This is a genomic window from Streptomyces sp. NPDC002793, from assembly GCF_040295485.1.
Lineage (GTDB): Bacteria > Actinomycetota > Actinomycetes > Streptomycetales > Streptomycetaceae > Streptomyces.
This window is the reverse complement of sequence record NZ_JBEOVL010000012.1, coordinates 170023-219706: the sequence shown is the minus strand read 5'-3', so window position 1 is coordinate 219706 and position 49684 is coordinate 170023. Positions and strand designations below refer to the sequence as shown.

47 protein-coding genes and 3 tRNA genes (1 of these 50 cut by a window edge) are annotated in these 49684 nt (G+C 71.0%); 32 read left to right on the top strand and 18 right to left on the bottom strand.

Annotated elements, in window-relative coordinates:
• Window positions 1-94: 94 nt before the first annotated feature.
• The gene (locus tag ABT001_RS14930; protein ID WP_351276783.1) at window positions 95-1012 is read right to left on the bottom strand and encodes an NmrA/HSCARG family protein; all 918 of its coding nucleotides are present in this window, start codon (window positions 1010-1012) and stop codon (window positions 95-97) included.
• A gap of 101 nt (window positions 1013-1113) precedes the next feature.
• On the opposite strand from ABT001_RS14930, the gene ABT001_RS14925 reads away from it, so the two are divergent.
• From ABT001_RS14925 to ABT001_RS14870, 12 genes are all read left to right on the top strand, one after another.
• Window positions 1114-1707, top strand: a complete 594-nt coding sequence (locus ABT001_RS14925; protein WP_351276780.1) for a TetR/AcrR family transcriptional regulator — start codon at window positions 1114-1116, stop codon at window positions 1705-1707.
• Between the two features lie 429 nt (window positions 1708-2136).
• The gene (locus ABT001_RS14920) at window positions 2137-2436 is read left to right on the top strand and encodes a gas vesicle protein GvpO (RefSeq protein ID WP_351276778.1); all 300 of its coding nucleotides are present in this window, start codon (window positions 2137-2139) and stop codon (window positions 2434-2436) included.
• Window positions 2437-2493: 57 nt separating this feature from the next.
• Window positions 2494-2946: a gas vesicle structural protein GvpA gene (locus tag ABT001_RS14915; RefSeq protein WP_351276775.1), complete on the top strand. Its 453-nt coding sequence runs from the start codon at window positions 2494-2496 to the stop codon at window positions 2944-2946.
• A gap of 3 nt (window positions 2947-2949) precedes the next feature.
• The gene (locus ABT001_RS14910; RefSeq protein ID WP_351276772.1) at window positions 2950-3663 is read left to right on the top strand and encodes a GvpL/GvpF family gas vesicle protein; all 714 of its coding nucleotides are present in this window, start codon (window positions 2950-2952) and stop codon (window positions 3661-3663) included.
• A gap of 5 nt (window positions 3664-3668) precedes the next feature.
• Complete coding sequence (locus ABT001_RS14905; RefSeq protein ID WP_351276769.1) at window positions 3669-3926, top strand: gas vesicle protein GvpG; 258 nt, start codon at window positions 3669-3671, stop codon at window positions 3924-3926.
• 26 nt (window positions 3927-3952) lie between these two features.
• Complete coding sequence (locus ABT001_RS14900) at window positions 3953-4489, top strand: hypothetical protein (protein WP_351276766.1); 537 nt, start codon at window positions 3953-3955, stop codon at window positions 4487-4489.
• A complete protein-coding gene (locus ABT001_RS14895; RefSeq protein ID WP_351276763.1) occupies window positions 4489-5604 on the top strand; it encodes an SRPBCC family protein in 1116 nt (371 codons plus the stop codon). Before ABT001_RS14900 ends, ABT001_RS14895 begins: the two co-directional genes overlap by 1 nt.
• 36 nt (window positions 5605-5640) lie before the next feature.
• Window positions 5641-6063 (top strand): gas vesicle protein, encoded by a 423-nt coding sequence (locus ABT001_RS14890; RefSeq protein ID WP_351276760.1) that lies wholly within the window; start codon window positions 5641-5643, stop codon window positions 6061-6063.
• Window positions 6060-6884 (top strand): GvpL/GvpF family gas vesicle protein, encoded by an 825-nt coding sequence (locus tag ABT001_RS14885; protein WP_351276758.1) that lies wholly within the window; start codon window positions 6060-6062, stop codon window positions 6882-6884. Before ABT001_RS14890 ends, ABT001_RS14885 begins: the two co-directional genes overlap by 4 nt.
• The gene (locus tag ABT001_RS14880) at window positions 6881-7075 is read left to right on the top strand and encodes a gas vesicle protein (protein ID WP_351276755.1); all 195 of its coding nucleotides are present in this window, start codon (window positions 6881-6883) and stop codon (window positions 7073-7075) included. The genes ABT001_RS14885 and ABT001_RS14880 overlap by 4 nt, the downstream gene beginning before the upstream one ends.
• Window positions 7076-7095: 20 nt before the next feature.
• A complete protein-coding gene (locus tag ABT001_RS14875; RefSeq protein WP_351276752.1) occupies window positions 7096-7509 on the top strand; it encodes a gas vesicle protein K in 414 nt (137 codons plus the stop codon).
• A gap of 47 nt (window positions 7510-7556) precedes the next feature.
• Window positions 7557-8012, top strand: a complete 456-nt coding sequence (locus tag ABT001_RS14870; RefSeq protein ID WP_351276749.1) for a hypothetical protein — start codon at window positions 7557-7559, stop codon at window positions 8010-8012.
• Between the two features lie 80 nt (window positions 8013-8092).
• On the opposite strand, the gene ABT001_RS14865 is transcribed toward ABT001_RS14870, so the two are convergent.
• From ABT001_RS14865 to ABT001_RS14830, 8 genes are all read right to left on the bottom strand, one after another.
• Window positions 8093-9862 carry a TerD family protein gene (locus ABT001_RS14865; RefSeq protein ID WP_351276746.1) on the bottom strand — a complete coding sequence of 590 codons (1770 nt, stop codon included), beginning with the start codon at window positions 9860-9862 and terminating at the stop codon, window positions 8093-8095.
• A gap of 241 nt (window positions 9863-10103) precedes the next feature.
• Entirely contained in the window at window positions 10104-11150 is a 1047-nt protein-coding gene (locus ABT001_RS14860) for a LacI family DNA-binding transcriptional regulator (RefSeq protein WP_351276743.1), read from the bottom strand.
• Window positions 11151-11391: 241 nt separating this feature from the next.
• Entirely contained in the window at window positions 11392-12849 is a 1458-nt protein-coding gene (locus tag ABT001_RS14855; RefSeq protein ID WP_351276740.1) for a GH1 family beta-glucosidase, read from the bottom strand.
• Between the two features lie 149 nt (window positions 12850-12998).
• Entirely contained in the window at window positions 12999-13922 is a 924-nt protein-coding gene (locus ABT001_RS14850; RefSeq protein WP_351276738.1) for a carbohydrate ABC transporter permease, read from the bottom strand.
• Window positions 13923-13937: 15 nt separating this feature from the next.
• Window positions 13938-14936: a carbohydrate ABC transporter permease gene (locus tag ABT001_RS14845; protein ID WP_351276735.1), complete on the bottom strand. Its 999-nt coding sequence runs from the start codon at window positions 14934-14936 to the stop codon at window positions 13938-13940.
• A 161-nt stretch (window positions 14937-15097) separates the two neighbouring features.
• Window positions 15098-16420 (bottom strand): ABC transporter substrate-binding protein, encoded by a 1323-nt coding sequence (locus ABT001_RS14840; RefSeq protein WP_351276732.1) that lies wholly within the window; start codon window positions 16418-16420, stop codon window positions 15098-15100.
• 784 nt (window positions 16421-17204) lie between these two features.
• The gene (locus tag ABT001_RS14835; protein WP_351276729.1) at window positions 17205-18668 is read right to left on the bottom strand and encodes a sensor histidine kinase; all 1464 of its coding nucleotides are present in this window, start codon (window positions 18666-18668) and stop codon (window positions 17205-17207) included.
• Entirely contained in the window at window positions 18665-19369 is a 705-nt protein-coding gene (locus tag ABT001_RS14830; RefSeq protein WP_351276727.1) for a response regulator transcription factor, read from the bottom strand. The genes ABT001_RS14835 and ABT001_RS14830 overlap by 4 nt, the downstream gene beginning before the upstream one ends.
• Before the next feature lie 76 nt (window positions 19370-19445).
• Here ABT001_RS14830 and ABT001_RS14825 point away from each other — a divergent pair, with 76 nt between their 5' ends.
• The gene (locus ABT001_RS14825) at window positions 19446-20009 is read left to right on the top strand and encodes a hypothetical protein (protein WP_351276799.1); all 564 of its coding nucleotides are present in this window, start codon (window positions 19446-19448) and stop codon (window positions 20007-20009) included.
• A gap of 3 nt (window positions 20010-20012) precedes the next feature.
• Here ABT001_RS14825 and ABT001_RS14820 read toward each other — a convergent pair whose 3' ends face one another.
• Together ABT001_RS14820 and ABT001_RS14815 are read right to left on the bottom strand one after the other, a co-directional pair.
• Window positions 20013-20900, bottom strand: a complete 888-nt coding sequence (locus ABT001_RS14820; RefSeq protein ID WP_351276724.1) for a spermidine synthase — start codon at window positions 20898-20900, stop codon at window positions 20013-20015.
• 85 nt (window positions 20901-20985) lie between these two features.
• Window positions 20986-21348 carry a hypothetical protein gene (locus tag ABT001_RS14815; protein ID WP_351276721.1) on the bottom strand — a complete coding sequence of 121 codons (363 nt, stop codon included), beginning with the start codon at window positions 21346-21348 and terminating at the stop codon, window positions 20986-20988.
• 257 nt (window positions 21349-21605) lie between these two features.
• Between ABT001_RS14815 and ABT001_RS14810 the strand changes: the two genes are divergently transcribed.
• Window positions 21606-22964 (top strand): NsdA family TPR-like regulatory protein, encoded by a 1359-nt coding sequence (locus tag ABT001_RS14810; RefSeq protein WP_351276718.1) that lies wholly within the window; start codon window positions 21606-21608, stop codon window positions 22962-22964.
• A gap of 43 nt (window positions 22965-23007) precedes the next feature.
• On the opposite strand, the gene ABT001_RS14805 is transcribed toward ABT001_RS14810, so the two are convergent.
• Complete coding sequence (locus ABT001_RS14805; RefSeq protein ID WP_351276715.1) at window positions 23008-23604, bottom strand: histidine phosphatase family protein; 597 nt, start codon at window positions 23602-23604, stop codon at window positions 23008-23010.
• Window positions 23605-23927: 323 nt separating this feature from the next.
• Between ABT001_RS14805 and ABT001_RS14800 the strand changes: the two genes are divergently transcribed.
• From ABT001_RS14800 to ABT001_RS14770, 7 genes are all read left to right on the top strand, one after another.
• Complete coding sequence (locus ABT001_RS14800) at window positions 23928-24869, top strand: phosphatase PAP2 family protein (protein WP_351276712.1); 942 nt, start codon at window positions 23928-23930, stop codon at window positions 24867-24869.
• Window positions 24772-25950 (top strand): hypothetical protein, encoded by a 1179-nt coding sequence (locus ABT001_RS14795; protein ID WP_351276709.1) that lies wholly within the window; start codon window positions 24772-24774, stop codon window positions 25948-25950. Before ABT001_RS14800 ends, ABT001_RS14795 begins: the two co-directional genes overlap by 98 nt.
• Window positions 25941-27563, top strand: coding sequence for a hypothetical protein (locus ABT001_RS14790; protein WP_351276706.1), 1623 nt, complete (start codon window positions 25941-25943; stop codon window positions 27561-27563). The genes ABT001_RS14795 and ABT001_RS14790 overlap by 10 nt, the downstream gene beginning before the upstream one ends.
• Window positions 27560-28894, top strand: a complete 1335-nt coding sequence (locus tag ABT001_RS14785) for an AAA domain-containing protein (protein ID WP_351276703.1) — start codon at window positions 27560-27562, stop codon at window positions 28892-28894. Before ABT001_RS14790 ends, ABT001_RS14785 begins: the two co-directional genes overlap by 4 nt.
• A gap of 98 nt (window positions 28895-28992) precedes the next feature.
• A complete protein-coding gene (locus ABT001_RS14780; RefSeq protein WP_351276700.1) occupies window positions 28993-29334 on the top strand; it encodes a DUF8844 domain-containing protein in 342 nt (113 codons plus the stop codon).
• Window positions 29335-29528: 194 nt separating this feature from the next.
• Entirely contained in the window at window positions 29529-30227 is a 699-nt protein-coding gene (locus ABT001_RS14775) for a bifunctional DNA primase/polymerase (protein ID WP_351276697.1), read from the top strand.
• Window positions 30218-30291, top strand: a tRNA-Lys gene (locus ABT001_RS14770). Before ABT001_RS14775 ends, ABT001_RS14770 begins: the two co-directional genes overlap by 10 nt.
• Window positions 30292-30347: 56 nt before the next feature.
• On the opposite strand, the gene ABT001_RS14765 is transcribed toward ABT001_RS14770, so the two are convergent.
• On the bottom strand, window positions 30348-31589 hold the full coding sequence (locus ABT001_RS14765; RefSeq protein WP_351276695.1) for a M6 family metalloprotease domain-containing protein: 1242 nt from the start codon (window positions 31587-31589) through the stop codon (window positions 30348-30350).
• Window positions 31590-32024: 435 nt separating this feature from the next.
• Between ABT001_RS14765 and ABT001_RS14760 the strand changes: the two genes are divergently transcribed.
• A complete protein-coding gene (locus ABT001_RS14760; RefSeq protein WP_351276693.1) occupies window positions 32025-33863 on the top strand; it encodes a putative bifunctional diguanylate cyclase/phosphodiesterase in 1839 nt (612 codons plus the stop codon).
• Window positions 33864-33881: 18 nt separating this feature from the next.
• Here ABT001_RS14760 and ABT001_RS14755 read toward each other — a convergent pair whose 3' ends face one another.
• Entirely contained in the window at window positions 33882-34979 is a 1098-nt protein-coding gene (locus tag ABT001_RS14755; protein ID WP_351276691.1) for an LLM class flavin-dependent oxidoreductase, read from the bottom strand.
• 94 nt (window positions 34980-35073) lie between these two features.
• Complete coding sequence (locus tag ABT001_RS14750) at window positions 35074-35838, bottom strand: maleate cis-trans isomerase family protein (protein WP_351276689.1); 765 nt, start codon at window positions 35836-35838, stop codon at window positions 35074-35076.
• A gap of 184 nt (window positions 35839-36022) precedes the next feature.
• On the opposite strand from ABT001_RS14750, the gene ABT001_RS14745 reads away from it, so the two are divergent.
• From ABT001_RS14745 to ABT001_RS14715, 7 genes are all read left to right on the top strand, one after another.
• Window positions 36023-36982, top strand: a complete 960-nt coding sequence (locus ABT001_RS14745; protein WP_351276687.1) for a D-2-hydroxyacid dehydrogenase — start codon at window positions 36023-36025, stop codon at window positions 36980-36982.
• A 206-nt stretch (window positions 36983-37188) separates the two neighbouring features.
• Window positions 37189-38094 carry an ectoine/hydroxyectoine ABC transporter substrate-binding protein EhuB gene (gene ehuB, locus ABT001_RS14740; RefSeq protein WP_351276685.1) on the top strand — a complete coding sequence of 302 codons (906 nt, stop codon included), beginning with the start codon at window positions 37189-37191 and terminating at the stop codon, window positions 38092-38094.
• An 18-nt stretch (window positions 38095-38112) separates the two neighbouring features.
• Window positions 38113-38847 (top strand): ectoine/hydroxyectoine ABC transporter permease subunit EhuC, encoded by a 735-nt coding sequence (ehuC, locus tag ABT001_RS14735; protein ID WP_351276683.1) that lies wholly within the window; start codon window positions 38113-38115, stop codon window positions 38845-38847.
• Window positions 38844-39485 carry an ectoine/hydroxyectoine ABC transporter permease subunit EhuD gene (gene ehuD / locus ABT001_RS14730; protein ID WP_351276681.1) on the top strand — a complete coding sequence of 214 codons (642 nt, stop codon included), beginning with the start codon at window positions 38844-38846 and terminating at the stop codon, window positions 39483-39485. The genes ehuC and ehuD overlap by 4 nt, the downstream gene beginning before the upstream one ends.
• A complete protein-coding gene (gene ehuA / locus ABT001_RS14725; protein WP_502967472.1) occupies window positions 39475-40308 on the top strand; it encodes an ectoine/hydroxyectoine ABC transporter ATP-binding protein EhuA in 834 nt (277 codons plus the stop codon). The genes ehuD and ehuA overlap by 11 nt, the downstream gene beginning before the upstream one ends.
• 175 nt (window positions 40309-40483) lie before the next feature.
• Window positions 40484-41242, top strand: a complete 759-nt coding sequence (locus ABT001_RS14720; protein ID WP_351276679.1) for an IclR family transcriptional regulator — start codon at window positions 40484-40486, stop codon at window positions 41240-41242.
• A 113-nt stretch (window positions 41243-41355) separates the two neighbouring features.
• Window positions 41356-41429, top strand: a tRNA-Lys gene (locus tag ABT001_RS14715).
• A 64-nt stretch (window positions 41430-41493) separates the two neighbouring features.
• Here ABT001_RS14715 and ABT001_RS14710 read toward each other — a convergent pair.
• From ABT001_RS14710 to ABT001_RS14700, 3 genes are all read right to left on the bottom strand, one after another.
• Window positions 41494-42084: a lytic polysaccharide monooxygenase auxiliary activity family 9 protein gene (locus ABT001_RS14710; RefSeq protein ID WP_351276677.1), complete on the bottom strand. Its 591-nt coding sequence runs from the start codon at window positions 42082-42084 to the stop codon at window positions 41494-41496.
• Between the two features lie 174 nt (window positions 42085-42258).
• Window positions 42259-43983, bottom strand: a complete 1725-nt coding sequence (locus ABT001_RS14705) for an SPFH domain-containing protein (protein ID WP_351276675.1) — start codon at window positions 43981-43983, stop codon at window positions 42259-42261.
• Window positions 43984-44020: 37 nt separating this feature from the next.
• The gene (locus ABT001_RS14700; RefSeq protein ID WP_351276673.1) at window positions 44021-45295 is read right to left on the bottom strand and encodes a peptidoglycan-binding protein; all 1275 of its coding nucleotides are present in this window, start codon (window positions 45293-45295) and stop codon (window positions 44021-44023) included.
• Between the two features lie 184 nt (window positions 45296-45479).
• Between ABT001_RS14700 and ABT001_RS14695 the strand changes: the two genes are divergently transcribed.
• The 3 genes from ABT001_RS14695 to glxA form a co-directional block, all read left to right on the top strand.
• A tRNA-Lys gene (locus ABT001_RS14695) sits at window positions 45480-45553 on the top strand.
• A gap of 326 nt (window positions 45554-45879) precedes the next feature.
• On the top strand, window positions 45880-47793 hold the full coding sequence (locus ABT001_RS14690) for a glycosyltransferase family 2 protein (protein WP_351276672.1): 1914 nt from the start codon (window positions 45880-45882) through the stop codon (window positions 47791-47793).
• Window positions 47790-49684: the 5' portion of a radical copper oxidase GlxA gene (glxA, locus tag ABT001_RS14685; RefSeq protein ID WP_351276670.1), read on the top strand. It continues 40 nt past the right edge of the window; the window shows 1895 of its 1935 coding nt (coding positions 1-1895); its start codon is at window positions 47790-47792; the stop codon falls past the right edge of the window. Before ABT001_RS14690 ends, glxA begins: the two co-directional genes overlap by 4 nt.

The window sequence follows — 49684 nt, the reverse complement described above, 5'->3', positions numbered from 1 at the left end:
TCAAGGCGAGTTGGTCACGAGTTCTGTCCGCGATGCGCATACCACAACAACGACAACCGGAACGGGAAGCAACACCTTGATTCCCTGCAAGCCCTTAGAAGCCGGACACGGGTGTCAACTGCTCATCCGCCCACTCGGCGAACGTGGTGAGCGGGATGCCCAGCTCCTGTGCGAACGCGGGCCGGGCGGGCTGGAGGACCACGTTGTTCCACTCGTGTCCGGCTCCCCACTTCGGCATGCCGGCGCCGAGGGCCTCTTCCATGTTCATGGAGGGCGCGGTCACGGGCACGCCCCAGGCGGCGGACAAGGTCTGCGCGATCTGCTCCATCGTGCGCAGGTCGCCGGCCAGTTCCAGTTCCACCTGGTGGAACCGGTCGGGGTCCCGGAGGGCGTGTGCTGCGGCCATGCCGATGTCCTGCACAGCCACCAGGGCGAGTTCGGTGTCCGGCTTCAGTACCGTCAGCAGGCCGCCGCGGGGCCCCTTGGGCGCCAGCAGGGGCAGGTTCTCCATGAAGAAGGCAGGCTTGATCACCGTCCAGCGGGCGAACCCCGCACCACGCACCGCCTCCATGATCGCCTGCTTGGTGTGGAAGTAGTCCGCCATCGCCGCCCAGCGGCCCTCGGCCCAGCCAGCGGCCCGGCTGTGTTCACCGACTCCACTGGTCGAGGACTGTACGAACTGCCGTACCCCTGCGGTCATCGCCGCGTCCACCAGGTTGGTCGCCTGGGCGAGTTCGCTCGCGAAGTCCACGCTGGTCTCGGTCATCGGCGGCATCTGCACCGAGAACACCGCGCGGACCCCCTCGACCGCCGGGCCCAGGGAGGCCCGGTCGGAAAGGTCCGCCCGCACCAGTTCGGCGCCCAGCGCCTCGATCGCCTGGGCGGGTTCCGACGACGGATCGCGTACGAGCGCGCGTACGGGCACCTCGGCGGCCAGAAGTGCGCGAGCCGTGGCCCCACCTTGCTGGCCGGTGGCGCCGGTGACCAGGACGATATCGCTGCTGCTGGGCATGGTTGCCGCTCCTCACGGATCGGAGAGGCAAAACGGCGGGGCCCGCCGTTTTGCATGCCGCTAAGATATGGCGGGGCCCGCCGTTTAGCAATGAGGAGATCATGACCGGTCAGCGCTCGGACGCCCGACGCAACTATCAGCGCATCCTCGCCGTCGCCGAAGCCGAGGTCGCCGCGCACGGCGCCGAGGCATCCCAGGAGCAGATCGCCCGTACCGCAGGCGTCGGTTCGGCGACCGTGCGCCGGCACTTCCCCACCCGCCGCGCTCTCCTCGAAGCCGTCTTCCAGGAACGCATCGAGGGGCTGTGCGAGCGCGCCCACCGGCTGAGTGCGACCGAGGACGGCCGCACCGCACTCCTGGAGTGGCTCCACGCCTTCGTCCTCTACGCCGTCTCAGCCCGCGGATTCGCCCATATCCTCAGCTACGAGCCCCCCACCGAAGAGCCCTCCCCGAACAGCTGTGGCAGCCGAATCGAAGCGGCCGGAACTCCCCTGCTCCAGCGGGCCATTCGCGAAAAGGCGGTTGCACCGCACGTCACCTTCCACGACCTGCTGACCCTCTCCGTCGGCATCGCCCTGGCCACCGAGCACCACAAGGACCCCGATATCCAGGCCGGCCGCCTCTTCCGCCTCGCTGTGGAAGGGCTCAGCCCTGAGCAGAGCACAGCCGGGGCGCCCGGGAACTCCGACGTGTGACACGCGGGATGCCTCATCGGTGACAACCGAGCTGCCTCGGCCGGCCGTCGCCGCCGCCGACTTCGGCGTCCCCCGATCACGCTGTCGAAGTGGCTGCGCCCGCCCCGGCGAGTGGCGGTGCGGTGCGGTGCGTACGACGGTGGAGTCCACCGAGGCGTCCCGGTCAATCCGGCCCGCCGCGTCGGCTGCGACCCCGGGCCTCCTGCAGGAGGCGCTCCCAGGTGCCGTCCGCCCCTCCCGGCTGAATGATCAAGGCCCGGCCTGCGCTGACAGGTCGGGCCTTCTCCGTACCCGAGCGTCTCTCGGGAGGCGCGGCAAAAGCCCATGCATACGTCCGCATCTCATGGGCACGCGAACTGCATCCCCACACGAACAACTGGACCGAACGAACTGACAGGAAGCCACCATGACGCGCGGCAGGTGAAACAGATGGCGACGAGCGAGAACACCAGGAAAGATTCCGGAAGCGGCGGCCGGGTCGATGTCTCCACGGCAATGCGGAACGCATCCGAGCAGTTGGCCCGGCTCCTTCAGCGCTCACCCGATTCGGTGTCTTCGCTGAATGCGACGGAAGACGGCTGGACGGCACACGTGGAAGTCGTCGAGATCGAGAAGATCCCCGACACCATGAGTGTCATGGCCTCCTATCGCGTGAACCTCGACGGCCAGGGTCAACTCGTGGGGTACGAACGAATTCGACGCTACTCGCGCGGACAGGTCGACCGCTGATCGGACCGGCGAGCAGGCGTGACCGCAGAGAACAACTCATTGGAAGGAAGACCGACCATGAGTCTCGTGCAACAGAGCAATGCCACCAGCAACACCGGGGGCGGATCCGGAAATCTCTACGACGTCCTTGAGCTCATTCTCGACAGGGGGCTCGTCATCGATGCCTTCGTCCGTGTCTCGCTCGTCGGGATCGAGATCCTCAAGATCGATGTCCGTGTCGTCGTGGCCAGTGTGGACACGTATCTGCGCTTCGCCGAAGCGTGCAACCGGCTGGACCTGGAATCGGGCCGTAAGGCACCCACCCAGCTGACCGACATAGTCGGCGACACGATGGAGAGCGGCGCCAAGGGAAAGTCGAAGGGCGCGCTGACCGGCGCGGTCGAAGCCTTCACCGACTCCCTCCAGGGCGGCCGTGACGACTCCGACGACCAGGAGAAGGAGAAGCGGCCGGCGCGCAAGACCTCCGCTTCGAGCAGCAGCCGCCGGACGGCCCAGCGGCGGGAGGAGTAAGGCATGCCGACCTACATCTACGCCATCACCGCAGCCGACCACCCCCTGCGGCTCGACGGCCTGTCCGGTGTCGGGGAACCGGCCTCGGACCTGCGTACCGTCATGACGGACACCCTCGGCGCGGTCGTCAGTGACGCGCCGGACGGGCTGCGGGCGAAGCGACGTGACCTCGTCGCGCACCAGAGCGTGCTGGAGCGGCTGATGGCCGACGGCGCGGCGCTGCCGATGCGGTTCGGTCTCGTGGGGCCCGACGACGAACAGGTCCGCGCGGCGCTCGATCAGGGAAAGGACGGTTACACGGCCCGCCTTTCCGAATTGGACGGACGCCTCGAATACAACGTGAAGGTTGCGCGCGACGAGGAGAGCCTGCTGCGGGAAATTCTCATGGGGTCACCGGAGGCCAGGCAGCTCAGCGAGTACACACGGCAGAATCCGGGTGCACAGGACCGGAAGATGGCTCTCGGCGAACTCGTCTCGCATGAGGTCCAGGCACGACAGGAAGCCGTGGGAAGGGAAGTGGCGAGCGCACTCGCGTCCGCCGCGGAGCGGACTTCCGAAGGAGAGCCCACGAATACCCATTTCCTGAACGTTTCCTACCTCGTGCCACGGGACAAGGCCTCCGCATTCTCGCAGGCCGTCCATGAGGAAGCCGAGCGCCGGGGTGACGACTACGCGTTCTCCCTCAACGGACCGCTCCCGCCCTACAGCTTCGTCTGACGCACATGGGCCTGATCTCACAGCTGCTCACCCTTCCGCTGGCTCCGGTGCGCGGGACGGTATGGGTTCTCGATCAAGTGGTGCTGGCGGCCGAACGTGAGCATTACGACCCGGGACCCGTCCGTGACCGACTGGCGGAGCTGGAACGTGAACTTCTGAGCGGCAGCATCGACGAGGAAGAATTCGACCGACGTGAGGACGAACTACTGGACAGGCTCACCGAATGTGAGAACTACCGGAGACGTCTGAACGACAACTCCTGATCTCGGGAGATTGAGGTGTTCGACAGATGACGGGCAATGCAAAGATAGGCGTGGCCCTGGTGGGTGGCTACCTACTGGGACGTACGAAGAAGGCCAAGCTGGCGATCGGCTTCGGTATGTTCCTGGCCGGCAAGAAGCTGAGTCTGGACCCGAAGCAGCTCGGCAGGATGCTGACCGATTCGCCGCTCCTCGGCACGCTCAACGACCAGGTCCGCAACGAGTTGGTGGGCGCCACGAAGACGGCCGCCACCAACGCCCTCACGGACCGCGCGACCGGCCTCGCCGACTCCCTGCGCAAGCGCACCCTCGAACTCGACGATCCGTCCGGCGGACGGGCGGAGGAACCGCAGGACGAGGACACCGACGACGACACGGCGGACGGGGGCACTGCGGACGAGGACACCGACGAGAAGCCGGCCCCGCGCCGCACCACCGCCGCCAAGAAGGCGTCCAGGCCCGCAGGCGGCGCCAGGAAGAAGGCCGCTCCGGCCGCCCGCAAGGCCACCTCCGGAGCACGCAGGACGGCCTCGTCGGGTGCGCGTGGGGGACGGGGTGACAGCTGATGACCGACACCGCTTTCAGCAAGCTCAAGGACGACGTGGTGAAGAACCCCGCCACCGACCGTCTCAAGGAGGAGCTGCAGAACTATCTCCGGGCCCGGGCCCAGCACGCGGTCACCGACCTCGGCCACAAGCTCGGCGAAGGCGTCGGCAGACTCGCGGACGGCAAGGCCTCCCCCGGCGGCGCGGTGAGGAGCCTCGCCAAGGGTGGCGAGGCGCTCAGCGAGGGCAAGTCACCGGCACAGGCGGCGGTCGGCGCCGGTGCCGCGCATGTGAAGGACGCGCTCAAGGACAAGGTCAAGGGATTGTTCGGCAAGGGGCGCAAGGGCGGCGGAGGCAAGTCGAAGAGCGTCACCATCTCCGAGGACATCGACGTCGGTGTGCCCGTACGCGAGGCCTACGACCAGTGGACGCAGTTCCAGGAGTTCAGCACCTTCGCCAAGGGCGTCGTGAGTGTCGAGAAGGCCGACGACACCAGCAGCAACTGGAAGGTGAAGGTCGCCAAGTCCACGCGGAGTTGGAAGGCCAACGTCACCGAACAGGTGCCGGACGAACGGATCACCTGGACGACCGAAGGCGCCAAGGGGACGGTCAGGGGGGTGGTGACGTTCCACGCCCTCACCGACGACCTGACCCGGGTTCTGCTCGTCCTCGAGTACTTCCCCAAGGGGCTGTTCGAGAAGACCGGCAACATCTGGCGCGCCCAGGGCCGCAGGGCCCGCCTCGATCTGAAGCTGTACCGCAAGTTCCTCATGATGCGCGGCGAAGCGACCGACGGCTGGCGCGGTGAGATCCGCGACGGAGAGGTCGTGCTGGGGCACGACGAGGCCGTCGAGGAGGAGCACCGCTCCGAGGCGGAGGAGCCCGAGCGCGGTGACGCAGAGGCGGAGGCCGAGCACGCCGAGGACGAGGACGCGGAGTACGCCGACGAGGACGAGGAACTCCCGCCGGAAGAAGAGGGCGAGGAGGACGAGGGTGAGGAAGAAGCGGGCGAGGACGAGGACGAAGTACCCGAGGACGGCTACGAGGACGAGGAAGCGGAGGAGGAGCCGCTTGACGACGAGACCGAGGAGCCGGCCCCGCGCACCCGGCGCCGTACCGCCTCCGCACGCCGCTGACATGCTCCGCCCACAGCACGAGGGGACTGATCCGACGTGACCGACTCACTGGCCGGCCGGATGGGGGCCTCCTCCTCGGCAGCGTCCCCGTACGGCCAGCAGCAGTCCTCGGCGAATCTGGCCGACATCCTCGAACGCGTCCTGGACAAGGGTGTTGTCATCGCGGGTGACATCCAGATCAATCTGCTCGACATCGAACTCCTGACGATCAAGCTGCGGTTGCTGGTCGCCTCGGTCGACAAGGCCAAGGAGATGGGCATCGACTGGTGGGAGCACGATCCCTCGCTGTCGTCCCGGGCCCGTCCCGCCGAGCAGAAGCCGGAGGTGCGTGCCGCTTCGGCGGCGGACCAGGTCGAAACGGAGAACGCGCGGTTGCGCGCCGAGATAGCCGAGCTGCGCGCCGCTGCGGGGCTTCCGGCCGGGCAGACCGCGCACGCGGAAGGTGAGGAGCCGAAGTGACTGCGGAAGCGACCACAGCGACGGACCCGGCCATGGCGTACGTCTACGCCGTCTGCCGCGCCGGAACCCCCCTCGACACCGCGCTCACCGGGCAGCAGGGCCTGGAGGGGAACCCTCTGCGGGCGGTCCGGGCCGGGGACCTCGTGGCCCTGGTCTCGTCCGTCCCCTCCGCCCTGTACGGAGCCGAGGGGGTGCAGGCCCAGATGGAGGACCTCGACCGGCTGGAGGTGCTGGCCCGTACCCACCACACGGTCGTCGCGGCGGCGTACGGGCACGCGACCGTGCTGCCCCTGCGCCTGGCGACGGTCTACCTCGACGACGGTCGCGTACGCGCGATGCTCGGCGCACGCGAGCCGGAGTTCACCGCTCTGCTCGCCCGCCTCGAAGGCCACGTCGAGCTCGGCGTGAAGGTCTACGCCGACCCGCGCGAGGCCGTCACGGTGGGCAGCGGCGGGCCGGAGACGGACACGGTGGCGAGCCCGGGGCGGGCCTATCTGCAGCGGCGCCGTGCCCAGCAGCGGAATCACCGTCAGACCTACCGGGCGGCGGGCACGGTGGCCGCCGAGGTGACCGCCCGGGTGGCCGGCATCGCCAGGGCGCACGTCACGCACCGCCCGCAGCAGGGAGAACTGGCCCAGGCCGCCGGCGAGAACATCGTCAACGACGCCTATCTGGTCGACGGCGCACAGGCCGACGCCTTCCGCGCGGCGCTCACCGGGCTCGCCGACGACGTACCGGGCGTACGCGTGGAGATCACGGGCCCCTGGGCGCCCTACTCCTTCGCCACTCCGCCCGCGGCGGACGCCGGTGAGCCGCGATGACCGACGACGACTCCATAGAGTCCCTGGCCGGGCGCCAGGTGGCGCTCATCGACCTGCTGGACCGGCTGCTGAACGGCGGCGCGGTGCTCACGGGAGACCTGGTGCTCTCCGTCGCCGACGTCGACCTCGTGCACATCAACCTGCGAGCCGTGATCCGGTCGGTCACGTCGGAGGAACCGGCGCCGTGGTGACGACGAGCGAGGAGTTCCCCATGCCCGAGCAACCCCAGGAAACGGTGGCCCCGCCCACACGGGCGACGAGCCTCCAGGAGGTCGCGCAGGCCGCGGCCCACGCCTTCGACCTCGTGCCCGCCGGTCCCGACGGGCCCGGCTCACGCAGCGGTCCGGCGCAGCGTCTGGAGACCGACCCGGAGACCGTGGAACGCGATCTGATCAAGCTGGTGCTGACGATCGTCGAGCTGCTGCGCCAGCTCATGGAGCGCACCGCTCTGCACCGGGTCGACGTGGGCGATCTGCGTGAGGACCAGGAGGAGCGCATCGGGATGACGCTGATGATCCTCCAGGACCGGATGACGGAGCTCTGCGAGCGCTACGACCTCACCATGGAGGACCTCAACCTGGACCTCGGCCCGCTGGGTTCGCTGCTTCCCCGGGATTCCGGCTGACCTCCGTCAGCCCGTTTCGAGCCGCGTCGAGAGGTAACACGAACACCATGACTGCAGAGAGCGAAGAATCCAAGAAGAACATGAACGGTTCTGCGGCGAAGGCCGGTACGGGTGCCCGGACGGCCGCCGCCAAGGGGCGACAGACCACTGCGGCGGCCGGGCACCAGGCCAGGTCCGGCTCGGCGGTCGCAGCCTCGAAGGCCAAGTCATCGGCGCAGGACGCCGCCGAGTCGGCGGAATCCGGCGTACGGTCGGCGGGCCTGGCGACGAAACGGGCCGCTGCCGCAGGCTGGGACACGAGCCGGCAGACCGTCCTGGACACGGCGGGCAAGGTGACGTCGAAGGCGACCACCGCGTGGACCGTCGTCAAGCACCGCAAGGCCATAGCCGTGGGCGCCGCAGCGGGCCTCGGCGGTCTCGTGGGCGGCGCGTTCGCCCTCGGCCGCCAGACGGCCAGGGCCCACACCGGCCCGATCACCCGCCTCACCGGTGGCCGGATCTGACCGGACCACGGCACGCACCGACCCCCGGGAGGGCCGACAGAGCACGGTCGGCCCTCCCGCGCGTGCGAGGACGACCGGTGTCAGCCCCGACGGCAGCGGTCGCGAAGCTCGCCGATGACGGCCTTCTCGGGCGCGTTGACGTCACCGTCCACGGTGGCCACCCGCTCCGCCGCGTCGACGATGTCGCGCAGATCCCCCGGCTCGGCATCCAGACGTCGCCACACCTCGGCGGGGTCGATGTCGACCAGCTGTGCGAGCTGTTCGTCGACCACGTGATGCTGGTCCCGGACCAGCCTCACCAGGTGCCGGATCAAGAGCGCCTCGTCGTCCGCGATCTTCTTGTCGGCCATGATGACGAGCCATGCGACCCACAGCAGCAACTGCGGGTGCTGACTGCGCCCGCTCAGCCCCTCGGCGACTTCGATCACCCGCGCCTCGTTCCGGAAGACGGCTTGCGCGTGCCGCCCCGCGAGCAGCGTCGTGTAGCGGTTCAACACCACCGCGAGGGGAACGCCGACCATGGGGATGCCGATCTTGATGACGTTTCGCTGCAGGAGGTACTTCCCGACGACGGGCAGCCCCTTCGCGGCGCTCAGTACCCCTCCGGAGTAGAAACGCTTGATCACCGGCCGGATGATCGCCGGGACCGCCTTGGTCACGCCTTCCTTGACCATCTCCCCGCTCTTGATCGTGAAGGCCACGCGAATGAGCTTCCACATGTCGTCGGGGTCGGACAGATCGAGGGGGACCCGGTAGAGGACCGCCACGTCGTAGGCCAGGCGGAGTTGGAGCCGGGTGACGAACGCGACGTCGACCATCATGGTCGCGACGGCGGCCGGGACGGTGGCGGCCGAGGCGCCACCGAGGCTCCCGAGGGTGGCGATGACGGCCGCCGAGTAGGCCCCGGCGGAGAGCCCGCCTTCGAGCGCGGCGTACCGGGCCGCCATCTTGATGCGCTGAGCGACGACGGCATCCGCGGGTACGCCCGCGTACCGCTCCTGGAAGTACTGCCAGTCGACCTTGTCGGTGTAGGAGCTCAGGGCCTGGGCGCTCAGCTTGGTGAACCAGCCGCCCGACTTGATGTCGTCCGGGCTCAGCCCCTTGATGAACTCCCGCAGTTCGGCCCGCTCACGCTCGACGGCCTTCCGGTCGGCTTCGTCGTCGCCCTCGGCGTCAGCGGTGCCGAGTGGAGCTTCGGTCACGGGTTGCTCCGCCGGATCCTCCTGGCTCCTCGCTTCCCCCTCGCTCGCCGGGGACGTGGAATCGGGCTCAGGCGCCCGGGGTGAGGGCACCGCCGCCCAGGCGTCGTCATCGATGTCGACGCCGAAGTCGGTCGCCAGCCCGGCAAGCCCGGACGCGTACCCCTGCCCGACGGCACGGAACTTCCACCCGCCGGTGCGCCGGTAGAGCTCTCCGAAGATGAAGGCGCGCACGGCGCCCGCGTCGTCGACGGAGAACTGGACCAGACGGTCCCCGGAGCTGTCCGTAAGCGTCAGGTAGAGGTCGTTGAGATCCCCGAAATGGGATCCTCCGTAACGGCTCGCGGCCACCACGATCCGCTCGACCTCGGGCGGTACCGCGTCGAGATCGAAGCCGAGGCGATCCTCGTAGCCGTCGGCCGTGGGAGCCTTCCCGAGCAGTTGGACACTGCCGTTGCCGACGACCGGGTTGTTGTGGAAACAGAAGTCGGCGTCGCCGCGCACCTTGCCGTCGCCGTCGAGCAACCACAGGGAAACGTCCGCGTCCCCCTCGCCCGACGGACTGTTCCACCCCAGACTCATCGTCACGGAGCCGACCTCGTCGCTGAGCGCGGCCAGCCCGACGTTCGCGCCTCTGACCATCTTCTGCATGCGTGCCCCCCATGTGCGCTGCCGGACCGGAGCGCACGCGCGGCAGGTCGGTGCGTGACGTCGTGTGGTGCGTCACACATTCGCCGGACGCCGCGAATCCTATCGGCCGAGTGGATGCTTCATGGAGAAGTTGTGAAACACGCTCGGCCGGTACGGCTGCCCGCAATCACGGCCTTCGCCCTGCGGGACGGACACGGCTACAGCCCACCCGTGATACTCGCCCCATCCACGCCATCGCCGGTCAGGACGACTCCCGCACCACCAGCTCCGTGGGAAGCACGATCCTCGGGCGGCCCTCCGCGGTGTCCGCCGACGAGCGGCTCGCGATCTCCTGGAGCAGGACGCGGGTCATCGTGCGGCCCATCTCCTCGATCGGCTGGCGCACACTCGTCAGGGGCGGGTCCATGTGGCGGGCCACCGCGGAGTCGTCGAAGCCGATCAGGGCCACGTCGTCCGGGATGCGGCGGCCCGACTCGCGCAGGACCTGGCGGGCTCCCGCCGCCATCACGTCGGAGGCCGCGAAGACCGCGTCCACGTCGGGGCGGCGCTCCAGCAGCTCACGCATCGCCCGGGCTCCGCCCTCCTCGCTGAAGTCGGCCGGGGCGATGAGCCGTTCGTCCGGGTCGAGGCCGGCGTCGGCGAGGGCCTTGCGGTAGCCGTCCAGGCGGCGTTGTGCGCCGTAGACGTCCAGGCGGCCGGTGATCGTGGCGATGGAGCGGCGGCCCCGCGCGATGAAGTGGTCGACGGCCGCGCGGGCGCCCTCGAAGTTGTCGGAGTCGACGGAGGGCAGCGTCTCCGCCGCGTGCCTGCGACCGCTGATCACGGAGGGCATGCCGAGCTGTTCGAGGAGGTCCGGCAGTGGGTCGTCGGCGTGGACGGAGACCAGGAGCACCCCGTCGACCCGGTGCGCGGTGAGGTACTGGGCCAGCCGACGGCGCTCGCGGTCGTTGCCCGCGAGGGTCAGGAGCAGCTGCATCTCGGTGTCGGCGAGGGCGGCCCCGACGCCGCGCACGATGTCGGAGAAGTACGGCTCGGCGAAGAACCGGGTCTCGGACTCGGGGACGACGAGGGCGATGGCGTCCGTGCGGTTGCCCGCGAGGGCGCGGGCCGCGCGGTTGGGGACGTAACCGAGCTCGGCGACGGCCGCTTCGACGGCCTCCCGGGTCTGTACGCTGACCCGCGGCGAGCCGTTGATGACGCGTGAGGCCGTGCCCCGCCCCACTCCGGCCCGGGCCGCTACCTCTTCGAGCGTGGGCCGCCCGCCACTCCGTACTCGCGCTGCCGCCATGGCTGCCTCCCGTTCGCGGTCAATTTCTCACAGCGGGTTGGCCAAACCAAGTCCCACCGTCCGATCCCCTGACGCCCGGCCGGACCCCTCGGTCCTTCGAAGCGCTTTACCCTTGGGAGCGCTCCCAAGGGTACGGGGTCCGGATGACGAACACGTAAGGCGGGCCTGAGGCGGGCATGAGAAAGCGGGACCCGGCGGTGTGCCGGGCCCCGCTGTTCCCGCTGGTCGTGCGCGGTCTCGGTCAGACGGTGCCGACCGGGGGCAGCGCGTGGCGGCGGATCACGTCGGAGTACCAGTGGGCACTCGCCTTGGGGATGCGGCGCTGCGAGGCGTAGTCGACGTACACCGCGCCGAAGCGCTTCGAGTAGCCGTACGCCCACTCGAAGTTGTCCATCAGCGACCAGAGGAAGTAGCCGCGGACATCGGCGCCGTCGGCGACGGCCCGCTGGACGGCGTCGAGATGACCGTGCAGGTACGCGACCCGCTCGGGGTCCTGGACCTTGCCCTCGGGAGAGACGTAGTCGTCGAACGCGGCGCCGTTCTCGGTGACCATCAGCGGGAGACCGGGGTGGTCCCTGGTGACGTCCATGAGCAGGTTGTAGAGCCCGTCGGGGTCGATGGACCAGTCCATCGCGGTGCGCTCCTTCCCCTCGGCGAGGTGGAACGCGACGTGCTCGGAACCGGGCCAGGGCGAGTGCTGACTGGCGCCGTGGGCGTCGCTGCGCGCGTAACTGGCGCCTTCCACCGGCGTGGAGACCAGGGTCGGCGTGTAGTAGTTGATGCCGAGGGCGTCCACGGGACGGGAGATGGTGGCGAGGTCGCCGTCCTTGACCAGCTTCGACCAGTCCACCAGGTGCGAGGTGTCGGTGATGAGGTCCTCGGGGTACTCGCCGCGCAGCATCGGGCCGGTGAAGATCCGGTTGCCGACCGCGTCGATGCGGCGGGCGGCGTCCGCGTCGGCCTCGCTGCCGGTGAGCGGGCGGACCTGGTGGAGGTTGAGGGTGACCGAGGTCTGCGCAGCAGCGGGGAGTTGGGCGCGCAGAACCTCGATCGCCCGGCCATGGGCGAGGTTGAGGTGGTGGGCCGCCTGCAGGGCGGCTGCGGGCTCGGTGCGGCCGGGGGCGTGCACGCCCGAGCCGTAACCGAGGTAGGCCGAGCACCACGGCTCGTTGAGGGTGGTCCACATGCCGACGCGGTCACCGAGGGCGCCGGAGACGATCGCGGCGTAGTCGGCGAACCGGTCGGCGGTCACGCGCTCGGGCCAGCCGCCGGCGTCCTCGAGCTCCTGCGGCAGGTCCCAGTGGTAGAGGGTGGCGACGGGCATGATGCCCGCGTCCAGCAGCTCGTCGACGAGCTTGCGGTAGAAGTCCAGGCCGCGTTCGACGGCCGGACCACGGCCGGTGGGCTGGACCCGGGACCAGGAGACGGAGAAGCGGTAGGCCTTGAGCCCGAGCTGCTTCATGAGCGCGACGTCGTCACGGTAGCGGTGGTAGTGGTCGGCGGCGATGTCGCCGGTGTCGCCGTTGCGGACCTTGCCGGGCGTACGGCTGAAGGTGTCCCAGATGGACGGCGTGCGGCCGTCCTCGGCTGCGGCGCCCTCGACCTGGTAGGAGGCGGTCGCCGCACCCCAGATGAAGCCCGTGGGGAACTGTGCCTCGGGTGCCTGCTTCGGGGTGGTGTCGGGTCGTACGGCAGTCATGCGGGAGCGCTCCCATGAGTGGAGGGACAGGGACGGGAAGTGCGAGGGCCCGGCCCCGTACGGCCTGGTCAGGTACAGGTCGTACGGTACGGCCGGGCCGGACCGGGTACGTAACAGCGGACCGGGTTCGGACCGGGCCGGAGGCCGGGTCAGCCCTTGACGGCGCCGGACATGATTCCCCCGACGATCTGCTTGCCGAAGATCACGAAGACGACGAGCAGCGGCAGGGTACTGATCAGCGCGCCCGCCATCACGATGCTCTGGTCGGGCACGTAGGACGCGCTCAGCAGGCCGAGTGCCACCTGGAGCGTGGGGGTTTCCTGGTTCAGTGCGAGGTACGGCCAGAAGAAGTCGTTCCAGGCCTGGACGAAGGTGAGCATGCCGAGCACCATCATCGCCGGACGGGCGACCGGAAGCACGATGCTCCACACGATGCGCAGGTTGTTCGCCCCGTCCATCCTGCCCGCCTCGATGAGCTCGTACGGCAGTGCCTCGATGAGGTACTGACGCATGAAGAACACACCGAAGGCACTCACCAGGGTCGGGAAGATCACCGACTCCAGCTGACCGCCCCAGCCGATGTCCGACATCATCATGAACAGCGGCACGACGCTGAGCTGCGGGGGGATCGTCAGCGTGGCGATGACCATCGTCATCAGGACGCCGCGGCCCTTGAAGCGCATCTTGGCGAAGGCGTATCCGGCCAGCGTGCAGAAGAACAGGGTCGCCAGGGTGATGCTGGAGGACACGATCACCGTGTTGACGATGGCCTTGCCGAGGTTGGCCTGTTCCCAGGCCGCCTCGAGGTTGTGGAGCAGGTTGCCGCCCGGGAGGAGCGGCGGCGTGGTGTCCAGGATCTCGTCCTGGGTCCGGGACGCGGCCACGAGCGTCCAGTACAGGGGGAACAGCGAGCCGAAGCCGACGACGGCGAGGGCGAAGTAGGCGAAGGGGCCCGCGTGGTGCTGGCGGCCGGCGCCGGGCTTGAAGCGGCGGCGGCGCGGGCTCTCGCCGCCGGCGGGGGCCTTGGAGACGCGGCGGTGGTCCGGCGCGGTCATGGGGCTGGTGGTGGTCATGTGTATCGCTCCCCGTCAGGCCGCGGTCTTGCGCACGTAGCGCCCGATGAGCCAGTTGATCGCGGCAATGAGCAGCAGCAGGACGAGCATGGCCCAGGCGACCGCGGCGGCCTTACCGAGGTGTCCGAGGTTCCAGCCGTAGTTGTAGAGGTAGATGCTGAGCGTCTCGTACTGGTTCTCGGTGCCGCCCGTCGCGCCGTTGGTGCCGCCCTCCAGCAGGAGGGGCTCTCCGAACAGCTGCATCGAGCCGATGGTCGAGATGACGATCGTGAAGAGGATCGTCGGTCGCAGCGCCGGGATCGTCACGTTGCGGAACTGCTGCCAGCGCGAGGCGCCGTCGAGCGAGGCGGCTTCGTACAGATCGGACGGGACGGCCTGCATGGCGGCGAGGTAGATCAGCGTGTTGTAGCCCGTCCAGCGCCAGATCACGATGACGGCGATGGCGATGTTGGACGTCCAGTGACCGTTGACCCAGTTCGTCTCGCCGGCGCCGAAGAAGCCGAGGACCCAGTTCAGGAGACCGCCGTCCGCCCGGAACACCAGGGCGAAGACGATGGCCGCGGAGGCCACCGAGGTGGCGTACGGGGTGAGGATCACCGTGCGCCAGAAGGTGCTGGCGCGCAGTTTGTAGTTCAGCAGGTGGGCCAGGCCCAGCGCCATCATCAGCTGCGGCACCGTCGAGATGACGCCGATGACGAAGGTGTTGGTGACGGAGGTCCAGAACTCGGAGTCCTGGAGGATGGTGCTGAAGTTCTCCCAGCCGACCCATTCCATCTGGTCGAGGCTGGTCATCTCCACCTTGTGCAGGGCGATCCAGCCGGTGTAGATCAGCGGATACAGCCCGAAGGCGGCGAAGACGAGGAAGAACGGGGCGATGTAGGCGTACGGCGACGCCTTGTCGTCGAAGCGCCAGAGCCGGCTGCGCCACGCCTGGCGGCCGGGGGTCATGGGCTTCGGAGCGCGTCCGCCGCCCTGGGGGCCGCGCGCGCTCCGGGTGGGGGTCGTGGTTGCCACGGGTGGGAGTCCTTCCCTGGGTGTGCCGACACCGCAGGGGCAGGCCGGACCTGTGTCAGGTCGGATGCGGGTGTCGGAAGGTGCGCGGTGCCGGCGGGTGGACCGGCACCGGCGCGGGCGGCAGGACGCGTGGACGTCCCGCCGCCCGCACCGGCGGAGGATCAGCCGACCACCTTGTCGATGGCGTCGATGGCGGCGTCCCAGGCGGCGTCCGGCTTGGTGCCCCGCTGCTCCATGTTGTTGATCTGCTTGGAGAAGGTGTCCTTGATGTTGCCGTCCTTCGGGCCGAGAACGGCGGCAGGGATGATGTTGGCCGATGCGGCGTAGATCTCACCGATCGGGGCGTTGTTGAAGTACTCCAGCTCGGCGGTCTTCACGTCGGGGAGGTCGTAGGCACCCTTGTTCGACGGGAAGAGGCCCGCGGCCTTGAACACGGCGGCCTGCTGCTCCGGCGCGGTCAGCCACTTGACGAGCTCACCCGCCTCCTTGACGTGCTTGCCCTTGGCGGGCACGGAGAGGAAGGAGCCACCCCAGTTGGCCGCGGTGTCGCCCGGGGCACGGCTGATGTCCCACTTGCCCTTGAACTCGTCACCGGAGTACTCGGCGATCTGCGCGGCCATCCATGCGGGACAGGCGATGGTCGCCATGGTGCCCTGGCGGAGAGCGGCCTTCCACGGGTCCTGGAACTGGGCCAGGCCCTGGGTCAGCTTCTTGTCGACCGCCTCGGAGGCGAGCTTCCAGCCCTCCTTGACGCCGGCGCTCTCCTTGTAGATCGGGTCGCCGTTCTTGGCGTAGTACTGCTCCGAGTTGGAGCTGACCACTCCGTTGTACATCGCGCTGGCGGAGTCCATGAAGAAGGTGCCCTTGGGTGCCTTCTTCTTGTACTCCTCACCGAGCTTGAGGTAGTCCCCCCAGCCGCCCGCGAACTTCGCGGCGACTTCCTCGCGGTCGGTGGGCAGTCCGGCCTGCTCGAACAGGTCGCGGCGGTAGCAGATGGACATCGGGCCGATGTCGGTCCCCGCGCCGATGACCTTGCCGTCGTCGGTGGTCGCCTGCAGCGCCTTCCAGTTCACCCACTGGTCGGTGTCGACCACCTTGGAGAGGTCGGCGAAGGCGTCCGCCTTGGTGTCGACGAGCTCCTTGGCCCGGCCGACCTCGATGCCGTGCACGTCGGCCAGACCGCTGCCCGTGTTGAGCTGCTGGAGGAACTTGGTGTAGTAGACCGGCTCTTCGGCCGCGGTGTTCGCCTTGACCGTGATGTTCGGGTGCAGCTCGTGATACTTCTCGAAGAGCCCGGCTTCCTTGTAGCCGAACTGCCCGAAGTCGGCCACGGTCAGGGTGATGTTCCCGTTCGCGTCGGCCCCTTCGGAATCCGAGTCGGAATCGCCGCAGCCGGTCAGCAGCAGGGCGGCGGCCGTGAGGCCCGTGGTAGCCATGACGGCGGTTCTGCGGCTTCGACCTGCGACGGTGCGGGTGATGCGCATTCCACTACTCCTTGTTCCAGGGTGGGACTGGCGTTCATCTGCTCGGCATACGCGCTGGTGGGTGCGGGTGCCAGGGGTACGGAGAGGGCATGGGCCGTGCCGTCCCCGCACGAGCGAAAAACCTCGTTCGATATGGGAGCGCTCCCATGCGCTGATGCCGGAAGATTGCTGCCTCAGGGGGGTGGGTGTCAAGAGTTGAAGACGCTTCCGTTGCCCGAGTGTGTCCTGCAAGTCACGGGAACGTGTCCGACCGAGGGCTTGCGTTTACCTTCACACCCTGCATGCGCCGAGCGCGCGATCCTCAATTGCCGCAGGTCAAAGGGGTGTTGGGCCACGATCCGGGTCTCCTGTCGCCGAGCGGACCGGCGCGGGGCGCGGTTTTCCGAGCCACGCCCGAAAGGCCGCCGACAGCGCCCGCCGGCCGGAGGCGCCCGCCGGAAGATGAACGGGGCAGGGGCGTCACGGGGCACACAGAGGGGTCATGGGGTGTTTCCGTGTTCTTTCCCCGAACTCCACAGTGGGACAGGAGGGTTCCGCTTCCTTCCGTACGGGTGGGACGAGGGCGGACACAACGGAACCCTCGACGGGAACGGAGGGGTGAGGCGGTGCGGCGCGCCCCGGCCGGGTGTGGGGGGAGTGGGGGGCCGGCCGGGGCGCGCGGGTCGAGGACGGTCCGAGGGGGTGACTGCATCCTGCACGCTAGCCGTCGCGAACCGGGCACATGCCGCCGATCGGACTCCCGGTGCCGTTCTTAGGGTTCGCTTAAGGAGGAGATGGGCGCCGGTTAAAGGTCGGCGCCGGACCCCGGGCCATGACGGAACTCAGCGTTCCGTCCCTTCACTCCGCGTGGCCCCCGCCGCCCTCCGCGCCGCCCCACCCGGTGCCCCCGGCGCGCACGCTCGGCAGGGCCGCCGTCGAGCCCGATCCAGATGCGTACCTCCGCACCCCCGAGCACCGAGCGGCCGATCCGCAGGTCGCCGCCGGTGGATTCCGCGACCCTGCGGACGATGTCGAGGCCGAGGCCGGTCGATCCGACGGCGCCCCGCGCCCCGCTCCTCCCGCTGGCGCCCCGGGCCAGGGCGGATTCCGGATCGGGTATGCCGGGTCCGGCGTCCGAGACCAGCACGAGCACCGCGTCACCACTGTGGTGCACGTCGACGGCGAAGGCGGTGCCTTCCGGGGTGTGCCGGAAGACGTTGCCGAGCAACGCGTCGAGCGCCGCCGCCAGTTCGGGCCGGGCCACCGGAATCCGTACGGTGCGGTCCACGCCCGCGAGGCGCACCGTGCGCCCCTCGTCCTCGGCCAGCGCCGACCAGAACCCCATGCGTTCCCTGATGACCTCGGAGGCGTCGCATCCGGCTCCCGCGCCCTGCTGCCCGCCCTGGGTCTGCGGGCGCTGCTCCCGCGCCGTACGGATGATCGTGTCGACCTCGTGCTCCAGTTGCTCGACGGCGGCCCTGGTCTGCTCGGCGGCGGGTCCCTCCCCCAGCGAGGCGGCGTTGAGGCGGAGGACGGTCAGCGGGGTGCGGAGCCGGTGCGAGAGGTCGGCGGCCAGTTCGCGCTCGTTGGCCAGGAGCTGGACCACCTGGTCCGCCATCGAGTTGAACGCGACCGCGGCGGAGCGGAGTTCGGTCGGGCCCTCCTCGGGCACCCGGGTCCCCAGCCGGCCCTCTCCCAGGTCCTGGGCGGCGCCCGCGAGCCGCTGGGCAGGTTCCACCATCCGTACGCCGAGCCGGTCGGCCACGGCCACCGAGCCGACGATCAGCGCGACACCGACACCGGCGAGCACCAGCCAGGCCGTGCCGACGCCGTGGGAGACCTCGTCCTCGGGCACGAACACCTCGACGACCGCGATGCCACCGGAGCCGAGCGCGGTGGGCTGGAGCAGCGCGGAGCCGCCGGGCACCTCGGCGATGGCGGCACGGCCGGACGTGCCGACGGTCTCCAGGTCCTCGCGGGTGGCGCGCCGGGTGCCGATCTCCAGGGGGTCGCCGCCCTGTTCGGCTGCGGGGACGTGGACCGCGAGGTGTCCCCGGCCGCCGGGCTCGGTGGACAGGACGGCCCGGGTCAGCTCTTCGCGGTCGGTGGTGATGGTGAGGGTGGGGCCGATGGTGGCGGCCTGCCGCTCGGCGTCGGAGAAGGCGCGGTCACGGGCCATCTCCTTGATGACGAGTCCGAGCGGCACGGCGAACGCGATCACGACCATGGCGGTGACGGCCAGGCAGACCTTGACCAGCGCCCATCTCATGCGGACGGCCCCGTGGCCGGGGGTTCGAGCTTGACGCCGACGCCGCGCAGGGTGTGCAGATAGCGCGGGCGTGCAGCCGTCTCCCCCAGCTTGCGGCGGAGCCAGGAGAGATGGACGTCGATGGTCTGGTCGTCTCCGTAGGACTGCTTCCAGACCTCGGCCAGCAGCTCGCGGCGCGGCACGACGACGCCGGGGCGCCCGGCGAGGAAGGCCAGCAGATCGAATTCACGGCGGGTCAGGTCCAGTGCGGTGCCGTCCAGTTCGGCCTGGCGGCGCAGCGGGTCGACGGAGAGTCCGCCGACCTGGATGACGCGTGGCGGCGGGGCCTCGGCGCCGGGCCCCCGGGTGCGGCGCAGGACGGCCGCCATGCGGGCGGAGAGGTGCTCCACCGAGAAGGGCTTGGTCAGATAGTCGTCGGCGCCGTCGTTGAGCAGCCTGACTATCTCGGCCTCGTCGTCCCGCGCGGTCGCGATGATCACGGGCACGTCGGTGATGGAACGCAGCATCTTCAGGGCCTCGGCACCGTCGAGGTCGGGCAGCCCCAGGTCGAGGATGACGACGTCGAAGCGGAAGTGCGCGACCTCGCGCAGCGCTTCGAGCGCGGTGCCGACGCTCCGTACGGTGTGCGAGGCCTCTGTCAGGTGCCGGATGAGGGCGGAACGTACGAACTGGTCGTCCTCGACCACGAGCACACTAGGCATGCGCCGCACCGTAACCCATACGGGGGAACAGGGTGCCGTCCAGGACGGCTTCCTCGCGGGTGGCAGGATGTGCCCGATGCAACGAGGACTCGTACACGCGATCGCGTGGTCGCTCGCCACCGGTGCGGCGGTCACGCTGTCCTGGTGGGGGGTCCACACGGTCATGTCGGGTACGGCGTACGACCCTCCGCGTGCCGTGCCGATCTCGGTGGAGGCGCGGGGCGGACAGGAGACGGGCCGGCCGGTGTCGTCCTCCACGCACCGCGCGCTGCCCTCGCCCTCGCCGAGCGCCACGACCTCCCGTGCCACGCCCCCGCCCGCACCGTCCTCCCGTCCCTCGCGGAAGCCGTCCTCCCGTCCGCCGGCCGCGCGCCCCGACCCGGGTCCGGCGACGTCCTCGGCCGCGCCGGCCGCGGGCACGGTGCGGAGTTACCCGACGCGCGGGGGCAGGGTCGTCCTGGAGCTGGCGGACGATTCGGCGAAGCTGGTCTCGGCGACACCGGAGACGGGCTGGTCGATGCAGGTGTGGACGAATCCGGCGTGGATCCGGGTGGACTTCAGCGACGGGGCGGGCGCGACGGTCTCCGTCTTCTGCACCTGGAACGGCCATCCGCCGATCGTGGAGACGGTGGAGCAGTAGCGCTCACGAGAACGCGTCGGGCGGCGGGGCCGGGGACGGCTTGGCTCCCGCGTCGGTGACGACGGCGGCGCCACCCGTGAAGTCGGTCAGCGCGCGGCCGTGTTCGACCCGGCCGGGGTGCGGGTCGCTCGCGACCCGCCGGGACAGTTCGGCGACGGCGATCGGCAGGTCGCAGGCGACCAGGACGGCGTTGCCGAAGAGGCGGCCTCGCCAGACGGCCGGATCGGCGGCCAGGGCCAGCTCGGGGAAGAGTGACGCGGCCGTGGCGATCTGGCCGCGCAGGTGTGCGAGGGGCGGGCCGTCGGCGAGGTTGGCGGCGTACTGGCCGCCGGGTCTCAGCACGCGGCGTACGTCGGTGAGGAATTCGGCGGAGGTGAGGTGCGCGGGGGTGCGGGCCCCGCCGAAGACATCGGCGATGACGAGGTCCGCCCAGCCGTCCTGGATCTTCTCCAGCCCGGCGCGGGCGTCCACCGAACGGACGCGTATGCGGGCCTGCGGGTCCAACGGCAGCTCCCGCCGCACCAGTTGCACCAGGGGTGCGTCGATCTCCACGATCTGCTGGGTGGAGCGGGGGCGGCTCGCGGCGATGTACCGGGCGAGGGTGAAGGCCCCGCCACCCAGGTGGACGGCCTGGAGGGGCCGTCCCGGCGGCGCGCACAGATCGATGACGTGGCCGAGCCTGCGCTGGTACGCGAAGGAGAGGTGCGCGGGGTCGTCCAGGTCCACGTGGGACTGCGGGGCGCCGTCCAGCAGCAGGGTCCGGGCGCGTGGGCGTTCACGGTCGGGCACGAGCTCGGCGAGGCCCCCGTCGACCGTCGCGGAGACGGACTCCTGCCGACGCTCGGACCGCTTGCGGTCGCCGGCGCCTCGGGCCGCTCCTCGACGTGCCACGCGCGCCCGTCCTCACTCACCGGTCAGGCCGGACACCTGGGCGACCGGCGACGGCGGATGATCCGCCCACCTGGCCATTATGGCCTCAGCGGCAGTTGTCGGCCGCCTCGATGAGCCGGGCCGCCTGGTCGAGGGCCGCCCGCAGCACGGCCGGATCGGTGACCGGAGCCTCCGCGGCGGGCGGCAGGAGCCAGCCGCCTCCGGTGACGGGCGGCTCGGCGGGGAGGCGCAGGCCCCGGCCGTCCGTCCGCGTACAGGCGCTGCCGGGCACGTCCCACGCGTCCGCCGTGCCGGGCGGCACGAGAAAGCCGAGGACGGCGCAGGCCCCGTCGTGCAGGACCGGGCCGACGGGCTCGTCCGCCGCTCGCCTGCGCAGGATGTCGACGGCCTCCAGACCCTGACGCGCCGGGACGGTGACCAGATCGCACGGTGTGGTTTCCGGGCCCATGTGGTGAGGCAAGGGAACCCCTCCTCTTCGTCTCGACGAGGCGGGGCCACGCCCCGTCTCCGCATGGACCAACGCGCCGACGGCGTCAACGGCTACGGCGGCACGCCGCCGCAAAGGGTGGCAGTTCATGGCGGATCGCGGCCGAGATGTCCTGTTTATAGGTAAACGCTGTGTGTACGCCCCGTCACAGACGGTACGTTCTTGCTCCGCCGGGACACCGGAAGCAGGCGCCCGGCTGCACCAGAGAGGGCCCCGCCATGGTGTCGACACGGGCAGTTCCCAACCTCGCCTTCCGGCGGCTGCGCGGACAGCGCTCCGCCGGGGAGTTCGCCGCAGCGGTCCGCAGGGCCGCCCGCGAGATCGGTGAACAGGTCGCGTGCGACGCCCGGTACATCGGGCGCGTGGAGTCCGGCGAGATCCGCTGTCCCAACTACGCGTACGAACGGGTGTTCCTTCACATGTTCCCCGGGGCCGCCCTCGCGGACCTGGGCTTCTCGGCCCGCGAGAGCGTGCGCGGCCGGGGGGCCCGCACGACGCCCGTACCCCCGCCCACCAACACACCCCCCACGCTCCACAGCGACATCCACGAGGAGAGCGACGTGCTGCGTCGCGTGTTCATGACCAGCGGTACCACCACGGTGGCGGCCGCGTCCCTGACCCTCGGCGGGCATCACGCCGCCGCGGGCCCCCTCGCCGTTCCCGCACAGCGCCGGGTCGGCGAAGCCGAGGTGAGCGCCGTGGAGGAGGCGGTGCGCCAGATCCGGCTGCTGGACGACCGGCACGGCGCGGACGGCCTCTACCGGCGGGCCTCCCAGCCGCTGCGGGCCGCGTACGCCCTGCTCGACTCCGGCACCACGACGCGGGGCAGCACCTCGGACCGGCTGCACTCGGGCGCCGGCGAGCTGGCGATCTCCGTGGGCTGGCTGGCCCACGACTCCGGGCGCTTCGACGACGCGCGCTCCCATTACGCCGAGGCGCTGGCGACGGCACGGCTGGCCGGGGACGCGGCGCTGGAGGCGCACGCGTTCTGCAACGCGTCCTTCCTGGCCCGCGACATGGGGCGGGCCCGTGAGGCGGTCCGAGCCGCGGAGGCCGGGCAGCGGGCGGCCCGGCCGCTCGGCTCACCACGGCTGCTGGCGCTGCTGGCGCTGCGGGAGGCGGGCGCCAGGGCGTGGCTCGGGGACCGCACGGGGTGCGAGCAGGCGATCGGGCGGGCGCAGACGGCGTTCGACCGGGGGCCGGGCGACGCGGACCCCGAGTGGATGACCTTCTTCCGGGAGGCCGAGCTGGAGCTGCTGGAGGCGCAGTGCTGGTCGGTGCTGGGTGACTGGCCGCGGGCGGCGCGGCACGCCCTGCGGGCGACGCGGCTGCAGGACCCGCACTTCACCCGGAACCTCGCGCTGTACCGCGCGCAGCTCGCGGGTGACCTGGCGCGGGCGGGCACGGCCGACGAGGCCGCCGCCGCCGGCCACCAGGTGCTGGACCTCCTGGACCGGGTCCGGTCCTCCCGGATCCGCGGGATGCTGGCGAACGCCGTACGGGTGCTCCGGCCACGGGGCGGCCCGGAGGTGTCGGCCCTCCTGGCCCGCTACGAGGAGCTGCCCCCGGAAGCCTGAGGGGCGGGCACTCCTCGGCCCGGGCCGAGGAGTGGGGCCCTGGTCAGCGGTCCAGGTGGCCCGTGTCGTTCCAGCGTTCCAGCGCCGGGAGGCCGTACGCCCAGCCCAGCACCGACAGCGACGTCGGCTCCAGCCGGATCCGCGCGGCGAACGACACGTCCTCGCCCAGCCACCGCGCCCCCAGCGCCCGCAGGATGTGACCGTGGGCGAAGACCAGCACGTCGCGGTCGGCGGAGCGCGCCCACGCGACGACCTCGTCCGCCCGGGCCGTGAGCTCGGCGAGGGTCTCGCCCCGGGGGACCCCGTCCCGCCAGATGAGCCAGTCCGGCCGGTCCGCCTTGATCTGCGCCGGGGTCAGGCCCTCGTAGTCGCCGTAGTCCCACTCCATCAGCGCGTCCCACGGCTCGGCACGGTCGCCGAACCCGGCGATCGCGCACGTCTCGGCGGCACGGACGAGCGGGCTGGTCCGCACCTCGACGCCGGGCAGACCGCCCCAGGGCTCCCGGTGCAGCCGCTCACCGAGGAGCTTGGCGCCTTCGCGGCCGGTGTCGAGGAGGGGGATGTCGGTCCTGCCGGTGTGATTGCCCTGGACCGACCACTGTGTCTGGCCGTGCCGGGCGAGCAGGATTCGCGGTGCCATGACGGCTCTCCCTGAAAATACGGAGATCCGAAGATCCGGGGACCCTAGGATCTGGTGGGTCCGAGACGGCGGTGTCCGGGACGGCTGAGGGGCGGCGGGCACGGACGGCCGGCTGGGAGACCGGTGCACGCGAAGGCCCCGCCCCATCATCTCGCACCTTCCTCGCGGGCAACCTGCGGGGCGGCGTCCGCGTCCCTCCCAGCGCGTGGCCCACGCATGACCAGGGACGTCCGCACGGGTGGCCCCCAGGGGAAATCAGGGCATACGACCGCCGTACGGTTGAACGCCCGCCGTCGACCGCATGAACAGGGGAGAGCCACCGGATGCCGCACGCCACCGCCGCGCCACCGTCCTCCGGTATACGGCCCCGCTGGTGGACGGAGCTCCCGCTGATCGCGGTGGTGTACGGGCTGTACTCGATGGGCCGGCTGCTGGTCCACGAGAACGTCCCGGCGGCCGTGGAGAACGGTCTCGCGATCCTCCGCCTGGAGAAGGCGCTGCACCTCAACGCCGAGCACCCGCTCAACCGGCTCCTGACCGCCCACCCCACGCTCGGCGTACCCGCCGACTTCGCCTACGCCTCCCTGCACTACCTGGTCACCCCGGCGGTCCTGATCTGGATCTTCCGGCGCCGCAGCGCCTCCTACAGGGCGGCCCGCACCTGGCTGATGACCTCCACCCTCCTCGGCCTGGTCGGCTTCACGCTGATGCCGACCTGCCCGCCGCGGCTGCTCGACGCCCACCACGGTTTCGTCGACACGATGGCGCAGTACAGCGCGTACGGCTGGTGGGGCACCGGCGCGAGCGCCCCGCGCGGGCTCAGCGGGATGACCAACCAGTACGCCGCGATGCCGAGCCTGCACGTCGGCTGGGCGGTGTGGTGCGGCGTCCTGCTGTGGCGCCACGGCCGCCACCCGCTCGTCCGGGCGGCGGGCGTCGCGTACCCGCTGATCACCGTGTTCGTCGTGATGGGCACCGCGAACCACTATTTCCTCGACGCCGTGGCCGGGGCCGCCGTGATGGCGGTCGGCGCACTGCTGACCAGGCCGTTCATGCGGCTCTCGGACCGCGTCAAGGACCGGTCCAGGGCCGTGTTCGCACAGCTGCCCACCTCCCGCGCCGCCGCGGAATCCACGATTGTCAGTGACGGATGCAAGACTTCCGCGGGTGAGCGAATACCCGGCCGGCGGACCGCCTCCGCAGATTCCTTCGACGCGAGCGCCCGCGCCTCGGCCGACACCGACGCTCCGGCAGCGACTCGCTGAGCTGCGCGGCCCCTCCGTCGCGCCGCATCCGCTCGACGCGCGCGCACTGGCCGCGCTCGCAGCGAACCCGGGGTGCAAGCGGCGCGCCCTGCTCGACGGCGCGGGGGTCGACAAAGCCGTGCTGGCCACGGCCCTCGGCTCCCCCGCCGCGTTCGGCCAGTCCCAGTTCGCGTTCGTCCGGGGCAACGCCTTCGAGGCGAAGGTCAAGGCCGACGGAGGCACGGAGCTGCTGCGCCTCCTCGTCGAGCGGCTCGGCGGCGGCGCCGAGGCACCGGCCGAGGTTACGGTGCCGGATCTGACGGCGGCCGGCCCCGAGGGCCGGGCCGCACGGACGGCGCTGGCGCTGCGTGAGGCCACGGCGGCGGGCGGCTGGGCGCTGCTCGACCACCCGATGCTGGCGCTGGAGGTCGCGGGCTCCCCCGCCTATCTGGAGCCGGACGCCGTGGTGGTGCACCCCGACGGCACCTGGACGGTCGTCGAGATCAAGTCCTTCCCCATGATCGACGGTTCCGCGGACGCCGCGAAGGTCGGTGCCGCGGCCCGCCAGTCCGCCGTCTACGTCCTGGCACTGGAGCGGATCGCGGCGAAGACGGAGGGCGCCGAGGTCGGCCACCGGGTCCTGCTGGTCTGCCCGAAGGACTTCTCCAACCTGCCGACCGCCTCCGTCGTCGACGTACGGAAACAGCGCGCGGTCACCGCCCGCCAGCTGACCAGGCTGACCCGCGTCGAGGACATCGCGGCGGCCCTGCCCGAGGGCACCACCTTCGACCCGGGCCGCTCCCCCGACGAGCTCGGCACCGCCGTCGAGGCGGTCCCCGCCGCGTACGCCCCCGAGTGCCTGGCCGCGTGCGAGCTGGCCTTCCACTGCCGGACGAAGGCCCGCGCGGAGGGTGCCGTGGAATCGCTGGGCCGGAGTGTCCGGGGCGAGCTCGGCGGCCTGACGACGGTCACCGGAGTGCTCGCCGCTGCCGCCGGCAAGGAGGGCGACCCGGCCGACCCGACGGTGGCGGCCCTGCGCAGGGCCGCCGCCCTGCGGGCGGAAGCCCTCGCCGGTGCGGAGGGCGGCGTCCCATGTCACTGATCGGCACCCTCGCCCGGCTGGAGGCGGTCGACAGCGGCCGGGCCCAGCCGCTGGCCACCGTGCGACACCGCCATCTGACCGGCCGGCCGCTCGTGCTGGTGCCGCTGACGACCGCCGGTGAGGCCGGCGCCCCGCTCGGCGCCCTCGTCGGCACGGACCGTGCGGCACCCCGGCTGCTGACGGTGGCCCAGCCGCGCGACCGTGATCTCCGGTTCGCGTTCCTCGCCGAGCTGGCCGAGGCGGTGCTGCCGCACATCGAGTCGTACGCCGATGCCGTCGAGCCCGCCGAGCGCAACGAGACCGATCCCGCGACCGGCAAGAAGGTCAAGGTCGAGGTCGAGCTGTGCACGGACGCGGCGCAGCTGATCGTGCCCAGCCGGGCCGGCATCGACTTCGTACGGCTGCTCGGGCGGTCCATGCGGTTCCGGCGTACCGCCGAGGACGACCCGGACACCCCGTATCCGGCGCCCGCCCGTGTGCCGTTGCTCGGCCGCTGGCTGACGCACTACGGGGAGCGGGCCAGGGTGCCGGGCTCCTCGCTGCTGCTCGCCGCGACGGACCTGCTGAACCGCCACTGGGCGACGGGGCAGAGCAGCCTGGAGGACCAGCATCTCGGCGCGCTGCTCGCCTGGGTCGACCCGCCGTACGGCGAGTCAGGTGCCGAGGCGGCCCTTCGCGCGGAGGGCGAGCGGGACCGTGCCGGTCAGCTGGTCTGTCCGCCGGCCGGCCCGGCGACGGACCCGGCGTTCGACAACAGGCTGCTGGCGCCCGCGATCGAGCGGTACGACAGGGCGCGCACGGCGCTGGCCGCCGCGGAGGACGGCCTCGACGCCGATGCCCGGCTCGGCGAGCTGAGCGGCGCCGAGCGGGAGATCCGGTCGCTGCTGGCCGGTGTGCTGCTGCCCACCTGGGACGCGGTGTGGCGGGGGCTCGACCTGCTGGCGGAGCTTCCCGAAGGGGCGCGGGCCGAGGACCGGTGGACCAAGGACCGCTGGTCGTTCACCGCGCACCGGGACCGGGTGCGGGCGGGTGAGCCCCCGCAGCCACGCCGGGACGACGCGGTGACGGCGGCGCGGAAGCTGGCCTCGCGGGAGACGGCCCAGGCGCAGCTGGACGCCCAGGAGGCGCTCGACGATCCGCTGGTGCTGGCGGGGCGCAGGCTGGCGGGCGAGGCGTTCATCGGAGAGGTGACGGACGTCGAGATGGCGTACAGCGAGTCGAAGCGGCCGTCGCCGCGTCCGCTGGTCACGGTGCGGACGGACGAGCGCCCGCATCTCGGTGAGCGGACCAAGGTGTACCGCTCGCTGGACGGGAAGCCGCAGACGGCGGAGTTCGTGGCGTACGCCTCGGGGCCCCCGGACACGGACACCGGCGCGGTCGGACTCGTCCTGCGGATCACGGACCGGATGGGTCGCGGCAAGGAACCGGCGCCGGGTTCGGTGCCCGAGCCCGGCGACCGCATCGCCTGGACCCTGTTCGAGCACGACCAGCGGGGCGGCCCGAAGCTCCCCGACCCGGAGGACACCCCGTGGACCCACGGCGGTCCGCCGGGCGCCGCCGGTGGCGTACCTGCCGAGCAGCCCGATCCCGTGACCGCGGAGGACCTCCTGTGACAGCCGTTCTCGACCCGGGTGCCGCGGCGGCGCGGGCGACCGACGCGATCCTCGACGACACCCTGCGCGGTACGGCGCGCGGCATCGTGGTGGACTCCCCGCCGGGAGCGGGCAAGTCGACCCTGGTGGTGCGCGCCGCGCTGGAACTCGCCGCCGCGGGCCGCCCGCTGATGGTGGTCGCGCAGACCAACGCCCAGGTGGACGACCTGGTGGTGCGGCTGGCCGAGAAGGCCCCCGAGCTCCCGGTGGGCCGGCTGCACAGCAACGACTCCGATCCGTACGACAAGGTCCTGGACGGCCTGGACAACGTACGCACGTCGGCGAAGGCGGCGGATCTGGCGGGTCTGGACATCGTCATCTCCACGGCCGCGAAGTGGGCGCACGTGAAGAGCGTCGAGCCGTGGGGCCACGCGATCGTCGACGAGGCCTACCAGATGCGCTCGGACGCCCTGCTGGCCGTGGCCGGGCTGTTCGAGCGGGCGCTGTTCGTCGGGGATCCGGGGCAGCTGGACCCGTTCTCGATCGTGGGCGCCGACCAGTGGGCGGGCCTCTCGTACGACCCGTCGGCGAGCGCCGTGTCGACCCTGCTCGCGCACAATCCGGAGCTGCCGCAGCACCGGCTGCCGGTGTCCTGGCGGCTGCCCGCTTCGGCGGCGCCGCTGGTCTCGGCGGCGTTCTACCCGTACACGCCGTTCCGCAGCGGTACGGACCACGGCGACCGGCGGCTGTCGTTCGGGGTGCCCTCGGACGGGTCGGGCCCCGACCGGGTGCTGGACGAGGCGGCGGAGTCCGGCTGGGGGCTGCTGGAGCTCCCGGCCCGGCACACCCCGCGCACGGACCCCGAGGCGGTCCGGGCGGTGGCCCTGGTGGTCCGCAGGCTGCTGGACCGGGGCGGCGCCGCGACGAGCGAGCGCGGCCCCGAGCCCGTCCCGGTGACGGCGGAGCGGGTCGCGGTCGGCACGGCCCACCGCGACCAGGCGGCGGCGGTGCGGGCGGCGCTCGCGGAGCTGGGGGTGACGGGCGTGGCGGTGGACACGGCCAACCGGCTCCAGGGCCGTGAGTTCGACGTGACCGTGGTCCTGCACCCGCTGTCGGGCCGCCCGGACGCCACGGCGTTCCACCTGGAGACGGGCCGGCTGTGCGTGCTGGCCTCGCGGCACCGGCACGCGTGCGTCGTGGTGTGCCGTGCCGGGGTGGCGGACCTGCTGGACGAGCACCCGTCGACGGAGCCGGTGCAGCTGGGCGTGACGGTGAAGTTCCCCGACGGCTGGGAGGCGAACCACGCGGTGCTGGCCCATCTCGCCGAGCACCGTGTGCATTGGACGCCCTGATCCTGGGCAGCGCTCCTGGTGCGCGGGGCGGGTAGCGCTCTTGCGCCGGGCTGGACAATGGAAGGTGGCCGTCCGGCCGTACGAGGAAGGAACACCACATGGCACAACCCGAGCGGAACGAGCGGCAGAGGCTGCGTCCGGCGCCGCTGCTCTTCGAGCCGTCGGAGGCGGCGGCCGATCCGGAGCACTTCTTCGACCTGGAGTCGATGGAGGACCCGAGCGAGCTGCTGGCCCGCGCGACGGAGCTGACGCTCGCCTTCCGGGCGGCGACCGACCGGGCCGTGGAGTTCCAGGCCGTGGCCGCCGCCCAGCTCGCCGATCCGCGCCGGTTCGACCGGCTCACGCCCGCGGACATAGCCGAGCGCGCGGAGTGGACCGAGGACTACGCCAAGAAGATGATCGAGTTCGGCCGGTCCCTGCTGGACACCCCCGCACCCTGACCGCCGGGCCGGAAGGCCCACGAGCCCGGAACGGCCCGAACGCCCCGGGGAAGCCTGAAAGCCGCACGACCGTACGTCACCACGAGTACACCCCTGGCATATGCCGTCGGGCAAGATACCGTGCCTCGCCGCACTCTGTCCGGCTTTCGGCAACTCTGAGAGACAGGAGTGTCACGGCCGGTAGACATGACGCCATGAGCGCTTGGCTGAACGACGAAACGACTCTGCGGACCGCTGCCACCCCCCACCTCGGTGTCGACATCTTCGCCTTGCTGCGGGACCGTGTCGGCCACAGGGCCGACGATGGGGCCGCGGTGGTCACGGCGTCCGGTGCCGCGTGGCTGGCAGGCGCTTCGTCCCACCCCCGCGGCACGCTCTCGCAGTGGGAGGCCCACCCGTCCGCTCCGGGTGTCCTGCCGTGCGGCTCCACGTTCGACATCGTGAACGTGCCGGCGTTGTTCGGCCGCCGCATGCTGGAGCGGCTCTGGGCGGAGGGGCCGGGCTCGGGCCCGGTCGCCACACACCGGGGCCGGATGCTGCTGTTCGCCTCCCCGGGCACGGCCCAGCGGCTGCCGTCGCTGCTGGCGTGGGAGGAGTGGGGCACGGCAGGTGCCGACGGAGCCCGGAGGCATCAGGGCGACCTGCCGCCCGTGCTCTGTCACGGCACGGGTGACGCGGTCACCGTCCCGCCCCTGACCGGCGGCGCGGGCGCGGGCGGGCCGCGCTGGGTGGTCGCCCCGGACACCCGCAACCCCTGGCTGCCGGGCCCGGACGTACTGCTGTGGGCCTGTGTGCGCGTGGGCAGGTCGGCGGCACCCTCGACCACCGGGAATTCGATTTTTCCTCCTGCCGATCCGGGTGCTAATGTCTACGACGTCACCAGGCGCCGTTAGCTCAGTTGGTTAGAGCAGCTGACTCTTAATCAGCGGGTCCGGGGTTCGAGTCCCTGACGGCGCACAGACGGAAGAAGCCCCTCGCGGAAGCGGGGGGCTTCTTCGTGCGCGCGGTGCGGGTCAGACGCCGGTGGTGACCCGTACGGTCCAGGCTCCGGACCGGGTCCGGTCGGCGACGTCGATACGGATGCGTTCCCCCGGCACGGTGAAGCGCTCGCCCTCCCGGAGGGGGGCGTCCGCGAGCGGCGGGTAGACCGACCGGTCCCAGCAGGCCTCGGAGTCGGGGTGGGTGTCCAGCACCTCCACGGGGCCGCCGCCGGACGGCGTCGCGTTGCGGATGCGGTAGATGAGCACCCCTTCGGTGCACGTCGTCCGGTCGTTGCCCGTGGCGCCGCGTGCCTCGATGGCCAGCGCGCTGTCCGTGCCGGTCCTGACGACGGCGAGTCTGGTGCCGAGGGAGGCGCCTCGCACCGGCACCTCCGCCATGGGCTCCAGGGTGAGGTCGGCGGCGCCCTGCACACACACGATCTCCTCGCCCTCCAGCCAGCCGAGCTTCCACTTGTGCCAGCCGAAGAGGTCCGGGGACAGTCCGAACTGGCTGCCCATGACGTCCCAGTCGCCGACGTGGGTGTCCCAGTCGCCCTTCCCGTCCTCCGGCCGGTGGTAGAGGTCCGCCAGGTCGAAGACGTGTCCGGTCTCGTGCGCGAGGACGTTGCGGTCCGGCGGGTGCTCCTCGAAGAGGGTGACCACGCGCCGGATGTCCGTGCCGTCGGCGCGCACCGGCCGGTCGAAGTTGACGACCTTCGTGGCGTCGGAGTCCACACCGGGGGCGTCCGGGTCGGCGACGAGGTAGACGATGTCGTACGCGGAGAAGTCGGTCCGTTCGTCGGCGGCCTCGATCGCGTCCCGCAGGTAGGCGCCGCGCCGCTCAGGGGCCCAGTCGCGCTGTATGCCGTATGCGGTGGAGGGGCGCGGCATGGGGGTCCACTGCCGCTGGGGGTGGGCGCGCAGGGTGAACTTCCCGTACGAGGCACGCCGGAAGAAGCGGGTGGTGGAGGGGAAGTAGTCGGCGGCGAGCACCTGGGGAGCCACGGCGGGTTCGGAGTCGGGGAACGAGAGGAAGACCATGACCGCGTCCAGGTGGCGCTCGGGTCGCGGGTAGGCCTCGTTCCACGTGTCGAGGCCGAGTGAGTGGTGCGCCGCCGTCCGGGGCAGGGCGCACGGCCCGGCGTCCCGCGTGACCGCCACGGCGGGCCCGGCGACGAGTCCGGTGGCGGCGAGCGCCAGGAGGGAAGTGAGAGCGGCCGCCGCACTGCGCAGACTCGGCTTCTCCAGTCCCCCGGGTCCGTGCTGACGCGGCACATCTACCTCCGGGTGGCGAATGCGGGACTTCCCCCTCACCCTGTGCCGATCCGGGGTCGTACGCCCTGTTGTGCTGCCCCACACGGGTCAGCGGAGGCCGGGGTGATCATTCGGAGTCGAATCACTCCACTCACGGACAGTCACAATCACTCACCCTGCAACTTGAATCAACCACATCGCCGCAAAAGTGATCATCTACGACCACATTGCATGAGCGCGCCCCTTACGGGAGACACGTGGAGCACGCACAGGGCGGAGGTCCGCCATGCGCGTGCCGGATGTCCGAAACCGCGGACGCGCTGGAACGGCCCGCGCGCCACCCTCTATGCTTCACCTCGCTTTCCCGCGTGGTTCCCGCCTCTGGCACGGCACTCCACTCCACGCCCCTGCCCGGCCACACCTGTTCATGACGATCTGCGACAGCGGGAGCGAGCAGTGAGCGGAACCTCCGAAGGGCCGATCTCGCCGACGGACACGGCTCCCGGCGCCGACCCCTCTGGCGTCACGCGGTGTGATCATCAGAAGCCGGTCCTCTCCGAGCTGCGTGACTACCGCGCCGCGTTCGCGGCGGCCGCCCTCCCGATGGCCGTCGTCGACCACCTCGGCCGGATCGTCAGACCGAACGACGCACTGGGCGGGCTGCTGGGCGCCGACCCCGGCTCCCTCACCGGTCAGCCCGCCGCCGGCCTCGTGGGGCTCACGTCGGACGGCCCCGCCCTGCGGGCGTACGGCGAGGTACTGCGCGGCACCCGCCCACGCTTCCGGTGCACCCGGCGGATCGAGCACGCCGACGGCCGGCCCCTGTGGGTCGAGGTCACCGTCGTGCGGATGGACGAGGTGGCCGAGGGCGGGGGCCGGGTGCTGCTGTCCGTCGTCGACGTCAGCGACGGGCGCGAGCTGCGGGAGCGGCTGCGTCATCTGCGGATGCACGACCCGGTGACCCGGCTGCCCAACCGCGCACTGTTCTTCGAGCGGCTCGCGTCCGCCCTGGGGACACGGGTCCCGAGCGCGTCGTCATCGTCGGGGCACGGCCGGATCGGCCTCTGCTACCTGGACATCGACGGCTTCAAGGCGGTCAACGACACCCTGGGACACCGCACCGGCGACCAGCTCCTCGCCGCCTTCGCCGAGCGGCTGACCCGCTGCGCCGAGGGCGACGGGCAGCGGACCGGCAGCCCGCTGGTGGCGCGCCTCGGCGGTGACGAGTTCGCCATCCTGGTGGAGGACTCCTCGGGCACGCGGCAACTCACCGACCTCGCCCGTTCGGTCCTCGCGGCCCTCCAGCGGCCGTTCGAGGTGTCCGGGCACCGACTGGCGGTCACCGCGTCGATCGGGGTCGTGGAGCGGGCCGCGGCGGGCACGTCGGCCACGGCTCTGATGCAGGCCGCGGACACCACGCTGTACTGGGCGAAGGCCGACGGCCGGGCCCGCTGGACCCTCTTCGACGCCGAGCGCAACGCCCATCGGATGACCCGGCAGTCGCTCTCCTCCACGCTCGGACCGGCCGTCGAACGCGGCGAGTTCACGCTGGAGTACCAGCCGCTGGTCGGCATGGCGGACGAGGTCGTACGGGGTGTGGAAGCCCTGGTCCGGTGGAACCACCCGCGGTTCGGGCTGCTGGCGCCGAGCCGGTTCGTCCCGATCGCCGAGGAGGACGGCACGATCGTCCAGCTCGGCCGGTGGGTGCTGCGCACGGCCTGTCGCCAGGCCCGCCGGTGGCAGCGGGAACACCCGGACGAGCCCGCGCTGTTCATCAGCGTCAACGTGGCCGTACGGCAGGTCCGGGACTCCGATCTGGTCGCCGACGTGGCGGAGATCCTCGCCGAGACCGGCCTGGAACCCGGCCTGTTGCAACTGGAGTTGACCGAATCGGCGGTCATGGGATCGTCGGGCCGACCGCTGCGGGTGCTCCAGGCGCTCAACGCCATGGGCGTCCGCATCGCGATCGACGACTTCGGTACGGGCTACTCCAACCTCGCCTATCTGAGCCGGCTGCCCGTGTCCGTGCTGAAGCTGGACGGCTCCTTCGTGCGCGGGTTCCGTTACGAGGACGGCGCGCACCCCAGCCCGGCCGACGAGACGATCGTCGAGGCCATGGTGCAACTGGCGCACCGCCTGGGCCTGACGGTCACCGCGGAGTGCGTGGAGACCTCGGGCCAGGCGGAGCGGCTGCGCCGGATCGGCTGTGACACCGGGCAGGGGTGGCTGTACTCACGTGCGGTGGCCCCGGAGCTGATCACCGAACTGATCGGCGGCAGGCCCCCGGAGGGCTGAGGACCACGGCACCGGGCGTCAGACCCGGGGCAGCCCGTAGGCGTCGGCGATGAGCTCGTACGAACGCAGCCGGGCCTCGCCGCCGTGTGCGTTGGCCGTGATCATCAGCTCGTCCGCACCGGTGCGCTTGGCCAGGTCGTCCAGGCCGCCCCGGACCTCGTCCGCCGTGCCGTGGACGATGTCCTTCAGCCAGCCGTCGACGAACTCGCGCTCCATGGGGCTGAAGTCGTACGCCTCCGCCTCCTCGGGGCTCGGCGTCAGGCCCGGGCGGCCGGTGCGCAGCCGGACCATGGAGAGGGCACCGGTGAGCACCTGGCGCCGGGCCTCGCGCTCGTCGTCGGCGGCCAGCGCCGCGACCCCGATGAGGGCGTAGGGGGCGTCGAGCACCGCGGAGGGCTTGAAGGACTCCCGGTACAGGTCCAGGGCCGGCACGGTGTTGCGGGCCGAGAAGTGGTGGGCGAAGGCGAAGGGCAGGCCGAGGACGCCGGCGAGCCGGGCGCTGAAGCCGGAGGAGCCCAGCAGCCAGATCGGCGGGCGGGCGGCGGACTGGACGCCGCCGGGTGACGTGGCCTGCACGGGGCCGGGGACGGCGTGGATGCGGGCGTAGGGGTGCCCGTCGGGGAAGTCGTCGTCCAGGAAGCGGGTCAGTTCGGCCAGCTGCTGCGGGAAGTCGTCCGCGCCTTCGTTCAGACGGTCGGTGCGGCGCAGGGCGGCCGCGGTGGCGCCGTCCGTGCCGGGTGCGCGGCCGAGGCCGAGGTCGATGCGGCCGGGGGCCATCGCCTCCAGGGTGCCGAACTGCTCGGCGATCACCAGGGGGGCGTGGTTGGGCAGCATCACACCGCCGGAGCCGAGCCGGATGCGCTCGGTGTGCGCGGCCAGGTTCGCGAGGATCACGGCGGGGGACGAGGAGGCCACGCCGGGCATCGAGTGGTGTTCGGCGACCCAGAAGCGGTGGAAGCCACGGCTCTCGGCCAGCTTGGCGATGTCCACGCTGGTGCGCAGGGCCTGGGTCGCCGTGCGGCCCTGGCCCACGGTCACCAGGTCGAGCACGGAGAGGGGCACGGAGGCCGTCCCTCCCGCTGTGCCGCGAATTTGGTCGCCTCGGTTCTCGTCCACGTGTTTCGGCCTCTCCGATGGTGCGTCTGGGTACCGGAGGGTGCAAACAGGAGGATGACTCCGCTTATTCCCGTGCCGCTGCCACGGACGGCCCTTACTCCCGCACCTCGATGCCCCGGGGCTCGGTGGCGCCCAGCGGGGGCTCGCGGGTGGCGAACAGGGTGCCGAGGGTGGGGGCCCAGATCCGGCGGTCGGCGAGCCGGAGACCTTCCCAGACCGCCACCTGGTTGGCGGTGAGGACCGGCTTCCCGAGGAGTTCCTCCAGCTCGGGGACGTACGCGACGGTGTGCAGGGCGTTGTCGGGGAGCAGCACCACCTCGGCGTCGGGGTGGTCGCCGGCCACGGCCAGTTCCTTCACGAGTTCCGCGTCCGCCGCTGCCGCCTCCGTCGCGGTGATGATGCCGCTGCCCCGGGTCGCGGCCACCTCGACGCCGCCGGACGTCAGGAAGCCCGCGAAGAGCGCGGCGATGTCCTCGGAGTAGGTCGCGGCGACCGCGACCCGGGAGGCACCCAGCTCGCGCAGCGCGTGGACGAAGGCGATGGAGGTGCTGGACGCGGGGAGCCCGGCGGCCCTGGCAAGCTCCGCGGCCTGGGTGTGCGCCCCGTCCCAGCCGTAGGCGAAGCTGCCGCCTGAGCAGGCCCAGACCAGGGATTCGGCGCCGGCCATGCGCAGTTCCTCGACACCGGCGTGCAGACGGTCCGGCGCGCCCGCGGCTCGCAGGTTCTCGGCCCTGCGGACGTCCTCGTCGATGTCGGTGTGGAAGAGCGGCACTCTGATGTCGCTGTCGAGCATGACCTCCATCCGCGGGAAGTCGTCCTCCGCGGCGTGGCCCGGATAAAGAAGTCCTACGGTCGTCATGTCCGTCCTTCCCGTGCGTCGGGATGTCCTGCCGGCCGGCCTGATCCTCCGCTGCCCCTGCCTGGGACAAGTATTCCCCTCATTGCCCCGTGCCGTCGCCCGCAGCATGGGTGACCAGCGGTTCCTTCCGGACGACGGAGGCCCTGTTGACGGACGTACCCACCGGTGCGAGCGTGGTCGTCCGATGGCCGCTCCCGTGATCCTCGTCCTGGACACCGACCCGTCACCGCGCCTGGGCCGGCTGACCGGCCGGGCCGTCGTCCGGTACGCCGACGAGCGGACGCTGGCCGGGCAGCTGCCCGAAGCGGACGTGCTGCTCGTCTGGGACTTCGCCTCCGACGCCGTCCGGGAGGCCTGGCCGGCTGACGGGCCACGCCCCCGCTGGGTGCACACGGCGAGCGCCGGGGTGGACCGGCTGCTCTGCCCGGCGCTGGCCGCCTCCCCCACGGTCGTCACCAATGCCCGGGGCGTCTTCGAACTGCCGATCGCCGAGTACGTCGCGGGGCTGGTGCTCGCCTTCGCGAAGGACCTCCCCCGCACGCTGGAACTCCAGCGGCAGCGCAGGTGGCGCCACCGGGAGACCCGGGGGCTCGCCGGCAGCCGCGCGGTGGTCGTCGGGGCGGGCCCCGTCGGCCGGGAGATCATGCGGCTGCTGCACGGCCTCGGCGTGCAGGTGGCGCTCGTCGGCCGTACGGCGCGGCGCACGATCCATGGCGTCGAGGACCTGGGGCGGCTGGCGGCGGGCGCGGACTGGGTGATCGCCGCTGCCCCGCTGACGGACGGGACGCGCGGGATGTTCGACGCCCGCTTCTTCGGACTGCTCCAGCCCTCCGCCCGCTTCGTCAACGTGGGGCGCGGGCCGCTGGCCGTCGAGGAGGATCTGGCCGAAGCGCTGCGCAGGCGCTGGATCGCCGGCGCGGCGCTCGACGTGTTCCAGGAGGAGCCGCTGAGTCCCTCCAGCCCGCTGTGGGACGTACCCGGCCTGCTGGTCTCCCCGCACATGAGCGGGGACACGGCCGGCTGGCGGGACCGGCTGGGTGAGCAGTTCGTCTCGATGTACGAGCGGTGGGCCGCCGGAGAGCCGTTGCCCAACGTGGTGGACGTGCACCGCGGTTACGTACCGTCTCCGGACACCACCGCATAACGGGCAGTCATGAACGTAAGCACACCGGGGAACACGCCCCGCGCACCCGCCGTCGCCCTGCGCCGAGAACGGGACACGGGAAGGTCACCCTCCGGCCACCGTTCGGTTACATGGGCGGCGCGTGCTGCATAGGCCTCCTGGATCGGGCAGGTGCTCACCCTGTCCGGACTGTTCGACACCCCGATTTTTCCAGGAGATCGCGAACCATGGCTGACTTCCCTCACCTGTCCCGTCGGGGCTTCCTCAATCGAACGGCGGCCGTGGGAGGTCTGCTCGTCGTCCCCGGTCTGCTCTCCGCGTGCAGCAAGACCGACGCCGGCGCGGCCGACGGTGAGGGCGCCCTGGACAAGCTCCGCAAGCAGGGCTTCGTCCGGGTCGCGTACGCCAACGAGGCCCCGTACGGCTACATGGAGGGCAAGGAGCTCAAGGGCGAGGCGCCCACCCTGCACCGGGAGATATTCAAGGCGCTCGGCGTCGACGAGCTGAAGCCGACCCTCTCGGAGTGGGACGGCCTGATCCCCGGCCTGCAGGCGGGCAAGTACGACGTGGTCAGCGCGGGCATGGCCATCACTCCGGAGCGCTGCGCCAACGCACTTTTCTCGGAACCGGAGTTCATCTCCCCCACCGCCCTGATGGTGAGGAAGGGCAACCCGAAGAAGCTCACGGACCTCGCGTCCGCGAAGGCGGCCGGAGTCACCATCGGTGTGATGTCCGGTGCGGTCGAGGGCTCGTACGCCGAGGGCGCGGGCATCGCCGAGTCGAAGATCAAGACCCTGCAGAAGCCGCAGGACGGCGCGGACGCCGTCAAGGGCGGCCGGATCGACGCGTTCCTGCTCACCGGCATCTCGCTGCGCTGGCTGGCCAGGACCAACCCCGACACCGAGGTCACCGAGGCGTTCGTCCCGGAGCTGGACGGCGTGAAGCAGTACTCCCCGGGCGGCGCGGTGTTCCGCCAGGGCAACGAGGACCTGCGGGACTCCTTCAACCGCGAGCTCAAGAAGATCGTCTCGGACAGGTCGCGCTATGTGAGCCTGCTCCAGGAGTTCGGCTTCGGCGCCACGGAGCTGCCGCCGGCCACGCTGAAGACCGCCGAACTGTGCAAGGGCCGATGAGGGCGGGGAGCACACCGTATGAGTGACTTCTTCTCCACACTCCTCGATGAGTTCCCGCAGGTCAGAGCAGGTCTGTGGGTGACGGTCCAGGCCACCGTCCTGGGCGCCCTGCTCGCCCTGCTCCTGTCGTTCGCCCTCGGTCTGGCGGCGGGCAGCCGACTGCTCCTGGTGCGCGGGGTGTCCCGTACCGTCGTGGAGTTCTTCCGCGGCACCTCGCTCTACATCCAGCTGTTCTGGCTGTACTACGCGATGCCGCAGCTGACGGGCTACGAGCTGACGCCGATCCTCTGCGGCGTCGTCGCCTTCGGCCTGAACTACGGGGCGTACGGCTCCGAGGTCGTGCGTGGCGCGATCAACTCCGTGCCGCGCGCCCAGTACGAGGCGGCGGTGGCGCTGAACATGACGCCCTTCCACCGGATGCGGAAGGTGATCCTCCCGCAGGCCTGGGTCCAGATGATCCCGTCCTTCACCAACCTGCTGATCCAGCTCCTGAAGTGCACGCCGCTGTTGTGGCTGCTGTCCGCGGCCGATCTGATGACCGTGATCCAGACGATCCGCGACCGCACGGGTGAGAGCCTCACCGCCTATCTGACGCTGCTGGCCGTCTACTTCGTCCTCGCCTACGCCCTGACCCTGCTGATGAACCTGCTGGAGCGAACCGCCAAGCGGCGGCTCGGCCTGCACACCGGCGGGGGAAGCCTGCTGAAGACACGCAGCGCGGCGCCCGCCCCGACGGCCGGAGGTGCCCGGTGAACACGTTCGACTGGGATGCCGTCGGGGAAGCCCTTCCCCTGCTGCTCGAAGGATTCCGGGTCACGCTGCTGGCGACCGTGCTGGGCACGCTCGTGGCCGCTGTGCTCGGCCTGGCGATCGCCGTGGCCGGGCGGGCACCGTCCCGCTTCGTCACGGTGCCCGTGAAGGCCGTCATGGAGTTCATCCGCTCGACCCCTCTGCTGGTCCAGCTGGTCGGCGCGGCGGCGGTCTTCACCTCGGTGGAGCCGCTGACCATCGGCATCGTGGTGCTCGGCATCCACTACGCCACCTACACCTCCGAGGTGTACCGCGCCGGGATCGACGGCGTACCGAAGGGCCAGTGGGAGGCCTGCCGGGCCCTCTCGATGTCTCCCCGGCGGACCTGGCAGGCGGTGATCCTGCCGCAGGCGGTCCGCAACGTGCTGCCGGCCCTCGGCAACTACGCCATCTCGATGTTCAAGGAGACCCCGTTCCTCGCCGTGATCACCGTGCAGGAAATGGTCTTCGAGGCCCGGAAGTACGGAGCGGACCACTTCGCGTACACCGAGGCATTCACGCTCGCCGGCCTGGTCTTCCTGGTCGCGAGCTACCCCACCTCGCTGCTGATGAGAAAGCTGGAGAAGCGCCTTGGCCACTGACTCTGCCCCCTTGAAGGAGCCCGCGGACCCCGTACCCATGACCAGGACCGCCGGAGTGGAGCCGCTGGTCCGCTTCGACAAGGTCGTCAAGCGGTACGGCGATCATGTGGTCCTGGACGAGCTGGACTTCACCGTCCGGCGCGGCGAGCACGTCACCCTGATCGGACCGAGCGGCTCGGGGAAGACCACCATCCTGCGGCTGCTGATGACGCTGGAGAAGGTCAGCGACGGGGTGATCTGGGTGGACGGCTCGCCCCTCTCCCACGTGCGGAAGCCGGACGGCTCGCTGAAGCCGGCGGGCGAGAAGGAGCTGCGCGCGTCCCGCAGGAAGATCGGGATGGTCTTCCAGCAGTTCAATCTCTTCCCGAACATGAAGGTCCTCCAGAACATCACCGAGGCGCCGGTCAACGTCCTGGGGACGGACCGCGACGAGGCGGAGGCCCGGGCCCGGGAGCTGCTCGACCTGGTCGGCCTCTCCGGAAAGGTCGACGCCCACCCCTCCCAGCTCTCCGGCGGTCAGCAGCAGCGCGTCGCCATCGCCCGAGCGCTGGCGATGCAGCCGGAGATCCTGCTGCTCGACGAGGTGACGTCGGCGCTGGACCCGGAACTGGTGGCGGGCGTGCTGGAACTCCTCAGCGACATCGCGCAAAACACCGACATCACGATGCTCTGTGTGACCCACGAGATGAACTTCGCCCGGGACGTGTCCAAAAAGGTCCTGATGTTCGACGCGGGACGGGTTGTGGAGTCCGGCTCTCCGGAAAAGATATTCACCGACCCCGAACACGCACGCACCCGCGAGTTCCTCAACGCGGTGCTGTGACCTCGTCTTAGGCATTACGCCCATGACCTTGGCATATGGAGAGCGTGCGCCCCAGCTCGCGGAGCCGGGGCGCACCGCCGTCCCCCCTCGACAGGCCCTCCGAACAAGCCACTTGGCGACTATCGTGGGTGAGAGCTTGCGGTCACGACCTGGCAGAGGCCCTGAAGGGGGAACCGTGGCGTTGAAGCCCGAGCCGAGGGCGCCGTTCCATTCGGTGCAGTACGCCCTGCGGGTGCTCGAATCCGTTTCCACCCACGGCAGCGGGGTGACCGACACCCAGATCTCCCGCGAGACGGGGCTGCCGACCGGACACCTCGCTCCCCTCCTGCTGATGCTGCGCCGCGAGGGATACGTCGAGCAGGCCACCGACGGCGCGTACGTCGTCGGCGCCTCGCTCCTGGAGCTCGGCTCGGGCGCCGCGCGCAGGCGGGCGGTGGAGTCGAAGCTCCAGCAGTCGCTGGTACAGCTGCGGGATTCGGTCGGTGCGGCGGTCTACGTCAGCCGGTACGTCGACGGGGAGATCCGGGTGACGCAGGTGGCCGACGGGCCCCGCACGCCCGCCGTCAACGAATGGGTGGACTTCCGCTCCGCGGCGCACGCCAGCGCGATCGGCAAGTGCCTGCTGACCCAGCTGGACCAGAACGGCCGGCGGGACCATCTGGCCCGGCACCGGATCGCCCGGCTCACCTCGCGGACGATCACGAACGAGAAGGTGCTGTTCTCCAAGCTGGACAGCCAGCCGGCGACGGTGCCGGTGCTCGACCTGCAGGAGTACGCCGTGGGCACGGTGTGCGCCGCCGTTCCACTGACGGCGGGCTCGTCGGCCGGATGCCTGGCACTGTCCCTGCCGATCGAGCACGCCCACCGGCTGCGTGCCGCGGCGGCCACGCTGAACCGGCGCGCCGCACCGGTCCTCCTGTCGCTGGCCCTCTGAGCTGCGACGCGCGCCCCGGGGGTGTGGCCCACGCCACGCGTGGATGCCGGCCGCCCGGCGGTCACGTGTGCATCAGCACCCCTGAGCACCAGGTATTATTTTCGAGTCAGCAGGCGCCGTTAGCTCAGTTGGTTAGAGCAGCTGACTCTTAATCAGCGGGTCCGGGGTTCGAGTCCCTGACGGCGCACCGACACCACTGTGGGTGGTCTCCCTCCGAGGAGACCACCCACAGTGTTTTCTGTCCTACCCGGTCAGAACTGCACGTCGGAGCACGCGTAGAACGCGTTGCTCGTGTCGGCGACGTTCCAGACCGCGAGGACGATGTGCTTCCCGGTCTTCTGGGTGGGCATCGACCCCTGGTGGGTCAGCGTCGCCGGCGGCTGCTGGTTCCCGTACGGGACCGTCATGAAGGGCTGCGACTCCAGGGCGGCCCTGGTGAGCGGCTTGGTGGAGTCCCAGCCGTTCTTGGTGATGTAGTAGCGGAAGTCGCTCGTGGAGTGCCGGGCGGTGAACTGCCAGCGGAAGCTGTAGCCCTGCCCCGCGGTGACCTTGGTGGCGGGCCAGTTACCGCCGCGCGGGTCGTCGAGCTGGGCGAAGGTACCGTTCCCGCCCGCGCAGATCTTGCCGTCCGCCGGCCCTGCCGCCGGGAAGCCCTTGGGGCCCTCGACGCTCTGGGGTTCCCACTGGATGTTGCCACAGCCGGTGACGGTGCCGTTGGCGCAGAGCTTCTGCCGGCTGATGGGTGAGTCCGTGTAGCCGTGGCTGCTGGCGCTGCCGGTCGCGAACATGGAGACGCCCGCTATCGCCAGGCCGATGACTGCCGCGCTTGCCCTTTTCCGCATGCTGAATCGCTCCTCAAGAACGTGGGGGGTGTTCTGGGGATGTTCTGAGCCGTGCTGCGCGCATCTGTGCGGTCTAGACCAAGTCCAGATTATTGACGCGACATGAACATGTCCAGACCAATGTGGGTCCGGTTTCAGCGCGTACTTCCGTGCAACCGGAAGCGACCGGACCCCTTACCCAAGGCTCCGGCCGGTGTAGAAGGCCACGGTCAAATCCCTGACCAGGGCCTTGTGTTCGTAGGCGTCCAGCTCGACGATGCCGCGCGCGGTCAGCCGGCCGACCGTGTCGTCCACCGCGTCGACCACGGCCGTCAGCACACCGTCGCGGTGCTTCGCGTCGATGGCGGCCACCCGGCAGCGCTGCATCGCCGCCGCGACCTCGGGGGCGTACTCGATCCCGGTCGGCTGCGCGGAGTACACCTCGATGCCCACGGGCGCGCAGTCCGCCCGCACCATCCGGGTCAGCGCGTCGCCGACGGCCTCCGCGTCGCGCAGGGTGCGGCTGTCCTCGTGGAACGCGTCGGCGGGCAACTGCGAGAGCACCCGGGCCAGCGCCGCCTCCACCTGGTCGCTCAGATACCGCTCGTGGTCCGCGACGCCGAACACGGCCCGTGCGGTGTCCTTCACCTGCCAGACGACCAGGACCACGGCCCGCAGAGCGGTACCGCTCGCGTCCACGGCGGGCAGCGGCTCACTGCGCCAGTGCCGCAGGCGTACGTCGATCCGGCGGCGCCGCAGGAGCGGCGAGACCCACAGGAGTCCGGTGCGCCGGACGCTGCCCCGGTAGTCACCGAAGAGCGTCAGCACCGACGCGTGTCCGGCCCGGCCACGCCCGAGGCCGCAGAGCGCGAACACCACCACGGCCACCAGCAGCGCGAGCAGCGCCCAGGCCCCGGTGCCGATGCCGTCGTACGGACGGGCACCGAGTCCGAGGCGGCCGGTCACCGCGGCGGGCAGCACTCCGTGCCACGCCAGGACGGCGAGCGCGGCGGCCGACCCGGTCACCGCGGTGAGCAGCGCGGACCAGCCGGGCAGCGCGGGGCCCGGCCGCTCGGCGAGCCGGGGGTCGGCGAGGGGTGCGGGCCGGGTGGGCCCCTGCGCCCGGGGGGAGCGCGGCAGGGGCGGCCGGCGGTCGGCGGGACGCCGCACAGTACCGGCGCCGGACGGCTTGCGGTCGCGGCCGTCGCCGATGTCCTCGCGGTCGGTCCGGCCGTCGTCGCGGAAGAGCAGGTGTACGGGGATGGGCGCCGTGGTCTCGGCGGTGATGACGGGCTGCCTCCGGCCGGCGCCCCACCAGGCGACCGGGTCGGCGGCCTCGACGGGCGCGGGCTCCCGGAGGTCGGGCGGGCCGCCCTCCGGCCCGCTCCCCCGGCCCGCCGGGACGGGCTCCACCTCCGGAACGGGCGGCGGGGCGTCCACCGGGGCCGGCTCCAGCGGCTCCGGGACCTGGGCCTGCTCCGCGCCCGGATCCGGCGCTGCCGGAGCGGGCACCGGGCCCGGGGCACGGACCAGGCTCACCGGCTCCGCCTCCCGCCTCCCCTCCGGGTCCGGGTCCGGCTCCGGGTCCGGCTCCGGGTCCGGGTCCGGCGTCAGGTCCAGGCCCGCCGGGTCCCAGCCGTCCGCCGGGGCGGGCCTGCCCACCCCGGCCACCGCGTCGAGGGCAGGCCCCAGATCCACCGGAACGTCGTCGTCCACCACCACGGCGGACACCTCGACCATGGACACCTCCACCGCGGACACCTCTGCCGCGGTCCCCGCCGGCTCCGTCTCCCGTTCCGGCTCCGCCACCGGCGGAGCCAGGTCCGCCAGGTCCCGGGCCCCGGGCCCGGGCAGGAGCACGCGGGTGTCCCGCTCGCCCAGCTCGTCCCACTCGCCCCGTACATTCTCCGTGGATCGCATTTCCGCCTCCGTCATGTCCGTTCCGTCACTTCAGCCGTCACGCGAAGAGCCGTCGCCAGGTCTCCGGCCCCGGATATCCGTCGGCCGCGCGGCCGCTCCAGCCCTGGGCGCGCTGGAACGCCTCGACGTTGCGGCGGTCCACCTCCGTCCAGCGCGGGCCGGGGCCCGTCACGTAGTGCGCGCCGTACCCCTTCTTCACCAGCTGCTCGCCGAGCCGCTGGACATGGGCGCCGGACTGTCCGGGCCGGAAGAAGCTCGCCCCGGGGAACGCCGCGCCGCCGCCCGGCTCCACGGCGGGGATCCTGTTCCCCGTGCCGTTGACCAGGAGGCCCCAGGTGGCCGGGCCGGGGATGCCGTCCGCGTGCTCGCCCTTCCACCCCTGCGCCAGCTGGAACGCCCGCGTCGCCCGCTCGTCCGCGTCGCTCCAGCGCGGCCCCGCTCCCTGCCGGTAGAAGCGCTCGCCGCCCCGGGCGATGAGCAGCTGCCCGAGCCGGGCGACGTACACGTTGTCCGCACCGGGACCGAACGACCCGGCCCCGGGGAACCCGGTGGCCGTGCCGCTGTCACCGGCGCCGCTGACGACGCCCTTGTAGCGGTAGGCCACGTACTTCGAGGAGTTGCTCCAGTACGCCATCGGCGTCTTCGCCTTGCGCGTGTTCGGGCGGGCCTGCTCGTACGCGAGGTAGTGACTGTGCGTGTCGTCGGCCCAGCCGCCGAAGACCGTCACGTGCGACCCCACGGAGGGGTCGGCCAGGTTGTGGAAGAGGAGGATGTCGCCCGGTCGCAGGTCGGCCCGGGCGATCTTCGTCCCGAAGGCGGCGAGACTGCCGGTCCACTCGTTGGTGCCGAGGTCCCAGGCCATCGACACGAAGCCGGAGCAGTCCTGCCGGTAGCCGTCCGACCAGTACGCCCCCATGTCGTACGGGACCTTCGCCGTCACCCATTTCTGGGCGCGGGCGATGATGTCGGCCCGGGTCGTCGTGCGCTGCACCGTGTCCGTGGGGGCGGGTGCTTCCGAGCCCCCGTCGCTGTTCAGGGGGCCCACCGGGCCTTGCGGGGTGCCCGGCTGGGGGTCGGCCGTCGTGCCGGTGCGCCCGTCGCGCCCGGCGGCGGTGGCCGCGGCCTGGCCGGCCCCGCAGGACAGGACCACCCCAGCGGCGGTGACCAGCACGAGCGCCCGCCTCGCACCGTGCGCCGCCGGGTGCCCGCCGTGGCGTACGGGCAGCGCGGCCGCCGTGCGGCGGCGTCGGGCGCAGCCCGGGCAGCCGCAGTCGGCGGCGGGTTCGTACTCCTCGAAGACCGGCACAGTCATGCGGCTCCTCTTCCCCTCGGCAGTCATCCAGGTCGTCCAGGTCGTCCGTGACTCAGCGTCCCCAACTTTCCGGGCATATCTCATGGTGGCGGACTAAAGGGAAAAAACGACCATACGACAGGCCGCCGGAGAGAACTGGTCGGGAGCACTGCCGCACATCGGGTAAAGTTGTCCAGGTCAGCAGGCGCCGTTAGCTCAGTTGGTTAGAGCAGCTGACTCTTAATCAGCGGGTCCGGGGTTCGAGTCCCTGACGGCGCACGCAACAGCGAAGCCCCTTCACCCAGCGTGAAGGGGCTTCGCTCATGTCCGCCCCGGCGCGGGATGACCCCCGGGGGCGCCTTCCGTCACCCCTGTGCGCCTCCTTCACGGTATTCCCTCAAATCGCACGTATGGCTGGTAAACAGCCCGTTTCACCCTTGCGTTTACGCCGCGTATCGGACAACCTGACCAGGTGTCGGCCGGTGGATCCACGGATCTCCCGGCCCGGGGGAGCACAGATCAACTTTTCGGCGGAGTGGGGACTCCACCGTCATACGCACAGGCAGAACATCACGCAGGGCGATCCTGTGTGCGGGGGGATGACCATGACGTCGACGCCGTCAGGCGACCGGCAGCACAACGACCCTGCCCGGACGGTCCAGCTGCGGTTGCCTCCGCAGCCACGCACCGGAAGGCAGCGCCGACAGCCCGAGCAGACACTGCCGCGCTACGACTACGAGCACTACAGCCGGCTCGCCGGGCCGCTGACCCAGCCCGACCCCGGCCGGCCCTACACGGTGCGCTACCGCTCACTCCTCTCGCAGGAGACCCACCGCATACGCGCGGCCCTGCTGCTGGGCGCCGCGCCACTCGTCTCGCTGGGCCTCTTCGCGTGGCTCATGCAGCCCGAGCACTGGACGGAACGCGACCCGAACCTCCGGAACGACACCCTGCTCGTCCTCGACATCGTCATGCTGGTGTCGATCGGCCTCATCGAGCTCTTCCGCACCCTGAACGTCCTGTCGAACGCGCACGCCACACTGGTGGCCCGTGACCCGGTGCCCGTCATACCGGAGAGCGGCACGAAGGTCGCCTTCCTCACCTCCTTCGTCCCGGGCAAGGAGCCCCTGGAGATGGTGACGAAGACGCTGGAGGCCGCCGTGCGGATCCGGCACCGCGGACCGATGCACGTCTGGCTCCTCGACGAGGGCGACGACCCCGCCGTGAAGGAGGTCTGCGCCCGGCTCGGCGTGCAGCACTTCTCCCGCAAGGGGGTCGCCCACTGGAACCAGGCCAAGGGCCCGCACCGGGCGAAGACCAAGCACGGCAACTACAACGCCTGGCTCGACGCGCACGGCGACGCGTACGACTTCTTCGCATCGGTCGACACCGACCACATCCCGCTGCCCAACTACCTGGAGCGGATGCTCGGTTACTTCCGCGACCCGGACATCGGTTTCGTCATCGGCCCGCAGGTGTACGGCAACTACGACACCTTCGTCACCAAGGCCGCCGAGTCCCAGCAGTTCCTCTTCCACGCTCTGATCCAGCGCGCCGGCAACCGCTACGGCTCCCCGATGTTCGTCGGCACGAGCAACGCCGTGCGCATCTCGACCCTCAAGCAGATCGGCGGCCTCTACGACTCGATCACCGAGGACATGGCCACCGGCTTCGAGATCCACCGCCACCGCAACCCGCTCACCGGCAGGAAGTGGCGCTCGGTCTACACCCCCGACGTCCTGGCCGTGGGCGAGGGTCCGACGGCGTGGACCGACTTCTTCACCCAGCAGCTGCGCTGGTCCCGGGGTACGTACGAGACGATCCTCAAGCAGTACTGGAAGGGCTGGTTCTCGCTGCCGGCGGGCAAGCTCTTCAACTACACGATGATGATCATCTTCTATCCGATGTCGGCCATGAACTGGATCCTCGCCGCCCTGAGCTGCGCCCTGTTCCTCGGCATGGGAGCCTCCGGTGTCCAGATCGACCCGGTGATCTGGATGATGCTCTACGGCAACGCCTCGGCGCTCCAGATCGGCCTCTACGTCTGGAACCGCCGCCACAACGTCTCGCCGCACGAACCCGAGGGCTCCGGCGGCCTCGCCGGCATGGCGATGTCCGCGCTCTCCGCGCCGATCTACGCCCGCTCCCTGATGGACGCGGTGCTGCGCCGCAAGAGCTCGTTCGTGGTGACGCCCAAGGGGGACTCGTCCAGCCCGGACACCCTCTTCGGCACCTTCCGCATCCACCTCTTCTTCATCCTGGTCTTCGGCGGATCGATCGCCGCGTCGTTCGTCCTCGGGCACAGCCATCCGGCGATGCTCACCTGGGCCTGCCTGGCGCTGCTGATCACCGCCGCGCCCGTCGTCGGCTGGCGGTACACGGTCCGCGCCGAGCGGAAGAAGCGCCGGGGCGGGCCGCCCGCGACCGCGCCGGCCCCCGGGCCCGTGCCGCAGCCCGAACCCTCGTGGGCGGGCAATGAAGACACCGTGCAGATCGCCCTTGGGGGACGTAACCGATGAAGTACCGTCCGAGCCGCCGTACCCGCCGCCTGGCGATCGGTACGGCGGTGGTCCTGGCGCTCGCGGGGGCGAACGGGCCCTGGCTGTACCGCTTCGGCACCGAGCGGTACCACGAGTACGCCATCGACCAGCCGGAATACAAGGCGGAGAACGGCCACTGGGACTTCCTCGACGTCCCGGCCGAGTTCCGGATCAACACGATCCACGCCGCGCTGCTGCACACCGGCAAGGTGCTCCTCGTCGCGGGATCCGGCAACGACCAGAAGAACTTCGACGCGAAGAGCTTCCGGTCGGTGCTGTGGGACCCGGAGGAGAACACCTACAGGAACATCGCCACGCCGAAGGACATGTTCTGCGCCGGGCACACCCAGCTCCCGGACGGCAAGCTCCTCATAGCCGGCGGCACGAAGCGGTACGAGAAGCTCGAAGGCGACGTCACCAAGGCCGGCGGCCTGATGATCGTGCACAACGAGAACCCCGACAAGCCCATCACCCTGCCCGCGGGCACCAGCTTCACCGGCCGGGACAACGGCAAGACGTACAGCTCCAAGGACCCCGTGCTGGTGGAGAAGGCCACCAAGGTCTTCGACAAGGCGACCGGGAAGTTCCTGCGCAACGAACCGGGGCTCGGCCGGATCTACGTCGAGGCGCAGAAGTCCGGCGCGAAGTACGAGACGGGCACCGAGGACAACTACCGCGTCTCCGGGCTCACCGGCGCCGACAGCCGCAACACCTACGGGATCGCACAGAAGCTGGCCCTCGACAAGAAGGACTTCCAGGGCATCAAGGAAGCCTACGAATTCGACCCGGTGGCCGAGAAGTACATCAGCGTCGACCCGATGAACGAGGCCCGCTGGTACCCGACGCTCACCACCCTGGAGGACGGCAGGGTCCTCTCCCTGTCCGGGCTGGACGAGATCGGGCAGATCGTGCCGGGCAAGGACGAGATCTACGACCCGGAGACGAAGACCTGGGAGTACACCGGCTTCGAACGGAGATTCCCCACCTATCCCGCCGTCTTCCTCATGAACAACGGCAAGCTCTTCTACTCCGGCTCCAACTCCGGCTACGGGCCCGCCGACGTGGGCCGCGACCCCGGAATCTGGGACCTGGACTCCAACACCTTCGAGAAGGTCCCCGGGCTCAGCGACCCGGACCTGATGGAGACCTCGGCGACCGTACGGCTGCCTCCCGCGCAGGACGAGAAGTACCTGGTGATCGGCGGGGGCGGGGTCGGTGAGTCCGAGAGGTCCAGCGAGAGGTCCCGACTGGTCGACCTGACGGAGGACGACCCGCGCTTCGAGGACGGCGCCGCCCTCTCCGAAGGCACCCGCTACCCGAGCGCCTCGCTCCTCCCTGACGACTCACTGCTGGTCACCGGCGGCTCCAGCGACTACCGGGGGCGCAGCGGTTCGAACATCCTGCAGGCCAGGCTGTACGACGCGAAGTCGGACTCCTACCAGCGGGTCGCGGACCCGGCGGTGGGCCGCAACTACCACTCGGGGTCCGTGCTCCTCCCCGACGGCCGGGTCATGATCTTCGGCTCCGACTCGCTGTACTCCGACGACGCGAACACCCGGCCCGGCACGTTCGAGCAGCGCATCGAGATCTACACGCCGCCGTACCTCTACCGCGACGACCGTCCCGAGCTGACGGCGGGGCCGGAGCGCCTCTCCCGTGGCGGGACGGGGCTGTTCACGACCCGGCACGCCTCGTCGATCACCTCGGCGAAGCTGATGCGTCCCAGCGCGGTCACGCACGTCACGGACACCGACCAGCGGTCGATCGCCCTGGACCTGAAGAAGTCCGCCGACAGCATCACCGTGACCGTCCCGGAGAACCGGGCCCTGGTCCCGTCCGGCTGGTACATGCTCTTCGTCACGAACGCCGA

Bases quoted from the DNA above. Each gene is read 5' to 3' on its own strand.
- ABT001_RS14750 (WP_351276689.1), bottom strand. From the start codon at position 35,838: ATGACGACCGTAGGACTTCTTTATCCGGGCCACGCCGCGGAGGACGAC.
- ABT001_RS14880 (WP_351276755.1), top strand. From the start codon at position 6,881: ATGACCGACGACGACTCCATAGAGTCCCTGGCCGGGCGCCAGGTGGCG.
- ABT001_RS14915 (WP_351276775.1), top strand. From the start codon at position 2,494: ATGAGTCTCGTGCAACAGAGCAATGCCACCAGCAACACCGGGGGCGGA.
- ABT001_RS14790 (WP_351276706.1), top strand. From the start codon at position 25,941: ATGTCACTGATCGGCACCCTCGCCCGGCTGGAGGCGGTCGACAGCGGC.
- ABT001_RS14810 (WP_351276718.1), top strand. From the start codon at position 21,606: ATGGTGTCGACACGGGCAGTTCCCAACCTCGCCTTCCGGCGGCTGCGC.
- ABT001_RS14865 (WP_351276746.1), bottom strand. From the start codon at position 9,862: ATGCAGAAGATGGTCAGAGGCGCGAACGTCGGGCTGGCCGCGCTCAGC.
- ABT001_RS14825 (WP_351276799.1), top strand. From the start codon at position 19,446: ATGCAACGAGGACTCGTACACGCGATCGCGTGGTCGCTCGCCACCGGT.
- ABT001_RS14930 (WP_351276783.1), bottom strand. From the start codon at position 1,012: ATGCCCAGCAGCAGCGATATCGTCCTGGTCACCGGCGCCACCGGCCAG.
- ABT001_RS14690 (WP_351276672.1), top strand. From the start codon at position 45,880: ATGACGTCGACGCCGTCAGGCGACCGGCAGCACAACGACCCTGCCCGG.
- ABT001_RS14870 (WP_351276749.1), top strand. From the start codon at position 7,557: ATGACTGCAGAGAGCGAAGAATCCAAGAAGAACATGAACGGTTCTGCG.
- ABT001_RS14705 (WP_351276675.1), bottom strand. From the start codon at position 43,983: ATGCGATCCACGGAGAATGTACGGGGCGAGTGGGACGAGCTGGGCGAG.
- ABT001_RS14900 (WP_351276766.1), top strand. From the start codon at position 3,953: ATGACGGGCAATGCAAAGATAGGCGTGGCCCTGGTGGGTGGCTACCTA.
- ehuB (WP_351276685.1), top strand. From the start codon at position 37,189: ATGGCTGACTTCCCTCACCTGTCCCGTCGGGGCTTCCTCAATCGAACG.
- ABT001_RS14925 (WP_351276780.1), top strand. From the start codon at position 1,114: ATGACCGGTCAGCGCTCGGACGCCCGACGCAACTATCAGCGCATCCTC.
- ABT001_RS14855 (WP_351276740.1), bottom strand. From the start codon at position 12,849: ATGACTGCCGTACGACCCGACACCACCCCGAAGCAGGCACCCGAGGCA.
- ABT001_RS14745 (WP_351276687.1), top strand. From the start codon at position 36,023: ATGGCCGCTCCCGTGATCCTCGTCCTGGACACCGACCCGTCACCGCGC.
- ABT001_RS14775 (WP_351276697.1), top strand. From the start codon at position 29,529: ATGAGCGCTTGGCTGAACGACGAAACGACTCTGCGGACCGCTGCCACC.
- ABT001_RS14840 (WP_351276732.1), bottom strand. From the start codon at position 16,420: ATGCGCATCACCCGCACCGTCGCAGGTCGAAGCCGCAGAACCGCCGTC.
- ABT001_RS14815 (WP_351276721.1), bottom strand. From the start codon at position 21,348: ATGGGCCCGGAAACCACACCGTGCGATCTGGTCACCGTCCCGGCGCGT.
- ABT001_RS14875 (WP_351276752.1), top strand. From the start codon at position 7,096: ATGCCCGAGCAACCCCAGGAAACGGTGGCCCCGCCCACACGGGCGACG.
- ABT001_RS14800 (WP_351276712.1), top strand. From the start codon at position 23,928: ATGCCGCACGCCACCGCCGCGCCACCGTCCTCCGGTATACGGCCCCGC.
- ABT001_RS14850 (WP_351276738.1), bottom strand. From the start codon at position 13,922: ATGACCACCACCAGCCCCATGACCGCGCCGGACCACCGCCGCGTCTCC.
- ABT001_RS14780 (WP_351276700.1), top strand. From the start codon at position 28,993: ATGGCACAACCCGAGCGGAACGAGCGGCAGAGGCTGCGTCCGGCGCCG.
- ABT001_RS14710 (WP_351276677.1), bottom strand. From the start codon at position 42,084: ATGCGGAAAAGGGCAAGCGCGGCAGTCATCGGCCTGGCGATAGCGGGC.
- ABT001_RS14905 (WP_351276769.1), top strand. From the start codon at position 3,669: ATGGGCCTGATCTCACAGCTGCTCACCCTTCCGCTGGCTCCGGTGCGC.
- ABT001_RS14700 (WP_351276673.1), bottom strand. From the start codon at position 45,295: ATGACTGTGCCGGTCTTCGAGGAGTACGAACCCGCCGCCGACTGCGGC.
- ABT001_RS14805 (WP_351276715.1), bottom strand. From the start codon at position 23,604: ATGGCACCGCGAATCCTGCTCGCCCGGCACGGCCAGACACAGTGGTCG.
- ABT001_RS14895 (WP_351276763.1), top strand. From the start codon at position 4,489: ATGACCGACACCGCTTTCAGCAAGCTCAAGGACGACGTGGTGAAGAAC.
- ABT001_RS14910 (WP_351276772.1), top strand. From the start codon at position 2,950: ATGCCGACCTACATCTACGCCATCACCGCAGCCGACCACCCCCTGCGG.
- ehuC (WP_351276683.1), top strand. From the start codon at position 38,113: ATGAGTGACTTCTTCTCCACACTCCTCGATGAGTTCCCGCAGGTCAGA.
- ABT001_RS14860 (WP_351276743.1), bottom strand. From the start codon at position 11,150: ATGGCGGCAGCGCGAGTACGGAGTGGCGGGCGGCCCACGCTCGAAGAG.
- ABT001_RS14920 (WP_351276778.1), top strand. From the start codon at position 2,137: ATGGCGACGAGCGAGAACACCAGGAAAGATTCCGGAAGCGGCGGCCGG.
- ABT001_RS14830 (WP_351276727.1), bottom strand. From the start codon at position 19,369: ATGCCTAGTGTGCTCGTGGTCGAGGACGACCAGTTCGTACGTTCCGCC.
- ABT001_RS14835 (WP_351276729.1), bottom strand. From the start codon at position 18,668: ATGAGATGGGCGCTGGTCAAGGTCTGCCTGGCCGTCACCGCCATGGTC.